Source organism: Levilactobacillus suantsaiihabitans (assembly GCF_004745505.1).
In the GTDB taxonomy this organism is placed as follows: Bacteria; Bacillota; Bacilli; order Lactobacillales; family Lactobacillaceae; genus Levilactobacillus; species Levilactobacillus suantsaiihabitans.
This window is the reverse complement of sequence record NZ_RKLX01000005.1, coordinates 1-57,297: the sequence shown is the minus strand read 5'-3', so window position 1 is coordinate 57,297 and position 57,297 is coordinate 1. Positions and strand designations below refer to the sequence as shown.

At 49.7% G+C, this 57,297-nt stretch carries 62 protein-coding genes, 8 tRNA genes, 1 pseudogene and 1 riboswitch (1 of these 72 only partly in view); of the genes and pseudogenes, 67 read left to right on the top strand and 4 right to left on the bottom strand.

Going from position 1 to position 57,297, the window contains the following annotated elements:
- Positions 1–394, bottom strand: partial view of a MarR family winged helix-turn-helix transcriptional regulator gene (locus EGT51_RS04345; RefSeq protein WP_135367548.1) — the 5' portion only. Its footprint begins 29 nt before the window's first position; the window shows 394 of its 423 coding nt (coding positions 1–394); its start codon is at positions 392–394; its stop codon lies off the left edge, out of view.
- A 702-nt stretch (positions 395–1,096) separates the two neighbouring features.
- Between EGT51_RS04345 and EGT51_RS04340 the strand changes: the two genes are divergently transcribed.
- From EGT51_RS04340 to EGT51_RS04310, 7 genes and pseudogenes are all read left to right on the top strand, one after another.
- Positions 1,097–1,669 (top strand): GNAT family N-acetyltransferase, encoded by a 573-nt coding sequence (locus tag EGT51_RS04340; protein WP_135367547.1) that lies wholly within the window; start codon positions 1,097–1,099, stop codon positions 1,667–1,669.
- A gap of 301 nt (positions 1,670–1,970) precedes the next feature.
- Positions 1,971–2,867 (top strand): cation diffusion facilitator family transporter, encoded by an 897-nt coding sequence (locus EGT51_RS04335; protein WP_135367546.1) that lies wholly within the window; start codon positions 1,971–1,973, stop codon positions 2,865–2,867.
- A gap of 61 nt (positions 2,868–2,928) precedes the next feature.
- Positions 2,929–3,576, top strand: coding sequence for a metal-dependent transcriptional regulator (locus EGT51_RS04330; protein WP_135367545.1), 648 nt, complete (start codon positions 2,929–2,931; stop codon positions 3,574–3,576).
- A gap of 180 nt (positions 3,577–3,756) precedes the next feature.
- Entirely contained in the window at positions 3,757–4,152 is a 396-nt protein-coding gene (locus EGT51_RS04325) for a hypothetical protein (protein WP_135367544.1), read from the top strand.
- A 478-nt stretch (positions 4,153–4,630) separates the two neighbouring features.
- Positions 4,631–5,386, top strand: a pseudogene (locus tag EGT51_RS04320) (threonine/serine exporter family protein).
- A 15-nt stretch (positions 5,387–5,401) separates the two neighbouring features.
- The gene (locus EGT51_RS04315) at positions 5,402–5,857 is read left to right on the top strand and encodes a threonine/serine exporter family protein (RefSeq protein WP_135367543.1); all 456 of its coding nucleotides are present in this window, start codon (positions 5,402–5,404) and stop codon (positions 5,855–5,857) included.
- Between the two features lie 103 nt (positions 5,858–5,960).
- Positions 5,961–6,629 carry a phosphatase PAP2 family protein gene (locus tag EGT51_RS04310; RefSeq protein ID WP_135367542.1) on the top strand — a complete coding sequence of 223 codons (669 nt, stop codon included), beginning with the start codon at positions 5,961–5,963 and terminating at the stop codon, positions 6,627–6,629.
- Positions 6,630–7,588: 959 nt separating this feature from the next.
- On the opposite strand, the gene EGT51_RS04305 is transcribed toward EGT51_RS04310, so the two are convergent.
- A complete protein-coding gene (locus EGT51_RS04305) occupies positions 7,589–8,383 on the bottom strand; it encodes an alpha/beta hydrolase (protein WP_135367541.1) in 795 nt (264 codons plus the stop codon).
- 174 nt (positions 8,384–8,557) lie between these two features.
- Between EGT51_RS04305 and EGT51_RS04300 the strand changes: the two genes are divergently transcribed.
- The 17 genes from EGT51_RS04300 (at position 8,558) to rpoC (ending at position 27,733) form a co-directional block, all read left to right on the top strand.
- Positions 8,558–9,103 (top strand): GNAT family N-acetyltransferase, encoded by a 546-nt coding sequence (locus tag EGT51_RS04300; RefSeq protein ID WP_135367540.1) that lies wholly within the window; start codon positions 8,558–8,560, stop codon positions 9,101–9,103.
- Positions 9,104–9,163: 60 nt separating this feature from the next.
- Positions 9,164–9,345: riboswitch (Lysine riboswitch) on the top strand.
- 119 nt (positions 9,346–9,464) lie between these two features.
- A complete protein-coding gene (locus EGT51_RS04295; protein ID WP_179951128.1) occupies positions 9,465–10,955 on the top strand; it encodes an amino acid permease in 1,491 nt (496 codons plus the stop codon).
- Positions 10,956–11,245: 290 nt separating this feature from the next.
- On the top strand, positions 11,246–11,878 hold the full coding sequence (locus EGT51_RS04290; protein WP_135367539.1) for a deoxynucleoside kinase: 633 nt from the start codon (positions 11,246–11,248) through the stop codon (positions 11,876–11,878).
- 842 nt (positions 11,879–12,720) lie between these two features.
- A complete protein-coding gene (serS, locus tag EGT51_RS04285) occupies positions 12,721–13,992 on the top strand; it encodes a serine--tRNA ligase (protein WP_135367538.1) in 1,272 nt (423 codons plus the stop codon).
- A gap of 683 nt (positions 13,993–14,675) precedes the next feature.
- Positions 14,676–14,748 (top strand) — tRNA-Val (locus tag EGT51_RS04280).
- 38 nt (positions 14,749–14,786) lie between these two features.
- Positions 14,787–14,868 (top strand) — tRNA-Leu (locus EGT51_RS04275).
- 35 nt (positions 14,869–14,903) lie between these two features.
- Positions 14,904–14,976: transfer RNA gene (locus tag EGT51_RS04270), tRNA-Thr, on the top strand.
- 27 nt (positions 14,977–15,003) lie between these two features.
- Positions 15,004–15,075: transfer RNA gene (locus EGT51_RS04265), tRNA-Gly, on the top strand.
- 11 nt (positions 15,076–15,086) lie between these two features.
- A tRNA-Leu gene (locus tag EGT51_RS04260) sits at positions 15,087–15,172 on the top strand.
- Between the two features lie 20 nt (positions 15,173–15,192).
- Positions 15,193–15,266: transfer RNA gene (locus tag EGT51_RS04255), tRNA-Arg, on the top strand.
- Between the two features lie 35 nt (positions 15,267–15,301).
- Positions 15,302–15,375: transfer RNA gene (locus tag EGT51_RS04250), tRNA-Pro, on the top strand.
- A 28-nt stretch (positions 15,376–15,403) separates the two neighbouring features.
- Positions 15,404–15,477, top strand: a tRNA-Pro gene (locus tag EGT51_RS04245).
- A gap of 200 nt (positions 15,478–15,677) precedes the next feature.
- Positions 15,678–16,145 (top strand): CtsR family transcriptional regulator, encoded by a 468-nt coding sequence (locus EGT51_RS04240; RefSeq protein WP_135367537.1) that lies wholly within the window; start codon positions 15,678–15,680, stop codon positions 16,143–16,145.
- Positions 16,146–16,162: 17 nt separating this feature from the next.
- Complete coding sequence (locus tag EGT51_RS04235; protein WP_135367536.1) at positions 16,163–18,661, top strand: ATP-dependent Clp protease ATP-binding subunit; 2,499 nt, start codon at positions 16,163–16,165, stop codon at positions 18,659–18,661.
- 949 nt (positions 18,662–19,610) lie between these two features.
- Positions 19,611–20,216, top strand: a complete 606-nt coding sequence (locus tag EGT51_RS04230) for a TetR/AcrR family transcriptional regulator (RefSeq protein ID WP_135367535.1) — start codon at positions 19,611–19,613, stop codon at positions 20,214–20,216.
- 227 nt (positions 20,217–20,443) lie between these two features.
- Entirely contained in the window at positions 20,444–24,064 is a 3,621-nt protein-coding gene (gene rpoB, locus EGT51_RS04225; RefSeq protein WP_167850138.1) for a DNA-directed RNA polymerase subunit beta, read from the top strand.
- Between the two features lie 21 nt (positions 24,065–24,085).
- Positions 24,086–27,733 carry a DNA-directed RNA polymerase subunit beta' gene (gene rpoC, locus EGT51_RS04220; RefSeq protein ID WP_135367533.1) on the top strand — a complete coding sequence of 1,216 codons (3,648 nt, stop codon included), beginning with the start codon at positions 24,086–24,088 and terminating at the stop codon, positions 27,731–27,733.
- Positions 27,734–28,217: 484 nt separating this feature from the next.
- Here the strand turns inward: rpoC and EGT51_RS04215 are convergent, their stop codons facing one another.
- Both EGT51_RS04215 and EGT51_RS04210 read right to left on the bottom strand, forming a co-directional pair.
- Positions 28,218–28,403: a hypothetical protein gene (locus EGT51_RS04215; RefSeq protein WP_135367532.1), complete on the bottom strand. Its 186-nt coding sequence runs from the start codon at positions 28,401–28,403 to the stop codon at positions 28,218–28,220.
- Between the two features lie 265 nt (positions 28,404–28,668).
- Positions 28,669–29,316 (bottom strand): prepilin peptidase, encoded by a 648-nt coding sequence (locus EGT51_RS04210; RefSeq protein ID WP_135367531.1) that lies wholly within the window; start codon positions 29,314–29,316, stop codon positions 28,669–28,671.
- 282 nt (positions 29,317–29,598) lie between these two features.
- Here EGT51_RS04210 and rpsL point away from each other — a divergent pair, with 282 nt between their 5' ends.
- The 43 genes from rpsL to EGT51_RS03990 form a co-directional block, all read left to right on the top strand.
- A complete protein-coding gene (gene rpsL / locus EGT51_RS04205; protein ID WP_011668504.1) occupies positions 29,599–30,012 on the top strand; it encodes a 30S ribosomal protein S12 in 414 nt (137 codons plus the stop codon).
- Positions 30,013–30,090: 78 nt separating this feature from the next.
- Complete coding sequence (rpsG, locus tag EGT51_RS04200; RefSeq protein WP_020090150.1) at positions 30,091–30,561, top strand: 30S ribosomal protein S7; 471 nt, start codon at positions 30,091–30,093, stop codon at positions 30,559–30,561.
- A 187-nt stretch (positions 30,562–30,748) separates the two neighbouring features.
- Positions 30,749–32,848 carry an elongation factor G gene (gene fusA / locus EGT51_RS04195; RefSeq protein ID WP_135367530.1) on the top strand — a complete coding sequence of 700 codons (2,100 nt, stop codon included), beginning with the start codon at positions 30,749–30,751 and terminating at the stop codon, positions 32,846–32,848.
- Positions 32,849–33,247: 399 nt separating this feature from the next.
- Positions 33,248–34,600 (top strand): MATE family efflux transporter, encoded by a 1,353-nt coding sequence (locus EGT51_RS04190; protein ID WP_135367529.1) that lies wholly within the window; start codon positions 33,248–33,250, stop codon positions 34,598–34,600.
- 253 nt (positions 34,601–34,853) lie between these two features.
- The gene (rpsJ, locus tag EGT51_RS04185) at positions 34,854–35,162 is read left to right on the top strand and encodes a 30S ribosomal protein S10 (RefSeq protein WP_011668500.1); all 309 of its coding nucleotides are present in this window, start codon (positions 34,854–34,856) and stop codon (positions 35,160–35,162) included.
- Between the two features lie 41 nt (positions 35,163–35,203).
- Positions 35,204–35,854: a 50S ribosomal protein L3 gene (rplC, locus tag EGT51_RS04180; protein WP_057734506.1), complete on the top strand. Its 651-nt coding sequence runs from the start codon at positions 35,204–35,206 to the stop codon at positions 35,852–35,854.
- A gap of 21 nt (positions 35,855–35,875) precedes the next feature.
- The gene (gene rplD, locus EGT51_RS04175; RefSeq protein ID WP_135367528.1) at positions 35,876–36,499 is read left to right on the top strand and encodes a 50S ribosomal protein L4; all 624 of its coding nucleotides are present in this window, start codon (positions 35,876–35,878) and stop codon (positions 36,497–36,499) included.
- Entirely contained in the window at positions 36,499–36,786 is a 288-nt protein-coding gene (gene rplW, locus EGT51_RS04170) for a 50S ribosomal protein L23 (RefSeq protein ID WP_125574885.1), read from the top strand. The genes rplD and rplW overlap by 1 nt, the downstream gene beginning before the upstream one ends.
- Positions 36,787–36,812: 26 nt before the next feature.
- Complete coding sequence (gene rplB, locus EGT51_RS04165) at positions 36,813–37,661, top strand: 50S ribosomal protein L2 (RefSeq protein WP_135367527.1); 849 nt, start codon at positions 36,813–36,815, stop codon at positions 37,659–37,661.
- 79 nt (positions 37,662–37,740) lie between these two features.
- Complete coding sequence (rpsS, locus tag EGT51_RS04160) at positions 37,741–38,016, top strand: 30S ribosomal protein S19 (RefSeq protein WP_048735499.1); 276 nt, start codon at positions 37,741–37,743, stop codon at positions 38,014–38,016.
- 16 nt (positions 38,017–38,032) lie between these two features.
- Positions 38,033–38,389 carry a 50S ribosomal protein L22 gene (gene rplV, locus EGT51_RS04155; protein ID WP_048735501.1) on the top strand — a complete coding sequence of 119 codons (357 nt, stop codon included), beginning with the start codon at positions 38,033–38,035 and terminating at the stop codon, positions 38,387–38,389.
- Positions 38,390–38,392: 3 nt separating this feature from the next.
- Positions 38,393–39,052 (top strand): 30S ribosomal protein S3, encoded by a 660-nt coding sequence (rpsC, locus tag EGT51_RS04150; protein WP_125682810.1) that lies wholly within the window; start codon positions 38,393–38,395, stop codon positions 39,050–39,052.
- Between the two features lie 2 nt (positions 39,053–39,054).
- A complete protein-coding gene (gene rplP, locus EGT51_RS04145; protein WP_135367526.1) occupies positions 39,055–39,489 on the top strand; it encodes a 50S ribosomal protein L16 in 435 nt (144 codons plus the stop codon).
- On the top strand, positions 39,479–39,673 hold the full coding sequence (rpmC, locus tag EGT51_RS04140; protein WP_020090139.1) for a 50S ribosomal protein L29: 195 nt from the start codon (positions 39,479–39,481) through the stop codon (positions 39,671–39,673). The genes rplP and rpmC overlap by 11 nt, the downstream gene beginning before the upstream one ends.
- A 28-nt stretch (positions 39,674–39,701) precedes the next feature.
- On the top strand, positions 39,702–39,968 hold the full coding sequence (gene rpsQ / locus EGT51_RS04135) for a 30S ribosomal protein S17 (RefSeq protein WP_048735510.1): 267 nt from the start codon (positions 39,702–39,704) through the stop codon (positions 39,966–39,968).
- Positions 39,969–40,018: 50 nt separating this feature from the next.
- Positions 40,019–40,387, top strand: a complete 369-nt coding sequence (rplN, locus tag EGT51_RS04130; RefSeq protein WP_125574881.1) for a 50S ribosomal protein L14 — start codon at positions 40,019–40,021, stop codon at positions 40,385–40,387.
- Positions 40,388–40,421: 34 nt separating this feature from the next.
- Complete coding sequence (gene rplX, locus EGT51_RS04125) at positions 40,422–40,733, top strand: 50S ribosomal protein L24 (protein ID WP_125574880.1); 312 nt, start codon at positions 40,422–40,424, stop codon at positions 40,731–40,733.
- Between the two features lie 25 nt (positions 40,734–40,758).
- Entirely contained in the window at positions 40,759–41,301 is a 543-nt protein-coding gene (rplE, locus tag EGT51_RS04120) for a 50S ribosomal protein L5 (protein ID WP_135367525.1), read from the top strand.
- A gap of 20 nt (positions 41,302–41,321) precedes the next feature.
- On the top strand, positions 41,322–41,507 hold the full coding sequence (locus EGT51_RS04115; protein WP_082153261.1) for a type Z 30S ribosomal protein S14: 186 nt from the start codon (positions 41,322–41,324) through the stop codon (positions 41,505–41,507).
- 33 nt (positions 41,508–41,540) lie between these two features.
- Positions 41,541–41,939, top strand: coding sequence for a 30S ribosomal protein S8 (gene rpsH, locus EGT51_RS04110; protein ID WP_048735521.1), 399 nt, complete (start codon positions 41,541–41,543; stop codon positions 41,937–41,939).
- 30 nt (positions 41,940–41,969) lie between these two features.
- A complete protein-coding gene (rplF, locus tag EGT51_RS04105) occupies positions 41,970–42,506 on the top strand; it encodes a 50S ribosomal protein L6 (protein ID WP_135367524.1) in 537 nt (178 codons plus the stop codon).
- Positions 42,507–42,543: 37 nt separating this feature from the next.
- Positions 42,544–42,909 (top strand): 50S ribosomal protein L18, encoded by a 366-nt coding sequence (gene rplR / locus EGT51_RS04100; RefSeq protein ID WP_287708214.1) that lies wholly within the window; start codon positions 42,544–42,546, stop codon positions 42,907–42,909.
- 22 nt (positions 42,910–42,931) lie between these two features.
- Positions 42,932–43,435, top strand: a complete 504-nt coding sequence (gene rpsE / locus EGT51_RS04095) for a 30S ribosomal protein S5 (protein WP_135367522.1) — start codon at positions 42,932–42,934, stop codon at positions 43,433–43,435.
- A 14-nt stretch (positions 43,436–43,449) separates the two neighbouring features.
- The gene (gene rpmD / locus EGT51_RS04090; protein WP_125574875.1) at positions 43,450–43,632 is read left to right on the top strand and encodes a 50S ribosomal protein L30; all 183 of its coding nucleotides are present in this window, start codon (positions 43,450–43,452) and stop codon (positions 43,630–43,632) included.
- Positions 43,633–43,667: 35 nt separating this feature from the next.
- A complete protein-coding gene (rplO, locus tag EGT51_RS04085; protein ID WP_125574874.1) occupies positions 43,668–44,102 on the top strand; it encodes a 50S ribosomal protein L15 in 435 nt (144 codons plus the stop codon).
- Positions 44,102–45,412 (top strand): preprotein translocase subunit SecY, encoded by a 1,311-nt coding sequence (gene secY, locus EGT51_RS04080; RefSeq protein WP_135367521.1) that lies wholly within the window; start codon positions 44,102–44,104, stop codon positions 45,410–45,412. The genes rplO and secY overlap by 1 nt, the downstream gene beginning before the upstream one ends.
- 89 nt (positions 45,413–45,501) lie before the next feature.
- On the top strand, positions 45,502–46,152 hold the full coding sequence (locus EGT51_RS04075) for an adenylate kinase (RefSeq protein WP_287708294.1): 651 nt from the start codon (positions 45,502–45,504) through the stop codon (positions 46,150–46,152).
- Positions 46,153–46,317: 165 nt separating this feature from the next.
- Complete coding sequence (gene infA / locus EGT51_RS04070; RefSeq protein ID WP_011668477.1) at positions 46,318–46,536, top strand: translation initiation factor IF-1; 219 nt, start codon at positions 46,318–46,320, stop codon at positions 46,534–46,536.
- A gap of 29 nt (positions 46,537–46,565) precedes the next feature.
- Positions 46,566–46,685 carry a 50S ribosomal protein L36 gene (gene rpmJ / locus EGT51_RS04065; RefSeq protein ID WP_011668476.1) on the top strand — a complete coding sequence of 40 codons (120 nt, stop codon included), beginning with the start codon at positions 46,566–46,568 and terminating at the stop codon, positions 46,683–46,685.
- 25 nt (positions 46,686–46,710) lie between these two features.
- A complete protein-coding gene (rpsM, locus tag EGT51_RS04060) occupies positions 46,711–47,076 on the top strand; it encodes a 30S ribosomal protein S13 (RefSeq protein ID WP_135367519.1) in 366 nt (121 codons plus the stop codon).
- Positions 47,077–47,093: 17 nt separating this feature from the next.
- Positions 47,094–47,483: a 30S ribosomal protein S11 gene (gene rpsK, locus EGT51_RS04055; RefSeq protein ID WP_125574870.1), complete on the top strand. Its 390-nt coding sequence runs from the start codon at positions 47,094–47,096 to the stop codon at positions 47,481–47,483.
- 87 nt (positions 47,484–47,570) lie between these two features.
- Positions 47,571–48,521: a DNA-directed RNA polymerase subunit alpha gene (locus EGT51_RS04050; RefSeq protein ID WP_135367518.1), complete on the top strand. Its 951-nt coding sequence runs from the start codon at positions 47,571–47,573 to the stop codon at positions 48,519–48,521.
- A 30-nt stretch (positions 48,522–48,551) separates the two neighbouring features.
- Positions 48,552–48,935, top strand: coding sequence for a 50S ribosomal protein L17 (rplQ, locus tag EGT51_RS04045; protein WP_020090123.1), 384 nt, complete (start codon positions 48,552–48,554; stop codon positions 48,933–48,935).
- A gap of 311 nt (positions 48,936–49,246) precedes the next feature.
- Positions 49,247–50,092, top strand: a complete 846-nt coding sequence (locus EGT51_RS04040; protein WP_135367517.1) for an energy-coupling factor ABC transporter ATP-binding protein — start codon at positions 49,247–49,249, stop codon at positions 50,090–50,092.
- Complete coding sequence (locus EGT51_RS04035) at positions 50,068–50,940, top strand: energy-coupling factor ABC transporter ATP-binding protein (protein ID WP_135367516.1); 873 nt, start codon at positions 50,068–50,070, stop codon at positions 50,938–50,940. The genes EGT51_RS04040 and EGT51_RS04035 overlap by 25 nt, the downstream gene beginning before the upstream one ends.
- Entirely contained in the window at positions 50,933–51,733 is an 801-nt protein-coding gene (locus EGT51_RS04030; RefSeq protein ID WP_135367515.1) for an energy-coupling factor transporter transmembrane component T family protein, read from the top strand. Before EGT51_RS04035 ends, EGT51_RS04030 begins: the two co-directional genes overlap by 8 nt.
- Before the next feature lie 15 nt (positions 51,734–51,748).
- Positions 51,749–52,546, top strand: coding sequence for a tRNA pseudouridine(38-40) synthase TruA (gene truA, locus EGT51_RS04025; RefSeq protein WP_135367514.1), 798 nt, complete (start codon positions 51,749–51,751; stop codon positions 52,544–52,546).
- A gap of 138 nt (positions 52,547–52,684) precedes the next feature.
- Complete coding sequence (rplM, locus tag EGT51_RS04020; RefSeq protein WP_135367513.1) at positions 52,685–53,128, top strand: 50S ribosomal protein L13; 444 nt, start codon at positions 52,685–52,687, stop codon at positions 53,126–53,128.
- 14 nt (positions 53,129–53,142) lie between these two features.
- Entirely contained in the window at positions 53,143–53,535 is a 393-nt protein-coding gene (rpsI, locus tag EGT51_RS04015; protein WP_011668466.1) for a 30S ribosomal protein S9, read from the top strand.
- A gap of 718 nt (positions 53,536–54,253) precedes the next feature.
- Positions 54,254–55,036, top strand: a complete 783-nt coding sequence (locus EGT51_RS04005; protein WP_135367512.1) for a YveK family protein — start codon at positions 54,254–54,256, stop codon at positions 55,034–55,036.
- Between the two features lie 12 nt (positions 55,037–55,048).
- Positions 55,049–55,804 carry a CpsD/CapB family tyrosine-protein kinase gene (locus EGT51_RS04000; protein WP_179951127.1) on the top strand — a complete coding sequence of 252 codons (756 nt, stop codon included), beginning with the start codon at positions 55,049–55,051 and terminating at the stop codon, positions 55,802–55,804.
- The gene (locus tag EGT51_RS03995; RefSeq protein ID WP_135367510.1) at positions 55,804–56,586 is read left to right on the top strand and encodes a tyrosine-protein phosphatase; all 783 of its coding nucleotides are present in this window, start codon (positions 55,804–55,806) and stop codon (positions 56,584–56,586) included. The genes EGT51_RS04000 and EGT51_RS03995 overlap by 1 nt, the downstream gene beginning before the upstream one ends.
- 53 nt (positions 56,587–56,639) lie before the next feature.
- Positions 56,640–57,297, top strand: a 658-nt coding sequence (locus EGT51_RS03990) for a glycosyltransferase (protein ID WP_135367509.1), incomplete at its 3' end; no start/stop codon positions are given.

The window sequence follows — 57,297 nt, the reverse complement described above, 5'->3', positions numbered from 1 at the left end:
ATGTGAGCAACTTGCTAACTTCTAAATCATCCATATTCTCTACGAGCTTCTCTTCAATGGCTTTAAAAATGTCATCCACTTCAGTGATAACTTGTTTACCTTTTTCCGTAATATATAACACCTTTGTTCGGTCATTAGTAGGTGATCGTTTTCTTTCAATATAACCATCACGTTCTAGATTTTTCAACATGTTAGAAATACTAGCACCGCGGCGTTTAAATGCATCAGCAACATCGCGTTGAATTGCGCCAGGATGTTTATCGATATACCCAATTGTCCGCGCTTGTTGACTGGTGAGATTAGTTTGCTTCACGTGTTCAGTAAAATAACGTTGTTCGTCAATTAAAGTTTCTCGTAAAAGCTTATTTATTTCTTTGGCCATATTTTCTGACATATTATTACCTCATTATCTTTCTAGTTGAGTTATTCAGTATTAATAGACTGTAAATAAACTAATTGATCGGTTGAAATCTATTCAGATACAACTTTTTCCCATTGTATCTGAATAATGCTTACTGCTGATTTGATTTTGAACAAATGTATACGCCTACTGTATACATTATGACATTCATGCCTTTCAAGACATATCTATTTTATAGATTACTATATTGTTAGTTGCCTATCAATATCGCCATCTAATTATATGTTTTAGAAACAAAAACAACTTCTAGACCATGTTGATTTAACATGGCCTAGAAGTCAAAACTTACAATCTTATTTTAAATCGGTTTTTTTATTTGGAAAAGAGTGCGCCAACAGGCGATTAGCTGGCTGCCTGTTGGCGCACGTTTCGGCTATGAGGCAAGCGTGAGACACAACTGTAGCCCCAACGTGTCACCCCATATCTGGCCAGCAGCCAGCGCCCACGACAATACTGGGACCAATCAGCTTGTCGTATGAAAACAACCGACCGAAAAATGAAAAACACTTGAGAATGTGGCAGAAAAATGTGAACGCAAACGCCGTGATGGCGGGCTTTCATCATCTATCCGAAAATCTTTTAGCGAAAATCGCGTCGCTTTGGTTGTAATCTCTGGCGAACGTGTTAAGATTACAAAATCGCTTTAAAACAAAATTAAAAGGATGGTGTTAACACATGCTGTTACGACAAGCTACTATGGCTGACTTACCTCAAATTGAATCGATTATCCGTGATGGCCGCGAGTTACTGGCGGCGCAAGACATTGATCAATGGCAAGGGTCATACCCCAACACGGCTGTCTTAGTCGACGACATTCACCAAGGGTGGACCGTCGTGCTCGAAGAAGACAACGAAATTTTAGGAACTGCTGCATTGATTCCCGGAGAGGATCCGACCTATAAACAGATCGACGGTCAGTGGCTGACGGAACAAGCGCCATATTTGGCCATCCATCGGGTAGCTGTGTCGAGCCACCATCATGGTCGCGGATTGGCGGGGGAATTGTTCCAACGCTTATTCGCCCAAATCGACCACGCGGCGTCCATCGAAAGCATTCGGATCGATACGCATCCCCACAACATGGCGATGCAACACGTCATCAAGAAGAACGGCTTTACGGAAACGGGCCGGATCGACTTGGCGGCTGCTGGCATGCCGGGCACGATCGATTTCGCTTACGAACGGTTGACAGCCAACGCTAAATCAGCGCACTTGACCGCTACGCCAACGATTAAGTCACTGAACTAGGCAGGTTCTAGCGTCTCCGTCAGCGTCACAGACCGTGCTGGTCGCCTACCGTTCGCCCAATATGGGTCGGTACGCGGCAGCCTGGACGTCTGGGTGACGTTGGCCTCGGCCAGCGACTAGCTATTGCAAAAACTACTATAATATAAGGGGATTGGTTTCGCTTTCAAGCGAGGTCGATTCCCTTTTTTGCTAGGCGGACAAGTTCGGTCACCAAGAAATCGATGAGGTTTACCGAAGACTGGCTTTTCATTCCCCCTAAATTCTGCGATAATAGACCTAGTTAGTATTGGGGGCGGGACAATTGGAAAAGAGTCTCTCGGGGAGCCGGTTTTTACTGGTGACCGTGTTAAATGTGGTTATTACGATTTTTGAATTGTTAGGTGGGCTGTTGTCCGGGAGCTTGTCGTTGCTGTCAGATGCCTTTCATAATCTCGGGGACGCCTTATCCATTGTCCTCAGTTACGTGGCCCATCGCATCGGTGGCAAGCGGCAAACCCGTAACAACACCTACGGCTACCGGCGCGCAGAAATTTTAGCGGCCCTGCTGAACGCGGGCGTCCTGATCGTCATTTCACTGGCGCTGGCAATCGAAGCGATTCGGCGATTGCTAAACCCAGAGCCGGTCAAAGGGGACATCATGTTGGTGGTGGCCGTGGTCAGTTTCCTGGCCAACCTGTTTTCGACGATTCTGTTAAATCATGGCGCCCAGCACAACCTGAACATTCGCGCGACGTATTTGCACCTGTTGAGCGACGCACTGGCCTCGGTCGGCGTCATCGTGGGGGCTATTTTGATCACGGTTTGGCAGATCAGTTGGGTCGACCCGACCATTACGATTTTAGTGGCCGGCTACATCAGCTATGAATCCTGGCCAATCATCAAGCAGACCTTTGGCATCTTGATGGAAGCCTCGCCGAAGCTGGACTACGAGGGAATTGCCCACGACCTGTGTCAGCTGCCGAAGGTCGAGGGGGTCCACCACATTCACGCGTGGCTGATCGATGAAAATAACATCGCGTTTTCGGTGCACGTGAACATGGACAACCTGCCACTCAGTGAAATCGAGCCGATTTACCGGCAAATTGAAACGCTGCTGTGCCACAAGTACGGCATCAATCACGTAACGATCCAAGCAGAGTGTCGGCGGGGGAAGAATGAAGATTTGTTTTTCGATCAAAACGATTGGCGACACGACTAGCCTTGCGTTTTGCCGCGATTCGCGGTATAAATGAGGCATTATCTAGATGAGGTGAACAGTGATGACTCCGATGAAGGAGGATTATTTAAAGATTATTTTTGAGCTGGGTGGGAAACAGAAAAAGGTTTCCAATAAGCAAATTGCCATCAGCTTAAATATTGCGGCTGGCTCCGTGACCGAAATGGTCAACAAGATGGCCGCAGAAGGTTTGGCGGAACACACGCCCTACGCCGGGATTTCTCTGACCAGTAAGGGAATTCGGCTGGCCGAGGATTTGGTTCGTAAGCACCGGATCTGGGAAGACTTTCTGGTGGAAAAGCTGGATTATGACTTGCCAGACGTGCACGATGAAGCAGAGGTCTTGGAACACGTCACGAGTGCCAAGTTGGTCAACGCCTTAGACGACATGCTGGGGAACCCCACGCATTGTCCGCATGGCGGCGTGATTCCCGACCGCTACGGCCACTATCACGAAGATTCTCACACCGTGCTCAATGACGCAGCCGATGGGGATATCGTTTCGGTCGATCGGTTCATTGACAATCACGATCTGTTGACGTACTTGGGTGACTTGAAGTTAGACATCGGCGACCAATTGAAGGTCATCAAGCACGATCCGTTCGAGGGGCCAGTGACGGTCCAAAACCTGACGGATGACGCCGAGCTGATTGTCAGTTACAAGGCGGCACATTATATTTTTGTGAAATAAACTAGCAGGAGAGTGGGCCAAAAGGCGATTAGCCGGTTACCTTTTGGCGCACCTTTCAGCTATGCAAAGGTGACACGAACGAGCCTGGGAGATTTTTTCCCAGGTTCGTTTTTTTTAGGCAAAATGAGCTGAATTTAAACGCTTTCATGATATTATCAATAGTGAAGGGAGCGGATAATCATGTTTCGACAAAAATTACTGACGGTCTTAGCCGTGGCGACACTCGGCGTTGGGGCCACGACGGCCTTACAACAGCCACAACCGGCCGCCGCAAAGCAAAATATGTACCAGAAGATTCCCAAGGCCTACCGGGGAACGTGGCACTTGAAACACTCAACGGGTCATCTGAAAAAGGGTCTCAAGCTCAAGATTGGCGCCCGGTCCTTCAAGAGCCATTTCGGCAGCTACCAGAAAAAGCAATTAGGCGTACATATTGGCAAGAAGAAGGTTTCGGTCTTTCAAATCGCCAAGGGCCAGCAGGTCGGGAAGTACAACGTCTTGCGCAAGACCCACTACAAGGGGAAGCCAGCTTTGAAGTGGTCGTTTGACACGGTCACGTCGTATTACGTTAAATGATGGTGAGTTAAACCAGGAGGCTGTGTCAGTTGTCGCCGACTGAGCAGTTTTTAAAATTCGATTGACTAAGACTAGGGTCCAGGGCCGTCTATTCGCCTTGGGCTTTTTGATTTGTAGTGGGGGATGGCCTCGTGTTTTGAAATGGATTTATCGGTGAAGCGTCGGTTACCGGGGGAAGACCAACCGATTTATCCGTCTGATGTTAAGGCCGATTGAACGTTGAGGCTGGTCTAACACATCGTAGATGGATAAGCGCTCGCCCGCCGGAGGCAGCTGATTTAGCCAATCTTGGTGGTTAGAACCTTCCCCAGCGTTCCAGCCCAGAATTTCACGCAACGGTAAGGCGGTTCAGAACGCGCTCGGTAGCAGACTCAAAGTCAAATTTGAAAAGTTTTACGGAAAAAGCTGATTGCGTATTTCCCCGGCCGGTGCCATGCCGTATAATGAAAAAAACACGTGCGAAAAGAGAGGGACGGAGATGAGTAGTCAAAAGAAACGGGATCAGCTGATTTTACACACAGCGTTGACTGCAGGGCGCATCATGATTGAAAATGGGTCGGAAATTGAGCGGGTCGAGGACACGATGACCCGAATCGCCCACAATGCCGGGGCCCAGACCAGTCAGCTGTTCGTGATGATCACCGGGATCTTGATGGCCATCAACGGCGAGGTGGGCGCGCAAATTGAGCCCGTCAAGCGCCGGACCTTTGACTTGGAAAAAATTGCGGTCGTCAATGACCTGTCGCGGCAATACGCCGATCACAAGATCAACTTGCGCCAGTTTGCGGACCGGCTGGATCACTTGGATAGCGTCAGTCGTTATTTTCCCTTTTGGCTACAACTGGTGGCTGCGGCGCTGGTCAGTGGCCCGTTGGAAGTGGTCTTTCGCCACAACCTGCCCGACTTTTGAATCACTTGTCTAGTGGGGATGCTGGGCTGGTGGGTCTACTACATTTTGAACAAATACATTCAGATTCGTTTCCTGTCCGAATTCACGTCGGCCGCGGCGATTGGCGTCATGGCGGTGGTCTTTGTCCATTGGGGCCTGGGCAACAGCGTCGATGATATTATCATCGGTAGCGTCATGCCGCTGGTACCGGGGGTGCCCATCACCAACTCGGTGCGCGATATTTTAGCGGGCAATCTGGTCAGTGGACCGGCCCGGGGCGTGGAGGCGTTGGTCAGTGCGGCGGCGATTGGCTTTGGCATTGCCATGGTCTTGCAATTTCTATAGAGAGGAGACGCTGGGATGTCTGTCTTAGAATTTATCATTGAGGTCGGCGGAACCTATGTGGCGACGATTGCCTTTGGAATCCTGATCAATATCCCACGGCGGGCGCTCAACGTGGGCGGCTGGATCGGTGTGTTGGGGTACGTTCTATACCGCTTCACGGTCCTGTGGGGCGGCGGCTACGTGGTCGGCAATCTATTGGGCGCTGTGGCCATCGGGGTCGCCTCGCTACAGGCGGCTAAAATCAAGAAAATGCCGATGATCCTCTTCAACATCCCCGCCATTGTGCCACTGGTGCCGGGCGGGCAAGCGTATCAAATGATCAAAAACTTCGCGTTGGGGCAAAACTCGACGGCCTTCGTCTTCTTACTCCAAGTTGTGATGATCTCCGGCGCAATTGCCTTTGGCTTCTTGCTGTCAGAATTGGTCAACCGGATTCAACGCCGGTTTTGGCGGCACCACAAGCGTTTATGAAAGTGTTAATACTGGCGGAAACGCTAGAAATTTGCCCCCGGGGTGGTATACTCATTGCTAGGGGTTTTCCCAGAATCGGGTATGACGAAAGGAATAGTTAACTATGATGTTATTTAATCGGGACCGGGACCGGCCGTGGAAATTTACCTTGGCAACGGCCTTGTTCTTGGTCGTGGCCATCTACATAAAGGCGCAAAACGCCTACGTCGAGTTCTTGGATTCGTCGATCGTCGACGTGATCCAGAAGAATCAACCGGAGTGGAAGACGTTGCTGTACCGCGGGGTGACGAGCCTGGCAGAGCCTAAGTTGGATATCATTTGGGTGCTGATCTTGGCCTTCCTGCTGTGGGGGTTCAAGTTCAAGATTCCCGCGCTGTGGTGTCTGGCGACCTTAGCCGGCGGGGATGTGCTGGCGTCGCTGGTCAAGAATCTGGTCAAACGGGCCCGACCTTCGACCCACTTAGCCATTGACGATGGCTATAGTTTCCCCAGTGGTCACGTCTTCGGCACCTTCCTGTTGGTCGCGATGATCTGGGTCATCTTGGTACCAATGATTGCGGCGGCATGGAAGGCCTGGATCGTGCGCATTCTCTTGATCGTCTGGATGGGACTAGTCATGATCTCACGGGTCTACTTAAATGCCCACTTCCCAACGGACACCATTGGCGCCGTCTTACTGGCTTACCTGTGGTTACAATTTGCCGAAGGGCTCTACATTCGCTTGGCGCCGGTCATGCAGAACTGGCCGTTGCTCAAGCGTTCAGAAATTTAAGCGTCACACCAAAGGGTTTGGAATTTTTCCAGGCTCTTTTTGATTACCTAAAATTGGTTTAGCCGGGTGCCTGCGTCAGCCAGGGTTCCACCTGCTATGGGGAACACCTCCAGCCTGAGGGGCGGTCTTCCGGTTCGCTTGAAAGCCTGACAAAGCCCGTCAGTCTCTCAAGTCGTCCCGCGCTGTAGGCTGAGAAGAAACCTCAGCCAACACCACCGACTCAGATGGTTCCACCCTGGCTGACTCCGGCAAGGTTGATGTCTATCAGCAACACCGTGTTAACAGTAATTTCAGCTGATTTTCGTCTGTCAATCTTTAGTTACCTAAAAATAAAAGTGGACCAACAAGTGGTTAACTGGCGAGCATTAACGGTAATCCCGGTCTTGAATTGCTTGCCTAGCGGTGTTAGGCAGAACCAGTTGTCTGTTGGCGCACGTTTCAGCGATGCAAGGGCAAGCAACGCGTTGTCTCGGCGTAAAAAACGAGGACCCACAGGCAATGACTGCCTGCGAGTCCTCATTCCATTTCCTTCAGTTAAAGATTGAACCTAAAATTAACGCGTCGATCGCCTCTGACACCTGAAATTGGTGAAACCAGGCATCTGCGTCAGCCAGAGTTCCGGCAAGTTGACGGCTATCAGTAATACTGTGCTAATGAAAAGATTAGCCGTCAATGCAGCGACTACCTGGGGTTAAGGCAACTGTTACTAACACGCACTACTGTAGCCGAGAGTCTGCCAAATATGGGTTCAGCCGTGGGAGTTGTCTTAGCGGCGCGGTTCATGGCGCTTAGACAACTGGCGTCTTTGAGACGCGATTTTCGGCTCAAAGCGAGGCCGAGACCGCTCCTTAGGCTCGATCCGGTCCGCCCACCGCGTTCCAACCCATATTTGGCTGACGGTAGGCGGCCAGCTCACGCTACGAAGCTGCAATTAACGAATGTTAACGCCATGAGTCACACTAATCCAGTTCATGCAGCCATTCTTCGGCGAGGTCCATCCAGTGGGCCACGTGAGGCAGGTTGGTGCCCGGCTTCCAGGCGGTGACCTGGTTGGCCAGTGCTAAGCCGTGGGGGCCTTGGTGGAAGACGTGGAGCTCGGTGTCGACGTGATTGGCGATTGAGGCCTGCGCGTAGGCCAACGCATTTTGAACGGGGACCAAGGGATCTTCGGCCGTGACCCAGATGAAGGTGGCCACGTTGCGCGGCGTGACGCGCTTATCCGCCGCGATTTGGTCGGGGTCATCGGTCCACTTAGCCAGGGTCTCGGCGTCGGTCGGGTAACCGGCGGCCGGGGTGATGACCGGGTAGCTGAGGATGACGGCACGCGGCTTGATTTCGTATGGCGTCGTGCCGGCCAACTGGTTGAAGTCGTCGTCATGCCACAGGTCGTTGAACAACGCAGTGATGTGGCCGCCGACGGAAAAGCCCGCCACGAAGATGTGGTCGGTGTCGATCAACCAAGCACTGGCGTTACGCCGCAAGAGGGCGACACTCTTGGCCAATTCCACGACCGGTGTGGGTAGGAGCGGGGCCTTTTCGCCGCTGAACGTGTAGCGCAAGAAGAAGGCTTGATAGCCCCGTGCCGACCAGGCCAAGGCGAGGTCTTCGGCTTGTTGTTCAGGGATGTGGGTGTAAGCCCCACCCGGAACGATGATGATGGCGGGGTAGGTTCCTGTGTCAGTTGCGGGCTGCCGCAGATAAGCTTGTAAGTAAGCTGGCGAGTTCGGTGCCAGTGGCAAAGTGATTGTTTTCAATTGCGAAACCTCCTGAAATAAGTCATGATAGGATTTAACGGTTTTGACAGCGGTGGGCCAGCCAGCAACTGGGCTGCGCTGTCCCAGGCCGCTACGGCCAATGGAATGGTGCCCACCGCTGTATGGTTAAAGTATAACGCATTTAGCGGGGAACTGGAAAAGAGGGAAATGGGAATGGAACGAATTTTAGAAACAGCCCGGGTCCGGCTACGGCCACTAACGGAAAGCGACTTGCCCGGCTATCAGCGCCTGTTAACGATACCCGCGGTGGCGGCGGCTAATGGGTCACCGGCTGACGTGTCCCCGGCGCAGATTAAACGTTGGCTAGCGGCCGACCGTCAAAGTCCCTTTGCCTTTACGATTGAGGATAAGAGTACTCAGCGGTTCATGGGAACAATTTTATTTTACCAGCACCAAACGGACACCGGGGCGCCCAGTGATGACGCTTACGACCTGGGGTATTTCCTAGATCCCGTTGACTGGGGGCGGGGGCTCATGCCCGAAGCCTTGGCCGGAAGCCTGTTGTTAGTTCAACGGGCAAAGCAACGCCCGCAGACGGTTTGGGCGACGTGCTTGGTGACCAATCACCGCTCACAACGGGTGCTTGAAAAGCTTGGTTTCACGGTGGTTTTACCGCATTTTGAAGCCCCAACGATTGGGGGTCAAGCGGCGACACCTGAACGACTTTATCGTTTAGATTTACTGGCCGAGAAAAATTAATGGGCACTTTTTTAAGGTTTCGTCTTGCAATGTGAGTTGGGGATGGTATACTACAAAGTATCGAATAGAAGAGGCGCGACCAACAAGAGTCGCTTTCCGGAGATGGGTCACATCACTGAAGGAAAGTTAAAGGGGCGGTCGCCGAAATCAACACGTGAGGGCATAGCGTGGTGGTTGGGTCCTGGTTCAACAGATCAGGGACTGTCGCAGCCAAATATGGGTTGCGGGGCGCTTTCAACGATATTGACTTGGAATAATGAAACTTCCAATCTCTTTCGCGGGCTTTTCTGGCGAAGGAGATTTTTTTATTGGCCCGGGTCGTTTCGAGGAAGTCCTTCTAATCATGAAGGAGGAAATTTTTATGGAACAGAATATGACAAACGCAACAACCAGCATGGCCTCTGATCAGGTCAAGCGGGGACTCAAGACGCGTCACGTGTCAATGATCGCGTTAGGTGGCTGTATCGGGACTGGGTTATTCGTTGCCAGTGGGTCAGCAATTTCCACCGCCGGTCCTGGTGGTGCGTTAGCTGCCTACGTGGCCATGGGGCTGATGGTTTACTTCCTGATGACCAGTTTGGGCGAAATGGCCACCAACATGCCGATCTCCGGGTCGTTTGCGGCGTATTCAGCCAAGTATGTTGATCCAGCCTTAGGGTTTGCGATGGGCTGGAACTACTGGTTCAACTGGGCCATCACCGTGGCCGTCGACATTTCGACCGCTGCGTTAGTCATGAAGTTCTGGTTACCCGGGGTCCCAAGTTGGATCTGGAGTGCCGTGGCCTTGGCCGTCGTCTTTATTATCAACGCCCTAGCCGTCCAAGCTTTCGGTGAAACGGAATTTTGGATGTCGTTGATCAAGGTCGTTACGATCTTTATCTTCTTGGCCGTTGGGTTGATGACCATCGTGGGCATCATGGGTGGTCACGCCACTGGCTTAGGCAACTTCACCTACAAGAAGGCGCCATTCGTTGGTGGCTTCCCTGCCATTTTGAGTGTGTTCGTGGTTGCCGGGTTCTCATTCCAAGGAACTGAATTAGTCGGGATTACGGCTGGTGAATCTGAAGATCCTGCACACAGTGTTCCTAAGGCAATCAATTCTGTTTTCTGGCGAATCATTTTATTCTACATCTTAGCCATCTTTGTTATCGCCGCTGTCTTACCTTACACCAGTAAGGACCTGTTGGGTTCATCTGCCAGTGACATCGCCATCAGTCCCTTCACGTTGGTCTTCCAGCGTGCCGGCTTGGCCGCTGCCGCTAGTGTCATGAACGCGGTTATCTTGACGTCAGTCATTTCCGCCGCTAACTCCGGGATGTACGCTTCCACGCGGATGTTGTACTCCTTGTCTAAGGAAGGTTACGCCCCACGGTTGTTTGAACGGACTGGGAAGAATGGGATTCCTTATCCTGCCCTGTTCGCCACGACCATTGTTGCCGCATTGACCTTCATCAGTAGTATTGCCGGTCCAGAGATTTACATGTGGTTGGTTGCTGCGAGTGGTTTAACCGGCTTCATTGCTTGGTTCGGTATTGCCTTATCGCATTACCGGTTCCGCCGCGCATTCATCAAGCAAGGGCACAAGTTGTCCGAACTGAGTTACCATGCAAAGTGGTTCCCAGTTGGCCCAATCTTAGCCTTGGCACTGTGTGTGGCCGTCATTGTTGGGCAAGACCCACAATCCTTCTTCTCAGGTAACTGGGAACAAGTACTGGTCACTTACATTAGTGTGCCACTGGTCTTGATCCTCTACATTGGCTACAAGATCAAGAAGCACACTAAGTTGATTCCACTGAGTGAAGTCGACGTTTCCCCAGTGCACCGCGATGGGACGCTGAAGGAAAACAAGTAGTGTTGTGACAAACGATTATCTGAAATTAAGTGTGGGCACACGAAATTTTAAATAAAAAATGACGGCGTCTAAGCTGGACACTTCCGGCTTGGGCGCCGTTTTGTGCCCAGTGAGATTAAGAAAATGGCCACGACATATTGTCTTTTATCCGGGAGGTTGGTACAATATGTGGTGTTGAATTTTTGGACGGGGTCAGTGGGCGCAAATGCCTACCGGACCCAGTTTACGTAGAGATAGGGGGTTCCGGTGGCTGCGGTCACGGACCCGGTGTATTTAAAGGAGAAGATTGCATGCTTGTATTATCGGGAACTATTGGCGCTGGCAAAACGAGTTTAACCACTTTGTTAGCCGAACACTTAAACAAACCAGCATTTTACGAATCAGTGGATGACAACAAGATCTTGCCACTGTTCTACCAGAACCCGCAGAAGTATGCTTTCTTGTTACAAATTTACTTCTTAAACAAGCGGCTGGACAGCATCAAAGCTGCCAACGCCGACGATGAAAGTGTCTTGGATCGGTCAATCTTTGAAGACTCCTTGCTCTTTCATTTGAACGCCGACTTGGGCCGGGCTACCAGTACGGAAGTCGACATTTACGATTCCTTACTGGCCAACATGATGCAAGAATTACCAGACGCCACGCACAAGAAGAACCCCGACTTATTGATCCACATCAACATTTCGTTTGAAACGATGTTGGAACGCATCAAGAAGCGTGGGCGTTCATACGAACAAATCGATCACGATCCGAGTCTGTACAAGTACTACCAAGAACTGGACCAACGTTACGTGGATTGGTACAACGCTTACGACAAGTCCCCTAAGATGCAAATCGACGGCGACAAGCTGGACTTCGTGGAAGACCCCGCAGCCCGCAAGCAAGTGCTCCAACTCATCGACGAAAAGATCGCCTCACTCTAAGTTGTAGTGGTGGAGGCAACGTGGCCGGGGCTGGCCGCCTACCGTTGCGCGAAAGTTGTGCTGGAACGCGGTGGGCGGACCGGTCGAGCCAAAGTGCGGTCTCGCCCTCGCTTTGAGCCGACAGTTCGCGTCTCAAAGACGCCAGTTCCCTAAGCGGCAAAGAACACCGCTAAGGGAACTCCCACGGCTGAGCACAACTTTCGCTCCACTCTCGGCTACGGTGGCGATAGTCACCACTACTAGCTGAGTGCGGACGAACCGTTGGCAGTCATCTTAGTTGACGCAACGGACAATCTGCCGGAGGAGGCCAGGGGTGGCGCCAGCTGTGTCGACGCAGTTACCTGGCGTTGTTTGCCAGGTTAGTGCGTGGGACGACTTTGGAGACTGGCGGGTTATGCCAGGCTTCAAAGCGAGCCGGAAGCCCGCTTCTGGGCTGCAGGCGGTCCCCATAGCAGGCAGAATCCCTGGCAGCCGCAGGCACTGGTTTCCGCCAGCGCAACGGTAAGGCGGACTGGTACGTGTATCATTGTCAGAACCATCAGACTAGCTGAAGTTAGTAATTGTTATCTGCCGAGAAATGCGGTATGATGAGATTAATCAAAAACACGTTGTGCCTATTTAGTAGACGGCCAGAGAAGCGGGGGATGCTGCAAACCGCGACGTCGAAGATTCCAGCACGAGAATTCGTGGGCGGGTAATGCCGCACGGTGCAAACCGTTATCATGTTCAAGGGTGTAACTGGGTCGCCAGTTACGAACTTGGGTGGTACCGCGAAGGTCTTCGTCCCATGTGACGGAGGCCTTTTTTGTATCATCCGCTAAAAAAGAGAGGAGCAAAACAGCATGTTAGATTTAAAATTGATTCGCCAAGAACCGGATTTTATCAAAGAAAAATTAGCCACGCGGGGGGTGGATCCCGCTGATATCGACAGTTTGTTGGCTTTGGATGCCAAGCGGCGGGAACTGATCGTCAAGAGCGAAACCATGAAGGCCCAACGCAACACGGTGTCTGACGAAATTTCTCAACTGAAACGCAACAAGCAAGACGCCAACGACAAGATCACTGAAATGCGGCAGGTCAGTGGGGAGATCAAGGACATTGATGCCCAACTGGATACGTTAAAGGCCCAGGTCCACGATGCGGCGGCCCATTTGCCTAACATTCCCAACGATAACGTGCCCGTTGGCTTGACCGAAGACGGTAGCGTGGAATTGCGGCAGTGGGGCGAGAAGCCAAACATGGACTTTACGCCTAAGGCCCACTATGAACTCGGGGAAGACCTGGGCATTTTGGACTTTGAAGCCGGGGCCAAGGTTTCCGGGAGTCGTTACCTGTACTACCTGGGCTTAGGTGCCCGGTTGGAACGGGCCGTTTACAACTTCTTCTTGGATGAAAACACCAAGGCGGGCTTCAAGGAAGTCTTGCCACCTTACATCGTGAACGACGATTCCATGTACGGTACCGGTCAATTCCCTAAGTTCAAGGAAGATGTTTACCAACTCCGTGATGAAGATATGACCTTGATTCCAACGGCCGAAGTCCCTCTGGTCAACTACTATCGCGACGAAGTGATCCCTGAAGAGGACCTGCCAGTTTGGTTCACGGCCTTGACGCCAGCGTTCCGGTCCGAAGCCGGCAGTGCCGGTCGCGATACCCGGGGCTTGATTCGCTTGCACCAATTCAACAAGGTCGAGATGGTCAAGTTCTGTAAGCCAGAAAACTCCTGGGATGAACTGGAAGCCTTGACGAAGCACGCTGAGAGCCTCTTACAGAAGTTAGGGCTGGCTTACCACGTGATTACCCTGACGACCAGCGACATGAGCTTTACGGCGGCGATGACGCATGATTTGGAAGTCTGGTTCCCAGAACAAAACACCTACCGGGAAATCTCTAGTTGCTCCAACACCACGGACTTCCAAGCACGCCGGGCGCACATCCAATACCGCGACGACAATGGCAAGCTGCAATACGTGCACGCTTTGAACGGCTCTGGCTTGGCTGTTGGCCGGACCGTTGCCGCTATCTTGGAAAACTATCAAAACGCCGATGGCTCCGTGACGATTCCAGACGTTCTGGTGCCTTACATGGGCGGCGTGACCAAGATTACCAAATAGTTAAGAGTGGGCCCAAAGGCGGTTAGTCGGCGAGCATTAAGGCTGCTACCCGGATTATCCCGAACCTGGATAATTTGGGTAGCAGGTTTAAGCGGAACCGACTGCCTTTGGGCACACGTTTCGGCTAGTTAAAGTTGGTGCTTGATTCTAGTTTACTTGCTAGGGGAATGGGTATCTTGGCAGTCAACGTATGTAAATAATCAACATCGAAACAAGTCTCTTTCAATTACTGACAATAGTGACCGAGAGAGAACGCGGGTCAGGGCAGATGTCCTGGCCTTTTTATTTGCCCCTGACCAGGGAGGCTAAGCGGAAACCCAGTCAGGGGGACAAAAGAATTTTAGGTAAAAACTCATTTTTTTGAATATTTTTGAAATTTCTTATTGACGCGTCTGGGTCCTTCGTATAAAATAGTTTTTGTTGGTTAATTCCGACAGCCAAAAGAGGCTGCTACCGGAGTCACCGCGTATCGTCGTGAATGAAAAATTCAAATTATTTTGAAAAAAAGCTGGCTTTTTCTTCGCTAGTAGGTTAGAATATTATTTGTTGCTTACCGAGTAGTTATTCAGCTAACGAATATTTATTCAAAAAGATTTCAAAAAGTTGTTGACATCATTTGCTCGGCATGGTAAATTATAATAGTTGTTTCAAACGAGGACATTGTTTCTCATTTGAAAGTCCATGGAGGATTAGCTCAGTTGGGAGAGCGTCTGCCTTACAAGCAGAGGGTCACAGGTTCGAGCCCTGTATCCTCCATCGGGACCAAGGTCCCTGGCGGTTAGTTCGCCAACGTTGCAGGTGTGGCGGAACTGGCAGACGCGCTAGATTTAGGTTCTAGTGTCTTATGACGTGGGGGTTCGAGTCCCTTCACCTGCATAACTAAATATTGCAAAATATTTTAAAAATATTTTGCCGACTTAGCTCAGTTGGCAGAGCATCTCACTAGTAATGAGGAGGTCGGAGGTTCGAATCCTCTAGTCGGCATGGCTCCATTAATTTAATAGCCAATTTGCGGAAGTAGTTCAGTGGTAGAACATCACCTTGCCATGGTGGGGGTCGCGGGTTCGAATCCCGTCTTCCGCTTTTGCCCTTTTGCCGGGGTGGCGGAATTGGCAGACGCACAGGACTTAAAATCCTGCGGTCAGTGATGACCGTACCGGTTCGATCCCGGTCCTCGGCATTTAATTGAATAATCATTATGCACCCATAGCGCAACTGGATAGAGTGTCTGACTACGAATCAGAAGGTTGTAGGTTCGACTCCTACTGGGTGCATTTTTGTTACTTATGTTTACCACATAAGTGCTTTTCGGGAAGTAGCTCAGCTTGGTAGAGCACCTGGTTTGGGACCAGGGGGTCGCAGGTTCGAATCCTGTCTTCCCGATTAACTGACATTTGTCAGCGGGCTATTTCGGGAAGTAGCTCAGCTTGGTAGAGCACCACGTTCGGGACGTGGGGGTCGCAAGTTCAAATCTTGTCTTCCCGATTTTTTTATCCCGAAATTACATAAAAACTGTTTAACGGCCGACCTCCTTACTAATCGTTTGGAAGTCGGCCGTTTTTTTGGTATGCTTATCTTCCAGGACTTCCGAAGAAATCGCGGTCTAATCCGTTGCATTTTCATGGAAAGTTCGTATAATATTAGTCAACATTAGTCAGAAGAACTGCACCGAAGGGGGGACGATAATGGAGAATCAAAATATTTCAGATATTATTGAGTCTTACCTCAAGCAGATTTTGGCTGAGTCTCAGCAGGTGGAGATCCGGCGCGCGGAAATCGCTGATCAGTTCAACGTGGTACCTTCCCAGATCAATTACGTGATCAAGACCCGTTTTACGATTCAAGACGGCTATGTCGTGGAGAGTAAACGCGGGGGCGGCGGGTACATTCGAATCGAAAAGGTCAAGTTGCTAGACAACCTGGATTTTATCGATTCACTCGTCAGCGCGGTGGGTGATCACATTACCCGCCACGATGGCTTGGCCGTTGTGCGGAGCCTATTTGAGGCTGGTACCATTAATCGGCGTGAGGCCAATATCATTTTGGCTGCGATCGAAAAGGATGCCGTTCACACTGGCGACCGCCAGACCAGTGAGCGGGTCCGCGCCCAGATTTTGGTATCGATTTTAAACCACTTACGTTACGAGAGTTAAGAAAGTGAGGAGTTGCAATGGATAACCTATTTACACCGAGTGCTAAGAGCGTCCTTGTTTTGGCACAGGAACAAGCAAAATATTTCAAGCACCAAGCAGTCGGTACGGAACACTTGCTGTTAGCCCTCACCATTGAAAAGAACGGGATTGCCAACAAGGTCTTACAACAATTCTCCGTTAGCGATGATGATGTTCGCGAAGAGATCGAACGGTTCACGGGTTACGGGACCTTGGCGAACCTAGATAAGGATAGCTACTTGCCGTACTCGCCCAAGGCAAAATCAATGCTGGCCATGGCTGGCGATGAAGCCAAGCGGCTGGGTGCGATGAAGATCGGCACGGAGCACTTACTGTTAGCCCTGCTCAGTGACGACACGATTCTGTCATCACGGATCTTGAAGAACTTAAATGTCGACTTGACCGATGCTCGCAAGGTAGTCTTGCGGAAATTGGGCATTGCGGATACGCCGAAGCGGCGCAATGCGGATCGTAACCGGCGCAACACGCCTCAGGGCGGTACGCCAACGCTGGACTCCTTGGCTCGCAACTTAACGGATGCGGCGAAGGAAGGCCGGATGGATCCGACGGTTGGTCGGGACAAGGAAGTTAAGCGCGTCATTCAAATTCTGAGTCGCCGGACTAAGAACAACCCGGTTTTGATCGGTGAACCCGGAGTCGGGAAGACGGCGATTGCGGAAGGCTTGGCCCAACGCATCGTGGCCGGCAACGTTCCCGATGATATGAAGGACAAGCGCTTGATGATGCTCGACATGGGCTCACTGGTCGCGGGAACCAAGTACCGGGGTGAATTTGAAGATCGCCTGAAGAAAGTCATCGAAGAAATTTACAACGATGGTCATGTGATTCTGTTCATTGATGAATTGCACACGCTGATCGGTGCTGGTGGTGCTGAAGGGGCTATTGACGCCTCCAACATTTTAAAGCCAGCACTGGCCCGCGGCGAACTTCAAACCATTGGGGCAACGACGCTGGACGAATACCAAAAGTACATCGAATCCGATGCCGCTTTGGAACGGCGGTTTGCGACGGTCCAAGTCAACGAGCCGACGCCGGCAGAAGCCAAGGAAATCTTGAATGGCTTGCGGCCACGGTATGAAGACCATCATCACGTCAATATCACGGATGATGCCATTGACCAAGCTGTCAAATTGTCCACGCGTTACATCAGCGACCGGTTCTTGCCAGATAAGGCCATCGACTTGATGGATGAGGCGTCCGCCAAAGTACGGATCGACCAAATGGACAAGCCGACCGCTGCGTCTAAGCAGGACCAAGAACTCAAGGACTTGGCAGAGGCCAAGGAAAAGGCCATCGAAGACCAAGACTTCGAACGGGCCGCTAAGTTGCGGACCGAGGAAATGGCCTTACGTGAAAAGGTGGATGCGCGTGAAGCCAAGGACGCTGAAAAGGCGGACACGGATGACCGGCACTACAGCTTAAACGTGACGGGTGAAGACGTGGCCGATGTGGTCGCTGAATGGACCGGGGTACCAGTTACGCAGTTGAAGCAAACGGACGCGGATCGCCTGGTTAATTTGGAAAAGATCTTGCACGAACGGGTCATTGGTCAAGAAGAAGCCGTTTCGGCGGTTTCTCGGGCCATCCGGCGGGCACGGTCTGGCCTCAAGGATCCGAACCGGCCAATTGGCTCATTCATGTTCCTGGGACCTACCGGTGTCGGGAAGACGGAATTGGCCAAGGCCTTGGCTGAAGCCATGTTCGGGTCTGAAGACAACATGATTCGGGTCGACATGAGCGAATACATGGAAAAGTATTCCACCAGTCGGTTGATCGGGTCAGCACCCGGTTACGTGGGCTACGACGAAGGTGGGCAATTGACCGAAAAAGTTCGGCAAAAGCCTTACTCCGTGGTTCTCTTCGATGAAGTGGAAAAGGCCCACCCGGATGTCTTCAACATCTTGCTGCAGGTCTTGGACGATGGTTACCTGACGGATTCCAAGGGTCGCAAGGTCGACTTCCGGAACACCATCTTGATCATGACCTCTAACTTGGGGGCCACGAAGCTGCGGGATGAAAAGACCGTGGGCTTTGGCGCCGAAGACATGGCGGATAGCTACAAGGCTATGGCAGCCACGATTCGGGAGACCCTGAAGCAATCGTTCCGGCCAGAATTCCTGAACCGAATCGACGAAACGGTCATCTTCCATTCATTAAAGAAGCCAGAACTCCACGAAATCGTGAAGTTGATGGCCAAGCGCATCGTCAACCGCGTGGCAGAACAAAACATCAAGCTCAAGATCACGCCGGCTGCAGTCGATGCCGTCGCCAAGGCGGGCTTTGATCCGGAATACGGTGCACGGCCAATTCGGCGGGCACTGCAAACACAGGTTGAAGATAGGCTGAGCGAATCTCTGTTAAATGGCGAAATCAAGACGGGCGACCAAGTCACGATTGGCGCCACGAAGGGTGAGGTCACGGTCAACGTGAAATCAACCGACGCCAAGGGAACACCTAAGACGGTGGCGAGTCACTAGCCAGTGGTCTGTTCTAGGCGACCAGTCAAACCAGTTTGAAAAATAACGAAGCGTCCAGTATCACTGCTAGTCGGCGGTGGTGCTGGACGCTTTTTGTTGAGGTCACAATGGGGATGGCTAGAACTTCCCCCTAAACACGGGCAGAACTAGTGAACCTAGGCGCCTGCGTCAAGGGGTCCGCCTGCTCTGGGGAACACAGCTTCACAGTGAAAGCTGGTCGCCTGCCGTCCGCCAAATATGGGTTGGAACGCGGTGGGCGGACCGGACCGAGCCTGAGGAGCGGTCTCGGCCTCGCTTTGAGCCGAAAATCGCGTCTCAAAGACGCCAGTTGTCTAAGCGCCATGAACCGCGCCGCTAAGACAACTCCCACGGCTGAACCCATATTTGGCGGACTCTCGGCTACGGTAGTGCGTGCCAATAATAGTCGTCTTAACCCAGATAGTAGCTGCATTGACAACTAGTCTTTCATTAACACAGCGTTACTGATAGCCGTCAACCTTGCCGGAGGCAGCCGGGGTGGAGCCAGCTGTGTCGGCGGTGTTGGCTGAGGTCTTTTCTCAGCCTACAGCGCGGGACGACTTGAGAGACTGGCTGGTTTCGCCAGGCTTTCAAGCGAGCCGGAAGACCGCCCCTCAGGCTGGAGGCGTTCCCCATAGCAGGCGGAACCCTGGCTGACGCAGGCGCCTGGTTTCACCAATTTTAGGTGTCGGAACACCGTCGTTGCAGCAATCAGCGCGTTAAGTTTAGGTTCAACCTTCAGGTAACATGTTTGCGAAAACATTACGTTTGCGAAGAACTGTGACTTGGTCTAACAAGTGATAAGTGAGATGTGGTAAACTAAAGTTACGAGTTGACCGCCTGGATGACGGGGTGTTGGCCACTGGTTGTTTCGGGAAGTTCCCTAACCAGCCGGCTGACCAGGACGGACGGTCAGGAAAGGACGAGAGCGATGAAGAGAGAAGAACAGTTAACCCACACACATGCAGCGATTTTACAAGCTGCCAGAGAACAGTTCTTGGCGCGGGGCTATCAGGCGACTTCCACTCGTGAGATTGCCAAAGAAGTCGGCATTACCCAGCCAGCACTGTACCACCACTTTAGCGACAAGGAGGTTATCTTCCTTGAAGTGATCAAGAGCGTCGGTCAGGAGGTCCAGCAGGGCATCTTAGCCGTTAATGACCGGTTGGCAACCGCAGAGCAGCCCGACCCGGTCGAAGCCTTAGCGGCGGTGACAGAGGTGCTGACGGGGGTCCATCCCCGTGACGTCTTCACGGTGATCCACAGCAGCTTCCGGTTCTTGAAGCCGGAGAACAAACGGCAACTGGGGATGGTCTTCATGCAAGACTACCTGGGTCCGCTGCAGAAGTTCTTCGAGCTGGGCATCGTGACCCTGCAGCCCGGCTTGTCGGCCCAGGATGCGGCTTCATTTTACCTGACCAGTCTGAGTCCGCTCTTCAACACGTTCCATCACGTGGGGCCGGCCGACGCATCGCAGCATGACCAGACCCTGGCATTGATTCGATTGATCTTATTTGGGGTCGCGGTCAAAAAGTGAGGGTTCCTTATTGACATTTGCCAATAGATTTAGTACTATATCATTTGTATGCAACTGTGAACTGAAATTGAGCGCGCCGATCTATTGTCCGGTGGCGTTCGTTATAAGAAGCCAAAAGCAAGCTCCAAGTTTGTTTTTGGATTTTTTTTGCCAAAAAACCGGGCGAAAACGCATTTGTAACCAAAATGTAATATTCGGTTTGGCCAGTCACAGAATAAATAGGAGAGGTGAACAACTTGGCAGGACACTTAGTTAAATACGGGAAACACCGTACACGCCGTAGCTATTCGCGAATCAAGGAAGTTCTTGATTTACCTAACTTGATTGAAATTCAAACCAATTCCTACAACTGGTTCCTCGACGAAGGTTTACGCGATATGTTCGACGACATCATGCCAATCGAAGATTTTCAAGGAAACCTTTCGTTAGAGTTTGTTGATTATCAGTTACTGGAACCCAAATATACCGTGGATGAAGCACGGGAGCACGATGCCAACTATTCGGCACCACTTCACGTCACTTTACGTTTAACCAACCACGAAACGGGCGAAATCAAATCGCAAGATGTCTTCTTCGGTGACTTCCCATTAATGACGGCCCAAGGGACCTTCATTATTAATGGGGCAGAACGGGTAATTGTTTCTCAATTAGTCCGCTCACCAGGGGTTTACTTCAACGAAGATACCGATAAGAATGGCCGGACCGTCTTTGGCGCAACGGTTATTCCTAACCGGGGTGCTTGGTTGGAATTTGAAACCGACGCCAAGAACATTTCCTACGTCCGTATTGACCGGACGCGGAAGATCCCAATGACCGAATTGGTTCGGGCCTTAGGATTTGGTTCTGACGATGAAATCTTAGATATCTTAGGTGACAACGAAAGTCTTACACGGACGTTGGAAAAGGATATCCACAAGAACACCGATGACTCCCGTGTCGAAGAGTCCTTAAAGGACATCTACGAACGCTTGCGGCCAGGTGAACCGAAGACGGCAGACTCTTCACGGAGTTTACTGACGGCGCGGTTCTTTGATCCTAAGCGTTACGACATGGCCCCTGTCGGCCGTTACAAGACCAACAAGAAGCTGAGTTTAAAGACCCGTTTACTGGGCTTGACCTTGGCGGAAACGCTGGCTGACCCAGATACCGGTGAAATCATCGCGCAAAAGGGGACGGTCGTTGACAAGGACGTCATGAAGACGTTGGCCCCATACTTGGATCAAGACGATTTCAAGATGGTCACCTTCCAGCCTTCAGACGAAGCCGTGGTGACGGAACCACTGAAATTACAAATTATTAAAGTTGAATCTCCTGACGATCCAGAACAAGAAGTTCCCGTTATCGGCAATGGCAACATTGACATCAAGCTGAAGCACATTCGCCCAGCCGACATCATTGCTTCCATGAACTACTTCTTTGATCTGCAAATCGGCATCGGCTCGACTGATGATATTGACCACTTGGGTAACCGGCGGATTCGTTCCGTGGGTGAACTCCTGCAAAACCAATTCCGGATCGGGTTATCCCGGATGGAACGGGTTGTGCGTGAACGGATGTCCATTCAAGATGCTGCGACGGTAACGCCACAACAATTGATCAACATTCGTCCAGTCGTGGCCTCCATCAAGGAATTCTTCGGGTCATCTCAATTGTCACAATTCATGGATCAGACCAACCCGCTGGGTGAATTAACCCATAAGCGGCGGTTGTCTGCTCTGGGACCTGGTGGGTTGACGCGTGACCGTGCCGGCTATGAAGTCCGGGACGTGCACTACACCCACTACGGTCGGATGTGCCCAATTGAAACGCCTGAAGGTCCTAACATCGGGCTGATCAACAGTTTGTCCAGTTACGCTCGGGTCAACAAGTATGGCTTCATCGAAACGCCATACCGTCGTGTTTCCTGGGATACGCACAAGGTTACCGACAAGATCGATTACCTGACTGCCGACGAAGAAGATAACTACGTTGTGGCTCAAGCCAACACGCCGTTGAACGATGACGGTTCCTTCGCAACGGATACCATCATGGCCCGTGACGAAGATAACAACATCGAAACTTCTGCTGACCGGATCGACTACATGGACGTTTCGCCTAAGCAAGTTGTTGCTGTGGCCACGGCATGTATTCCTTTCTTGGAAAACGATGACTCCAACCGGGCCTTGATGGGTGCCAACATGCAACGGCAAGCTGTGCCATTGCTGGACCCTCACGCCCCATTAGTTGGGACTGGGATTGAATACAAGGCGGCCCATGACTCCGGTGTTGCCTTGATCAGTCAACATGAAGGAACCGTTGAATACGTTGATGCACGGGAAATCCGCGTTCGGCGCGACGATGGTGCCTTGGACACTTACAAGCTGATGAAGTTCCGCCGGTCAAACGGTGGGAAGAACTACAACCAACGGCCAATCGTTAAGGTCGGCGACCATGTCGACAACGATGAAATTTTGGCTGATGGGCCTTCCATGGAAAATGGGGAATTAGCCTTAGGGCAAAACCCATTAGTTGCCTTCATGACTTGGCAAGGGTACAACTTCGAAGATGCCATCGGGATCAACGAACGGTTGGTTCGCGATGACGTTTACACGTCGATTCATATTGAAGAATACGAATCAGAAGCACGTGATACGAAGCTGGGACCTGAAGAAATGACGCGTGAAATCCCTAACGTTGGGGAAGACGCCCTGAAGAACTTGGACGAAGACGGGATCATCCGGATCGGTGCCGAAGTTCAAGATGGGGATATCTTGGTTGGTAAGGTCACGCCTAAGGGTGTTACTGAATTATCTGCCGAAGAACGTCTGCTCCACGCCATCTTTGGTGAAAAGGCCCGTGAAGTACGGGATACTTCATTGAAGGTGCCACATGGTGGTGGCGGGATCATCCAGGATGTTAAGATCTTCACTCGTGAAAACGGGGATGAGTTATCACCTGGTGTCAACATGATGGTTCGGGTCTACATCGCGCAAAAGCGGAAGATCCAAGTGGGGGACAAGATGTCTGGTCGTCACGGTAACAAGGGGACGGTTTCCGTCGTTATCCCTGAAGAAGATATGCCGTACATGCCAGATGGGACCCCAATCGACATTATGTTGAGTCCAATGGGTGTGCCTTCCCGGATGAACATCGGGCAAGTGCTCGAATTGCATTTAGGGATGGCTGCTCGTAAACTCGGGATTCATGTTGCCACGCCTGTCTTTGATGGTGCCCGTGATACGGATATTGCGGATGCCGTTAAGGAAGCGGGGATGGCTGCCGATGCCAAGACCGTCTTATACGATGGCCGGACCGGTGAACCATTTGACAAGCGCGTCGCTGTCGGTGTCATGAACTACCTGAAGTTGGCCCACATGGTCGACGACAAGATGCACGCCCGTTCCATTGGACCTTACTCACTGGTTACGCAACAACCCCTTGGTGGGAAAGCGCAATTTGGTGGACAGCGTTTCGGTGAAATGGAAGTTTGGGCTTTGGAAGCTTACGGTGCCGCTTATACGTTGCAAGAAATCTTGACGTACAAGTCTGACGACGTGGTTGGTCGGGTTAAGACCTACGAAGCCATCGTCAAGGGCGATCCAATTCCAAAGCCAGGTGTGCCAGAATCATTCCGTGTGCTGGTTAAAGAATTACAATCCTTAGGGCTGGATATGAAGGTCTTAAACGGGAACAACGAAGAAATCGAACTCCGTGATATGGACGACGATGACGATGATGTTGTGAACGTTGATGCGTTGAGCAAGTACGCCCAACAACAAGAGGAACGTAAGGCTGCCGCACAAGGCGATGACACCAAGGCTACCTCAGCATCTACAAAAAATGAAAGTCAACCAAACACGCAAGACTAATTAATAAGGGAGGTCGCTTCTTTGGTCGATGTCAATAAGTTCGAAAGCATGCAGATCGGGCTGGCTTCACCTGATAAGATCCGTAGCTGGTCTTATGGGGAAGTCAAGAAGCCTGAAACCATCAACTACCGGACATTAAAGCCTGAAAAAGACGGGCTGTTCGACGAGCGGATTTTCGGTCCTACCAAGGACTGGGAATGTGCTTGTGGGAAATACAAGCGAATCCGTTACAAGGGTGTCGTTTGTGACCGTTGTGGGGTCGAAGTTACCCGTTCTAAGGTTCGTCGTGAACGGATGGGCCACATTGAATTGGCTGCACCTGTTACCCACATCTGGTACTTCAAGGGGATCCCTAGCCGGATGGGCTTGGTCCTCGACATGAGCCCCCGGGCCCTGGAAGAAATCATCTACTTCGCATCCTACGTGGTCTTAGATCCAGGTAACACGCCACTCGAAAAGAAGCAATTACTTTCCGAACGTGACTACCGTGACAAGCTCGCAGAATACGGCAGTGACGCCTTCAAGGCTGAAATGGGTGCCGAAGCCATCAAGAAGTTGTTGATGGCCGTAGACCTAGATAAAGAAGTTGCAGAATTAAAGGAAGAATTGAAGGAAGCCACTGGCCAAAAGCGGACGCGTGCCGTTCGTCGTTTGGACATCTTGGAAGCCTTCGTGACTTCTGGTAACCGTCCGGAGTGGATGGTAATGGACGCAATTCCGGTCATTCCACCTGACTTACGGCCAATGGTACAACTCGAAGGTGGGCGTTTCGCAACGTCTGACTTGAACGACTTGTACCGGCGGGTTATCAACCGGAACAGCCGGTTGAAGCGGTTGTTAGACTTAAACGCACCTGGCATCATCGTTCAAAACGAAAAGCGGATGCTTCAAGAAGCCGTTGACGCCTTGATCGATAACGGTCGTCGTGGCCGTCCCGTTGCTGGTCCAGGTAACCGGCCATTGAAGTCTCTTTCACACATGTTGAAGGGGAAACAAGGTCGGTTCCGGCAAAACTTGTTAGGGAAGCGGGTTGACTACTCTGGTCGTTCCGTTATTGACGTTGGTCCTTCCCTCAAGTTCAACCAAATGGGTCTGCCAGTCCCAATGGCTTTGGAATTGTTCCGGCCATTTATCATGAAGGAACTGGTTGCCCGGGGCTTAGCTTCTAACATTAAGAACGCCAAGCGCCAAATCGACCGTGAAGATGACGATGTCTTCAACGTGCTTGAAGATGTCATCAAGGAACACCCTGTTCTGTTGAACCGGGCCCCTACGCTTCACCGTTTAGGGATTCAAGCGTTCGAACCCGTCTTGGTTAGTGGTAAAGCGATGCGGTTACACCCATTGGCTTGTGAAGCCTACAACGCCGATTTCGATGGGGACCAAATGGCCATCCACGTGCCGTTATCTGATGAAGCACAGGCGGAAGCCCGTTTGCTGATGTTAGCGGCTCACCATATCCTGGCACCTGCCAGTGGGAAGCCAGTTGTTGCGCCTTCTCAAGATATGGTTATCGGGAACTACTACCTGACGATGGAAGAAGCCAACCGTGAAGGGGAAGGCATGATCTTTACCGACCTCAACGAAGCTGTTCTGGCTTACCGGAACGGTTTGGTTCACTGGCACACGCGTGTGGGTGTTCAGGTTTCTTCGATGCCAGACAAGCCATTTACTGACGAACAACGTAGCAAGATCATGGTGACGACCGTTGGGAAGTTGATCTTCAACAACATCCTGCCAAAGTCGTTCCCATACTTGAACGAACCTACGAGCACGAACTTGAATGGCGCCGTTCCGGACAAGTACTTCTTGGAACCGGGCGAAGACATTCATGATTACCTGCAAAACGCCGAACTGATTGGGCCATTCAAGAAGGGCTTCTTGTCTGACATCATCGCGGCTGTTTACCAACAATACAAGGTGACCGCAACTTCCAAGCTGCTTGACCGGATCAAGGACTTAGGTTATGACGAATCAACCAAGTCCGGGTTGACGGTGGGGATGGTCGATGTGACCGACTTGAAGGAAAAGCCAGAAATCATCGACGCTGCCCACAAGCAGGTTGCGACGGTTACCAAGCAATTCCGGCGTGGTCTGATTACGGATCATGAACGTTACGAACGGGTCATTGGAATCTGGAACGATGCCAAAGACGACATTCAAAACGCCTTGATTCACAGTTTCGACCAACAGAACCCTATCTTTATGATGAGTGATTCTGGTGCCCGGGGGAACATTTCTAACTTTACGCAGCTGGCCGGGATGCGTGGTCTGATGGCCGCTCCTAGTGGTGACATCATGGAGCTGCCGATCACGTCTAACTTCCGTGAAGGCCTGTCTGTGATGGAAATGTTCATTTCGACCCACGGTGCTCGTAAAGGGATGACCGATACGGCGCTGAAGACTGCCAACTCAGGTTACCTGACACGGCGGCTGGTCGATGTTGCCCAAGACGTGATCATTCGGGAAAAGGATTGTGGGACTGACCGTGGTTTGAAGATTCGGGCCATCACTGATGGTAACGAAATGATCGAACCACTGTACGACCGGATCTTAGGGCGTTACACCCAAAAGACCGTCTACGATCCAAAGACTGGGGACGTCATCGTGCCTAAGAACCAAATGATCGTCGAAGACACTGCCCAACAAATCGTTGACGCGGGTGTTGAAGAAGTTACCATTCGTTCCGCCTTCACTTGCAACACCGAACATGGTGTTTGTGAACGTTGTTACGGCCGGAACATGGCTACTGGTGACGAAGTTGAAGTTGGTGAAGCTGTCGGGACTGTTGCCGCTCAATCAATCGGTGAACCTGGGACCCAGCTGACCATGCGGAACTTCCATACCGGTGGTGTTGCCGGGAACGAAGATATTACCCAAGGGTTGCCTCGTGTTCAAGAATTGTTTGAATCTCGGAACCCTAAAGGTAAAGCTGAGATCACTGAAGTTACTGGGACGGTTGAATCAATCGAAGAAAACCCAGCTGAACGGACCAAGGAAGTTACCATCAAGGGTGAAGCCGATACGCGGAGTTACACGTTACCAATCACGGCACGGATGCGTGTCAGTGAAGGTGACTTTATCCACCGTGGTGGCGCCTTGAACTATGGGTCTGTTGATCCTAAGGAATTGTTGCGGGTTCGCGATGTCTTGTCTACTGAAACTTACATCTTGGGTGAAGTGCAACGTGTTTACCGGATGCAAGGTGTGGCTATTAGTGATAAGCACGTGGAAATCATGGTTCGGCAAATGCTGCGGAAGGTCCGCATCATGGACCCAGGTGACACGGATGTGCTGCCAGGGACTTTGATGGATATTCAAGACTTCCGTCGGGCCAACTACCAAACCTTGATCGATGGGGGCATTGCCGCCACCGCTCGTCCAGTTATCTTGGGGATCACCAAGGCTGCCTTGGAAACCAACAGTTTCTTATCAGCCGCATCCTTCCAGGAAACGACGCGTGTCTTGACCGATGCTGCTATTCGGGGCAAGAACGATCCACTGGTTGGTTTGAAGGAAAATGTCATCATTGGGAAGATCATTCCTGCCGGGACTGGGATGCCAGATTACCGTCAGATCAAGCCCAAAGAAGTTGGCGGTACGTCAACCGAAGGCGTTTATTCCATCAGCGACTTAGAAAAACAAATGCAAGAAGACTCACAGGCCTAGTGACAACTAGCTTGTTGGTCGGGGGCTCGCCAGAGATGGCGGGTCCTTTTTTTGTATAAGAGTGGGCCGTCAGGCGGTTAGCCGGCGAGCATTAAGGCTGAGAACCGAATAATCCCGGTCTTGGATTATTTGGTTATCAGGTTTAAGCGGAACCGGCTGCCTGTCGGCGCACGTTTCGACACCGTAGCGGGGAACCGGGGTTGCCTGTCGGCGCACGTTTCGGCACCGTAGTGGGGAACCGGGGCCGCCTGTCGGCACACGTTTCGGCACCGTAGCGGGGAACCGGCTGCCTGTTGGCGCACGTTTCGGCACCGCAGCGGGGAACCGGGGCCGCCTGTTGGCGCACGTTTCAGCCGCACAACGCGGGCTGGCCGCCTACCGTTCGCCAAAACTGGCGTGAAACGTTATGGGTGAGAATTAGCGAAGCCATGTTACCGCAAAAAAAGAGGCCCCGGCTAGCAAGCCGCGACCTCTGGACGATGGTTTATTTTTTGGGTGAAGCATATTCTGGAAATTGACGGGCAAATTCTCTTTCGGCTTCGGCGACCGCCTGGTGATATGCTGGCGAATGCATCCGTTTGTTCAATGCAGCCTGTTCTTCGGGGGTCAGTTTGCGGTCGAGTGAGTCGTCAATGATTAGGGGATCAGGTTCTGGGGTGATGTAGGGCATTGGAATTGGCCTCCTTCAGGATCACGGCTATTGGAAAGTATGAATAATTTGGCCGTCTCGCGTTTGATTACTTGGGGACGGCGTTGATACGCCGGAGTTACCAGGCATGCATTGGTCTTTTCTTCAGCAGGGGTTAAGGCATTGGCGATATTATCGATGAGCAATGCAGTTTCTAGTCTGTTTCACCAGGAACACTTCCGTTAGTCAACGTCCTAGTCTGCGAGTGCAGTATACCAGAAAGTCGGAAAATCTGCTGTGTGCAAGCTTACCGCCGTATCAGCCACCATCCCACCGCGCTGGCCACCAGATAAGGTAGAAACGCTAACCGTTTCTGCTTGCGTGCGCGCCACAATGCCAGGGTACTGGCGACCAGTAGCCACTGCGCGGTCGCGGTGCTGCCCCGGGTGATGGCGTAGGCTAGGATCAATTCCAAGTCGCCGTCACCGATCAACGGCGTGGGCCAGTGGCGCCAGAGTAGCTGAATGCCCAGTAAACCGCTGGTGGCCAAAATGATGGTGGGCCAGGGGAGTGCCCAAACCGTTAGCGGCCAGGCCAACCAGACTAGCCACCCGGGAAAGGTTTGGGTACGCGCATCACAGAGGGCGGCAAAGGTCCACAGACCTAGCCATAGCAATGGTCGCAGGGTGGCCAGGGTCAGCGTGGTGAGCACGATCCCACAGCTGATCTCCAGCACCAGCGTGGTGGGGGGAATCCGCTGCTGACAGTAGTGGCAACGGCCGCGTAGCACCAGGTAGCTGACTACCGGGACCAGTTGCCAGTAAGCCAGGGGTGTTTGGCAAATCTCGCAGTGCGAGGCCGGATAAAGGGGTGACGTGCCCGTAGCATAGCGATCGGCCATGGCGGTCAGCCACGACCCCAGGCAGGCCCCGTAAATAAATAGGATAATCATCATGAAAGTTTCACCTCTACCCATCAACTCCGTAAAAAATAGCGAAATGTTTCTGCAAAATTGCGGAGAGGCTGGTTGACAGCGGCATTTTGGCATGGTATTCTATTCAAGGTGCTTTTCGCAGACAGGTCTCGGGTATTCACTACCAGACATGCTGACTGACGGCGGGGAGGACACTTCAATTAAATCTCAATCTGGGTCGTCTTTTTTCTTTACAGAAAAATGAACCACCTGGATGTGTGGACTTATAACTCTAGAAAGTATACGGAAAGGAGGACTATTTAGATGCCTACTATCAACCAATTGGTGCGTAAAGGTCGTAAATCTAAAAGTTCTAAATCAGATGCCCCAGCTTTAAACTACGGGTATAACAGTTTCAAAAAAGCTCAAGTTAAGAATCCAGCTCCACAAAAGCGTGGGGTTGCAACGCGTGTCGGTACCATGACACCAAAGAAGCCTAACTCTGCTTTACGTAAATATGCACGTGTGCGGTTGTCAAACTTAATTGAAGTGACTGCTTACATTCCTGGTATTGGCCACAACCTGCAAGAACATAGTGTTGTGCTGATCCGGGGCGGCCGGGTTAAGGATTTACCTGGGGTTCGTTACCACATTATCCGTGGTGCTCTCGATACTGCCGGTGTTACTGACCGTCGTCAAGGTCGTTCCAAGTACGGGACTAAGAAGCCTAAGGGCTAGACCGAGACTCAAAATTAAGGTCGGGTGCACGGTTGCCGTCAACCGGCCTGTAACAGCATTTCAAGGAGGATATTAACAATGCCTAGAAAAGGAAACGTACAAAAGCGTGAAGTCCTTCCTGATCCAATTTACAATTCAAAGTTGGTCACTCGTCTGATCAACCACACGATGATGGATGGGAAACGTGGAACTTCAACTAAGATCATTTATGGTGCCTTCGACATCATTAAGAACGAAACTGGTAACGATCCAGTGGAAGTCTTCGAAGAAGCAATGAAGAATGTTATGCCAGTCTTGGAAGTTAAGGCTCGGCGTGTTGGTGGGTCAAACTACCAAGTTCCTATCGAAGTTCGGCCAGACCGTCGGACCACTTTAGGTCTTCGTTGGATGGTTCAGTACTCTCGTTTACGTGGCGAACACACCATGGTTGAACGGCTTGCTCGTGAAATCATGGACGCTGCTAACAACACCGGTGCTGCCGTTAAGAAGCGTGAAGATACGCACCGGATGGCAGATGCCAACCGTGCCTTCGCTCACTACCGCTGGTAAGAGCAGCTATCGCACTGCCATGCCTACAGTGTGATAAAATGTTAGAGCAGAGTGTTATTTAGCATTTTTGACTCTAGCTTAGAGGAGCAATCCTTTAATCGAGAGTGGCTACTAAAATCAATTGCGATGTTAGTAGTCACTTTTTGGCACAATCTACGATCAAATTGAGAGGAGTTACACATTAATCATGGCTAATACTCGTGAATTTCCGCTTGAGAAGACGCGTAACATCGGTATCATGGCCCACATCGATGCCGGGAAGACGACGACTACTGAGCGTATCCTGTATTATACTGGTAAAATCCATAAGATTGGTGAAACCCATGATGGGGCTTCACAAATGGACTGGATGGAACAAGAACAAGAACGGGGAATTACGATCACTTCTGCCGCTACTACTGCGGAATGGAAGGGTCACCGGATTAACATCATCGATACCCCAGGACACGTTGACTTCACTGTCGAAGTTGAACGTTCCCTGCGTGTCTTGGATGGTGCCGTAGCCGTCTTAGATGGCCAAGCCGGTGTTGAACCTCAAACCGAAACTGTTTGGCGTCAAGCCTCTGATTTCGATGTTCCTCGTATCGTGTTCGTTAACAAGATGGATAAGCTGGGTGCCGACTTCGACTTCTCAGTTAACTCCATTCACGAACGTTTACAAGCCAACGCCTTAGCCTTACAAATGGCTATCGGTGCCGAAGACAACTTCCAAGGTGTCGTTGACTTGATCGAAATGAAGGCCTACATCTACGATAAAGATGAATTAGGTTCTTCATGGGATACGGTTGATATTCCTGCAGATATGAAGGAAGAAGCCGAAAAGCGTCATGAAGAAATGATCGAAAGCGTCGCTGACGTTGACGATGAAATCATGGAAAAGTACCTTGAAGGTGAAGAAATCACCAAGGACGAATTAAAGGCCGCTATCCGGCGGGCAACCTTGAAGCTGGAATTGTTCCCAGTCTTCGCTGGTTCTGCCTTCAAGGATAAGGGTGTTCAGATGTTGATGGACGCCGTTGTGGACTACTTACCATCCCCATTGGATGTTAAGCCTTACAACGCGACTGTTCCGGATACTGACGAAGCCGTTGAATTACGGGCCGATGACGATGCGCCATTCGCTGCCTTAGCATTTAAGGTTGCCACTGACCCATTCGTTGGTCGTCTGACTTACATCCGGGTTTACTCCGGTACTCTGGAAGCTGGTTCTTACGTGCTGAACTCCACGAAGGGCAAGCGTGAACGGGTTGGTCGTTTGCTGCAAATGCACTCTAACCACCGTCAAGAAATTCCAGAAGTCTTCTCTGGTGATATCGCTGGGGCCATTGGTTTGAAGAACACCACTACTGGTGACTCTTTGACTGACCCAGATCACCCATTACATTTGGAATCTATGGACTTCCCAGATCCAGTTATCCAGGTTGCCGTAGAACCAAAGACGAAGGCTGACCAAGATAAGATGAACACCGCCTTACAAAAGCTTTCTGAAGAAGACCCAACTTTCAAGGCTGAAACTAACCCTGAAACTGGTGAAACGCTGATCGCTGGGATGGGTGAACTTCACTTGGATATCATCATCGACCGGATGAAGCGTGAATTCAAGGTTGAAGCTAACATTGGTGCCCCTCAAGTTGCCTACCGTGAAGCCTTCACGAAGTCAACTAAGGTCCAAGGTAAGTTCGTTCGTCAATCTGGTGGTAAAGGTCAATATGGTGACGTTTGGATCGAATTCACCCCTAACGAACGTGGTAAGGGTTACGAATTCGAAGACGCTATCGTTGGTGGGGTTGTTCCTCGTGAATTTATCCCTTCAGTTGACCAAGGTCTGCAAGAAGCCATGGCAAACGGTGTCTTAGCTGGTTACCCATTGGTTGATGTTAAGGCCAAGTTATACGATGGTAGTTACCATGAAGTCGATTCTAGTGAAGCAGCCTTCAAGGTTGCCGCTTCCTTGGCTTTACGGAACGCTGTTAAGTCTGCTGGCCCTGTTATTCTTGAACCAATCATGAAGGTTGATATCTTGGTTCCTGAAGAATACATGGGTGATATCATGGGCCAAGTTACCGCTCGTCGTGGTAAGGTTGATGGTATGGAAGCACGTGGTAACGCACAAATGATTCACTCATTCGTTCCGTTATCCGAAATGTTCGGTTACGCAACGACGTTACGTTCTGCATCACAAGGTCGTGGGACATTTACCATGACGTTTGATCACTACGAACCAACGCCTAAGAGTGTTCAAGCTGAAATTATCAAGAAGAACGGCGGCACACCAGTCGAAGACTAGTCTGTCAGTTGTTTAAAGAAAACGTCTAACTTTCGGGTTAGGCGTTTTTATTTTGTCTTGAAGTGGGGGAGACTGGTGTTAGCGGTCGGCGGAATGGATATAAAATGAAGCGTCTTTTTACAGATTGTTTGGATGTCGGTATTTGTTGATGGGTCTCAACTTCAACATCTAGTTTTGGCTGAGAGCGACGTCATGTCGGGCACGATTAAATTTGGTGGGGCGATGATATTTAAAAAGGGTTACGCCAGTAATTACGGAAAGTTACGACGACAGCTGAACGTATCTCTAGCGACCGGCAGGCGGCCAGCCCAACCAAAGCCGCTAAGACCACCTAGCATCACTTGCAGAAATTGCGGTATAATAAGCACGCATGTGTCAAAAGGAATTGGAGAGTGAGTTATGGAAGAGTTGTTCGAACACGCCCCGATTCCGCGGGCGTATTTTAAGCTGGCCTTGCCCGTTGTCTTGGCGATGGTGGCCAGCATGATTTACAATTTGGCCGATACGTTCTTCGTGTCGCAGACCCAAAACACCAACCTGGTGGCGGGAGTGGCGTTGTGTACACCGCTATTTTCGCTGCTGATTGCCATTGGCGACATCTTTGGGTTGGGGGGCAGTTCGTTGATCTCCCGGCTGTTGGGCGAAAAGGCCTACACCACAGGGCGTCGTGTTAGCAGCTTTTGTCTGCACGGCGCCGTGGTGATTGGCCTGATCACCACCGTCGTCTTATTGGTGTTCATGCGGCCGTTTCTCTACCTATTAGGGGCAACTTCAGCGACGTATCCCTATGCACGGGACTTTTATCGCATCATGGCGCTGGGGGCGATGCCGATCATCGTATCGATCGTACCGGGAAACCTGATCCGAACGGAAGGGTTCGCGGCTCAGTCCATGGCTGGCACGCTGGTGGGGACCGTGATTACCATTATCCTGGATCCCATCTTGATTTTTCCCGCTGGTCTGGGAGCGGCCGGGGCGGCGTTAGCGACCGTGATTGGCTACACCATTTCCGCCATCACCCTGGTCTATTTGACCAAACGCTACTGCCAGGTCATCTCGATTGACGCGCGGTTGAGTAAAATCAGCTGGGCGTGGATTCTACAGGTCTTGGCGATTGGCATTCCAGGGTCCATCACGAATCTAATGCAGGCCTTTGGGACCACCGTCTTGAACCGGTACCTGATTGCCTTCGGTCCGACCAAGGTCGCCGCGATGGGGATCGTGTTGAAGGTCTACATGATCATCATGTTAGTCATGGTGGGCTTTGCCTTTGGCGCGCAACCATTGATTGGCTACACGTATGGTGCCAAGAACATGGCACGCTTCAAAAAGATCCTCCACTTTGATCTGTTGGTCGAGGTCGGCTACGCGTTGATTCTGGCGGTCATCTTGATGATCCTAGCGCCGCAGATCATTGGTCTGTTTCTCCATAGTCAGGCGGTCATTACGGCGGGGACTTACATGCTGCGGGTCTTCTTAGTCACGACGCCGTTCGTGGGGGCGGTCTTGGTGTACACCACCGTTTTCCAAAGCACCGGGAAGGCCATAGGTGCCTTCATCATGTCGATTGCGCGGCAGGGGGTCGTCTTCTACCTGGCCATCGTGCTTGGCGCGCGCCTGATTGGCTATCACGGGATCATCTGGGCTCAGCCGATTGCCGACGTCTTGACCTGTGCAATTGGGTGGGGCTTAGCCCGGGGACTTCTTAATAGTAGAAAGTCGACTGAAGCGTCCTTGCGAAATGAAAATTGATTGACGTCAAGTGACGGGCGTTTTTCACAAAAAGTTTGAGAAATTCGGCGAAAACCCTTGCCAGTCGGCAGTTTATTTAGTATGATAGTCAAGTGCTGTATTTCCCAGGGTATTTTTGTGCCCCCGGGGGTCGGACAAAAGTTTAGCGATGATGTGGGATATTGCGACACACCCGGCCGCTTTGCCATGAGGGTGTGGCGGGAATTTCCACGGAGTTAGTCTTATTTTTAAAATAGACGAAGGAGGGAACACAATGGCAAAACAAAAAATTCGGATTCGGTTGAAGGCTTACGAACATCGTATCCTCGATCAATCAGCGGACAAGATTGTTGAAACTGCAAAGAGAACTGGTGCCGGTATTTCAGGTCCAATCCCATTGCCAACTGAACGGACAATCTACACCGTATTACGTTCACCACATAAGTTTAAGGACTCACGTGAACAATTCGAAATGCGGACGCACAAGCGTTTGATTGATATCGTTAACCCAACGCCAAAGACGGTCGACTCATTAATGAAGCTTGACCTGCCTAGCGGTGTTGACATCGAAATCAAGTTATAATTTTCAAGAATATTAAATACAATATAATCGGAGGTGTACTCATGACCACTAAAGGAATCTTAGGGAAAAAGGTCGGGATGACGCAAGTCTTCACTGATGCTGGCGAATTAATCCCCGTTACTGTTGTCGAAGCAACGCCAAACGTTGTGTTACAAGTTAAGACGATGGAAAACGACGGTTACGATGCCATTCAACTTGGTTACCAAGACAAGCGTGAAGTACTCAGCAACAAGCCCGAACAAGGTCATGTAGCAAAAGCAAACACGACTCCTAAGCGCTTCATTCGTGAATTCAGAGATGTTGAGCTGGGAGATTACAAGGTAGCAGACGAAGTTAAAGTTGATACCTTCCAAGCAGGAGACATCGTGGATGTCACTGGTGTCACTAAAGGTCATGGATACCAAGGTAACATTCATAAGGACGGCCAAAGCCGTGGCCCTATGGCCCATGGTTCTCGTTACCACCGTCGTCCAGGTTCTCTGGGTGCCATCATTAACCGGGTATTCCCTGGCATGAAGCTCCCAGGTCGGATGGGTAACAAGCAAGTTACTATCCAAAACCTTGTGATCGTTAAGGCTGACGTTGATAACAACGTTCTGTTGATCAAGGGCAATGTGCCTGGTGCTAACAAGTCACTCGTTACTGTTAAGAGTGCTGTTCGCCCACCACGCCCAAAGCATTCTGATAAATAAATAGGAAGGGAGGATAATTAAATGACAAGCGTAGCATTATACAAACAAGATGGTAGCCAAAACGGCAACGTTGATTTGAACGCTGATATCTTCGGCATCGAACCTAACGAAAATGTCGTATTCGATACGATTTTGATGCAACGAGCTTCCTTACGCCAAGGAACCCACGCCGTTAAAAACCGGAGTGCCGTTCGTGGTGGTGGTAAGAAGCCATGGCGTCAAAAGGGTACCGGTCGTGCCCGTCAAGGTTCCATCCGTTCCCCACAATGGGTCGGTGGTGGTGTGGTCTTTGGCCCTACCCCTCGTTCTTACAGTTACCGCCTTCCTAAGAAGGTTGGCCGTTTAGCATTGAAGTCAGTTCTTTCACAAAAGGTTCTCGACGAAAGCTTAGTCGTTCTTGACGGTTTAGCATTCGACGCACCTAAGACGAAAGAATTCGCTGCTGTGTTGGCTGGTTTGAATGTCACGACTAAGACGTTGGTTGTCCTTGAAGACGACAACGTAACTGCTGCTTTAGCAGCCCGTAACTTAGCAAATGTTAAAGTTATTCCAGCCAAGAGCTTGAATGTCTTAGACATCGCTGATGCGGACAAGTTAGTGATTACCCAACCAGCTCTTTCTCAAGTAGAGGAGGTGCTCGCATAATGGAATCACGTGACATTATCTTACGCCCAGTTGTTACCGAAGCTACGATGGCAACTATGGACGACAAGCGTTACACCTTTGACGTTGACGTACGAGCAACCAAGACTCAAGTCAAGCATGCCGTAGAAGACATCTTTGACGTTAAGGTTGTTAAGGTTAACATCATGAATTTAAAGGGTAAGAAGAAGCGTCAAGGACGTTACGAAGGCTACACTAAGAAGCGTCGTAAGGCCATTGTCAGCTTATCTGCCGACTCAAAAGAAATCAAGTTATTCAACGAAGAATAAAATCTCAGATATAGGAGGGAAATAACGTGGCGATTAAGAAATACAAACCAACAAGCAATGGTCGTCGTAACATGACGAGCTTGGTTTACAAAGACGTCATCACTAAGACGACTCCTGAAAAGTCATTGCTTGATTCACAAAGTCACACGGCTGGCCGGAACAACGCTGGTCGCATGACTGTCCGTCATCGTGGCGGTGGTAACAAGCGTCAATACCGGATCATCGACTTCAAGCGAATCAAAGATGATGTTCCAGCAACCGTTAAGGCTATCGAATACGATCCTAACCGGACTGCTAACATTGCATTATTAGTTTATGCTGATGGTGTAAAGTCATACATCTTGGCTCCTAAGGGCTTAAAGGTTGGCGACAAGGTTCAATCTGGTCCAGATGCCGATATCAAGACTGGTAACGCATTACCATTGAAGAACATCCCATTTGGGACGGTTATTCACAACATCGAATTAAAGCCTGGTAAGGGTGGCCAATTGGTACGTTCTGCTGGTACTTCAGCACAATTGTTAGGTAAAGCTAACGATGAAAAGTACGTATTAGTTCGTTTATCTTCCGGTGAAGTTCGGATGGTCTTGAACGTTAACCGTGCAACTATCGGTGCCGTTGGTAACGAAGAACACGAATTAGTTAACGTTGGTAAAGCCGGCCGTAACCGTTGGGCTGGTCAACGTCCTCACGTTCGTGGTTCAGTTATGAACCCTAACGATCACCCACATGGTGGTGGTGAAGGTAAAGCACCTGTTGGTTTACCATCTCCTCTTTCTCCATGGGGTAAGAAGACTGTTGGTAAGAAGACGCGTTCGAAGAAGAACAAGACTGAGAAGTTCATTGTTCGTCATCGTAAAGGTTCTAAGATGTAATATTCCGGTTATCCGGAAGTCAAGAGACCTGGTGATCATCGTGTTCCACGATGCGCCACAAGTAGAGGAGGTTTCATAAATGGGTCGTAGTTTGAAAAAAGGACCTTTCGCCGATGCGCATTTACTGAAAAAGGTTGATGCACAAAAGGATCAAGACAAAAAGGCTGTCATCAAGACCTGGTCCCGCCGGTCTACTATTTTCCCTAGCTTTGTAGGTTTAACTATCGCTGTATATGATGGACGGAAGCACGTACCAGTTTACGTTCAAGAAGATATGGTAGGCCACAAGCTTGGCGAATTCGTACCAACCCGGACATTCCGTGGTCATGGTGGCGACGACAAGAAAACTCGTTGATAAGGAGGATTAACTAATGGCTGAACAAGTTACATCAGCGCAAGCGACTGCTAAGACGGTTCGGATTGCTGCTCGCAAAGTCCGCCTTGTCATCGATCTTATCCGCGGCAAGAGCGTCGCTGAAGCAATCGCAATCTTAAAGTTCACACCGCGTGGCGCATCACCGGTTGTGGCAAAGGTTTTAAACTCTGCAATTGCTAACGCAGAAAACAATTTTGACTTAGATCGTCAAGATCTAGTTGTTAGCGAAGCCTATGTGAACGAAGGACCAACCCTCAAGCGGTTCCGTCCTCGTGCCAAAGGCTCTGCTTCACCAATCAACAAACGTACGAGTCACATTACGGTTGTTGTATCTGAAAAAGAGGAGGGATAACGCGTGGGTCAAAAAGTAAATCCAACTGGATTACGGGTCGGTATCATTCGCGATTGGGAAGCAAAGTGGTATGCTGAAAAGGATTTCGCTGCTTACCTGAAGGAAGACCTTCAAATCCGTAAATTTATCGAAAAGCGTCTTGTAGATGCTTCTGTTTCAACTGTTGAGATTGAACGGGCTGCAAACCGCGTCAACATCTCAATTCACACTGCCAAGCCAGGGATGGTTATTGGTAAGGGTGGTTCCGAAGTCGAAAATCTCCGTAAGGAATTGAACGACTTAACTGGCAAGCGTGTCCACATCAACATCGTGGAAATCAAGAAGCCAGATTTGGATGCCAAGTTAGTCGGCGAAAACATTGCTCGTCAATTGGAAGGCCGTGTTGCTTTCCGTCGCGCTATGCGTGGGACGATGCAACGGACGATGCGTTCTGGCGCCAAGGGTGTTAAGACGCAAGTTGCTGGTCGGTTAAACGGTGCTGACATGTCTCGTGTTGAAAGCTATGCTGAAGGCACGGTTCCTCTGCACACGTTACGTGCTGACATCGATTACGCTTGGGTTGAAGCGCACACCACTTATGGTTCTCTGGGTGTTAAGACCTGGATCTACCGTGGTGAAATTCTTCCCGAAAAGAAACAAACTAACGGACAAGGAGGGAAATAAGCATGCTGGTACCTAAGCGAGTAAAGTTCCGTCGTGTCCACCGTGGTAAGCTACGTGGCGAAGCCAAGGGTGGCAAGAGCGTTGCTTTCGGTGACTACGGTTTACAATCGTTAGATTCCAAGTGGATCTCCAACCGTCAAATCGAAGCAGCCCGTGTGGCAATCACACGTTACATGAAGCGTGGTGGGAAAGTTTGGATTAAGATTTTCCCTCACAAATCCTACACCAGTAAAGGTGTTGGGGTCCGGATGGGTAATGGTAAAGGTACGCCTGATGGCTGGGTAGCCCCAGTTAAGCGCGGTAAGGTTTTGTTTGAAGTGGGTGGCGTTTCTGAAGAAGTCGCTCGCGAAGCCTTACGTTTGGCTGCCATGAAGCTTCCCGTTCGTACGAAGGTTTTATCCCGAGAGGAAGTAGGTGGCGAATCAAATGAAAACTAAAGAAATCAACGAATTAACCACTGCTGAAATGCTCGATAAAGAAAAGAGCTACAAGGACGAATTATTCAACCTGCGTTTCCAATTAGCTACTGGTCAATTGGAAAACACTGCACGGCTGAAGCAAGTTCGTAAGAACATTGCGCGGATTAAAACCGCTCTTCGCCAACAAGAACTGAACAAGTAGAATACGATAAGAAGGAGGTCACTAATACATGAGTGATGCACGTAATAACCGCAAGGTTTACCGTGGTCGTGTCGTTTCCGACAAAATGGAAAAGACGATCACTGTCGTTGTAGAAACGACGAAGACGGATGCAAGATATGGCAAGCGTGTCAAGTACTCCAAGAAGTACAAGGCACATGACGAAAACAACGAAGCCCACACTGGCGACATTGTTGAAATCATGGAAACTCGTCCTCTGTCTGCTACCAAGCGGTTCCGCTTAGTCGACATTGTTGAAAAAGCAGTAATCATTTAGGTGTCGTTTTTATCGTATTCTGAATTAGAACTGAAGGGAGGACACTAGCTGTGATCCAACAAGAAAGTCGCTTAAAGGTTGCCGACAACTCTGGCGCCCGTGAAATTCTGACTATCAAAGTTCTGGGTGGCTCCAAGCGTCGCTACGCCGGAATTGGTGATATCATTGTCGCTACTATCAAACAAGCAACACCAGGTGGCGTTGTCAAAAAAGGTGACGTTGTAAAGGCCGTTGTTGTTCGTACCAAGTCTCGTGTACGTCGTAACGATGGTTCATACATCAGCTTTGATGAAAATGCTGCAGTGCTGATCAAAGACGATAAGAGCCCACAAGGGACTCGGATCTTCGGACCGGTTGCCCGTGAATTACGTGACAACGATTTTATGAAGATTATCTCATTAGCACCCGAAGTACTGTAATCAAGAAACGTTTAACAAGGAGGTGCCCACAGGAATGCTTATTAAAACTGGTGACAAGGTCCGCGTGATCGCCGGCAAAGACAAAGGAAAAGAAGGAACTGTTTCCAAAGTCATGAATGCCAAGAATCGTGTGATCGTTAAAGGTGTCAATATGATTAAGAAGCACCAAAAAGCTTCTCAAGCCAACCCACAAGGCGGCATTATCGATATTGAAGCGCCAATTCACGCATCCAACGTTATGCTCATCGATCCTTCGAACAACGAACCAACCCGGCTTGGCGTTCGAGTAGAAGATGGTCACAAAGTCCGTTTCGCTAAGAAGTCCGGCGAAACCATCGACAAATAATCTTTGAAAGGAGGAACATAATTTCATGTCAGCTCGTTTAAAAGAAAAGTACGTTAATGAAATTACACCAGCATTGGTGGAAAAATTCAGCTACAGTTCTGTTATGCAAACGCCGAAGATCGAAAAGATCGTTTTGAACATGGGTGTTGGTGATGCTGTTTCCAACGCTAAGAACCTGGACGAAGCCGTTGAAGAATTGGGTTTGATTTCTGGTCAAAAGCCATTGGTTACTAAGGCCAAGAAGTCAATCGCCACCTTCCGTCTTCGTGAAGGCATGTCAATCGGTGCTAAGGTTACCCTGCGTGGGGACCGGATGTACGAATTCCTGGACAAGTTAATCAACGTGTCATTGCCACGTGTTCGTGACTTCCGCGGTGTTAGCAAGCGTGCCTTTGATGGTCGCGGTAACTACACCCTGGGTGTTAAGGAACAATTGATTTTCCCAGAAATTAACTTTGATAACGTTAACCGTGTTCGTGGTTTGGACATCGTTATCGTTACGACGGCTAACACTGATGAAGAGTCACGCGAATTGCTGACTCAATTCGGTATGCCGTTTGCACACTAATTTAAGGAGGTTCACACAAATTGGCTAAGAAATCTCAAATTGCTAAGAACAAGCGTCCTGCGAAGTTCTCTACTCAGAATTATACTCGTTGCGAACGTTGTGGACGTCCACACTCTGTTTATCAAAAGTTCCATCTTTGCCGTATCTGCATGCGCGAATTAGCCCACAAGGGTCAAATTCCTGGCATGAAGAAGGCTAGCTGGTAAAACGAATTTTAAACAAAGGGAGGGTAAACGTTAATGTCCATGACTGATCCTATTGCAGACTTCTTGACGCGGATCCGTAACGCCAACATGGTGCGTCACGAATCACTCGAAGTACCTGCATCAACAATTAAACGTGACATCGCTGAAATCCTGAAGCGCGAAGGGTTCATCCGTAACGTCGAATACATCGATGATGACAAGCAAGGCATCATCCGCGTATTCCTGAAGTACGGTAAGGATAACCAACGTGTCATCAGTGGTTTAAAGCGTATTTCAAAGCCCGGCTTACGTTCATACGTTAAGGCCGACGCTGTACCAAAGGTATTAAACGGTTTGGGTATCGCTATTATCTCCACCTCTGAAGGTGTAATTACTGATAAAGAAGCGCGCGCCAAGAAAATCGGTGGCGAAGTTCTCGCCTACGTTTGGTAAAACTTTTAAGAAGATAGGAGGTGCCTTACAGTGAGTCGTATTGGTTATAAAACTGTCAACGTCCCAGCCGGCGTTGAAGTTAAACGCGATGGTGATCAAGTGACCGTCAAGGGTCCTAAGGGTTCTTTAACCCGGACTTTCTCAAACATCATTTCTATGAAGATTAGTGATGGTGCGGTTGACTTCGATCGTCCAGATGATAACAACAAGACGCGGGCCCTTCACGGGACTCAGCGAGCTAACTTAAACAACATGGTTGAAGGTGTTGTTAATGGCTTTGCTAAGACCTTGAAGCTGGTCGGTGTTGGTTACCGTGTTCAAGCTAAGGGCAAGACCTTGGTATTGAGCGTTGGTTACTCCAACCCAGTTGAAATGGCTATTCCTGAAACCTTAGATGTTAAGGTTCCAGACAACACCACTATCAACATTTCCGGTATCAGTAAGCAAGAAGTCGGTGACTTCGCTGCTGAAGTTCGTGCCGTTCGTTCACCAGAACCTTACAAAGGTAAGGGTATCCGTTACGAAAACGAATTCGTTCGTATCCGTGAAGGTAAAACTGGTAAGTAACATTAAAGCAGCTTAAAGCTGATAATTCTACAAAGAGGTGACTATTTTGATTTCAAAACCAGATAAGAACAAGACACGTCAAAAGCGTCATATGCGTGTCCGGAACAAAATTTCTGGGACTGCAGAACGCCCACGCTTAAACGTTTTCCGCTCTAACAAAAACATCTACGCTCAAGTCATTGATGACGTAGCGGGTGTCACGCTTGTTAGTGCCTCAACGTTAGATAGCGATGTCAAAGGTGACAACAAGACCGACCAAGCTAAGGCTGTTGGTGAATTAGTTGCTAAGCGCGCTGTCGAAAAGAAGATTAGTGATGTTGTGTTTGATCGTGGCGGTTACTTATACCACGGCCGTGTTCAAGCATTGGCAGAAGCTGCTCGCGAAAACGGGCTGAAATTTTAACAGTAAGGAGGAATAACCACACATGGCAAAATTTATTGATCCTGACAAGTTAGAACTTGAAGACAACGTTGTTGCTATCAACCGTATCACTAAGGTTGTTAAAGGTGGCCGTCGTCTGCGGTTTGCTGCGCTTGTCATCGTCGGCGATAAGAACGGTCACGTTGGCTTTGGTACTGGTAAAGCTCAAGAAGTTCCAGAAGCTATCCGTAAGGCCGTTGAAGCCGCTCGTAAGAACCTGATCGAAGTACCTATCGTGGGAACGACCATTCCTCACGAAGTTCTCGGTTCATTTGGTGGGGGCAAGATCATGCTCAAGCCTGCTGCTGAAGGTTCTGGGGTTACTGCCGGTGGCTCAGTTCGTTCCGTCATGGAATTAGCTGGTGTTGCTGACGTTACTTCCAAGCGTTTAGGTTCTAACACGCCAGTCAACGCTGTTCGGGCCACTTTTGCTGGCTTGGCTCAGTTGAAGCGTGCTGAAGAAGTTGCCGCTCTCCGTGGTGTCTCTCTTCAACACTTAGCTGAATAAGGAGGGGTATTAAAATGGCTCAATTAAAAGTTACTTTAATTCATAGTGTTGCTCACCGCCTCCCTAAACAGCGGAAGATTGTGGAAGCTATGGGCTTACACCGAGTAAACAGCACCGTTATCCAACCAGATAACGACGCTACTCGTGGTGCGCTTTTCCAAATCGCACATTTGATTAAGGTTGAAGAAGTTAAGTAATTCTCATATCATTAAATAAGGAGGTGCGCAATAGCATGAAGTTGAATGAATTAAAACCTGCTGAAGGCTCACGGAAGGTTCGTAACCGGGTTGGCCGTGGTGATTCATCTGGTAATGGTAAGACCGCTGGCCGTGGCCAAAAAGGTCAAAAGGCTCGTAGCAAGACTCGTTTGGGTTTTGAAGGTGGCCAAATGCCATTGTACCGTCGTATTCCAAAGCGTGGGTTTACCAACATTAACCGTAAGGAATTTGCTGTCGTAAACTTAGCTGCTTTGAACGTCTTTGATGATGGTGCTGAAGTAACTCCAGCTGCCCTGGTTGAAGCCGGTATCGTCAAGAACGAAAAGGCCGGTGTTAAGATCTTGGGTAACGGTGAGTTAACGAAGAAGTTGACGGTGAAAGCCGCTAAGTTCTCCAAGTCAGCCGCCCAAGCTATCGAGGCTGCTGGTGGTAAAACTGAGGTGATTTAATGCTATCAAGCTTGAAAAACGCCTTTAAGATTAAAGACATTCGTAAAAAAATTCTCTTTACTCTATTGGTTTTGATTGTCTTTCGGTTGGGTACTTATATTACCGTCCCCGGCATTAACGCAAAGGCACTTCAAAGCGTTGCGTCTTCTGGATTGGTTAGTATTTTAGATACCTTCAGTGGTGGTGGGTTGACCAACTATTCCATCTTTGCGATGGGGGTTTCACCTTACATCACTGCACAAATCGTTATTCAATTGCTACAAATGGACATCGTTCCACGCTTCGTTGAATGGAGCAAGCAAGGGGATACTGGTCGGCGGAAGTTGAACCAGGCCACACGGTACTTAGCGATTGCTTTGGCATTCGTTCAGTCTATCGGGATCACGGCCGGTTTCAGTGCCTTAAGTTCGCTGAAATTGGTCGAAAATCCAAGTGTTACCACGTACCTGTCAATCGGGTTGATCCTGACTGGTGGGACCATGTTAACGACTTGGATGGGTGATATGATCACCGATCGTGGGTTGGGTAACGGGATTTCAATGATTATCTTTGCGGGGATCATTGCCCGGACGCCAACTTCTGTTTACAAGTTGTACCAAACTTACTTCGTTGACGCTACGGCGGGCACCATGTGGAAGAGTGTCGTTTTCGTGCTTGCTTTAATCGTGTTGGTATTGATCATCGTGACCTTTACCACCTGGGTTCAGCAAGCGGAACGGCGGGTACCTATGCAGTACACGCGGCGGGTATCTGGTTCGCCAGATAGCAGCTACCTTCCATTAAAGGTTAACGTTGCTGGGGTTATTCCAGTTATCTTCGCTAGTTCGTTCATTGCGACGCCACAAACTATTTTGATGGCGTTCCAAAACACGCACTCCCAAGATGCCTGGTACCAGACGTTAACGGATGTCTTCAACATGCAAACGGTCGATGGGGCCATTTTGTACACTGTTCTGATCATTGTGTTCACGTTCTTCTATGCGTTCGTGCAAGTCAACCCAGAAAAGTTAGCTGAGAACCTGCAAAAGCAGGGGAGCTACATTCCTGGTGTTTGGCCGGGTCACGAAACACAAACTTATGTTTCCAACTTATTGATGCGGCTCAGCACTGTTGGGTCACTCTTCCTTGGATTCATTTCCTTAATTCCGTTATTAGCCCAAAACCTTTGGGACTTAGATGAGTCAATTGGTTTAGGTGGTACCAGCCTCTTAATCGTCGTTGGTGTGGCCATTGAAACCATGCGGCAAGTTGACGGATTGATGATGAAGCGCGAATACGTTGGCTTTATCCAAGATCCAGAACCAGCTTAATGAGTTTCCAGCGGGTGTGTTGATCTATTAGCACACCTGCTTGTGTTTTTCGGGCAAATTTTCGAATAAGGAGAACGAACATGACAGCAATGAATTTGATTCTCATGGGTTTACCAGGCGCCGGTAAAGGGACGCAAGCTGAAAAGATTATCAAGGAGTTCCACTTACCGCACATTTCTACGGGAGACATCTTCCGTGAAGCGATGAAGAACGAAACTGAAATGGGTTTGGCTGCGAAGAAGTTTATCGACAAAGGTGAATTGGTACCGGATGAAGTCACTAACGGTATCGTTCGCGACCGGTTAGCTCAAGATGATACCAAAGACGGGTTCATGTTGGATGGGTTCCCCCGTTCCTTAGCTCAAGCCGAAGCGTTAGATACCTTTGGCCCCGAACTGGACCGGACCATCAACGCCGTGATCAACATTCACGTCGAACCAGATGTCTTGGTTGAACGCCTTTCTGGTCGTTACATCTGCCGGACTTGTGGGGCCACTTACCACAAGCTCTACAAGCAACCTAAAGTTGCCGGCACGTGTGATGTCTGTGGTGGGCATGACTTCTATCAACGTGAAGACGACAAGCCAGAAACGGTGAAGAACCGGTTAGCGGTCAATCTGAAAATGAACACGCCGCTGGTTGATTACTACACCAAGAAGGGCTTGTTATTCACTGTTGATGGTGACCGTGATATCGATGATGTCTACGTCGACATCGAAAAAATCCTGAAGAACCTGTAACAGGTCGCTAAGTTCTTGCGTCTTCGCAAGAATTATGGTAAGCTTATTCAGGTTTAGCCTGTAAATGGCGCGCTGTCGCAATTCACAGGTGCTAGGCGGGGGCAAGTTCCTTGTCCCTACCGCTTTTACGTGTATTTTACACGCAATTAAAAGGGAGGTACTTTCGTGGCGAAAAGCGATGTCATCGAAGTCGAAGGTAAAGTTACCGAAACATTACCTAACGCAATGTTTCGGGTCGAATTAGAAAACGGTCATGAGATTCTCGCTCACGTTTCCGGTAAGATTCGGATGCACTACATTCGGATTCTGCCTGGTGACCGAGTAACTGTTGAAATGTCACCGTATGACTTGTCTAAAGGCCGGATTACTTATCGGTTTAAGTAGCCGCCTGGACAGATGTAGGAGGGATATTCATGAAAGTAAGACCATCAGTTAAGCCAATGTGCGAACACTGCAAGGTTATCAAGCGTAAGGGTCGAGTAATGGTTATTTGCTCAGCCAACCCTAAGCACAAACAACGCCAGGGTAAGTAATTCAATTTATAGGAGGTGCACTTAAATGCCACGTATTGCTGGAGTGGATTTACCACGTGATAAGCGAATCGCTTACGGTTTGACTTACATTTTTGGAATTGGGATCAACACTGCACACAAGATTGTTGCGGATGCTGGTGTCTCAGAAGACGTTCGGGTTCGTGATTTAACCCCTGAACAAGAAGACAAGGTTCGTGTCGAAGTTGACAAGTACAAGGTCGAAGGTGACTTACGTCGTGAAGTTAGCCTGAACATCAAGAACTTGCAAGAAATCGGCTCATACCGCGGTATGCGTCACCGTCGTGGACTGCCTGTTCGCGGCCAACACACCAAAAACAACGCCCGCACTCGGAAGGGTAAAGCCGTTTCGATCGCCGGGAAGAAGAAGTAAGGGAGGTTTATCACTTTATGGCTACTAGAAAAACTAGTCGCAAACGTCGGGTCAAAAAGAACATTGAATCCGGTGTTGCACACATCCATGCTACGTTTAACAACACTTTGGTTATGATCACTGACGTTCAAGGGAACGCTATTGCTTGGTCATCAGCCGGTGCTTTAGGTTTCAAGGGTAGTCGGAAGTCAACGCCATTTGCTGCACAAATGGCCGCTGAAGCCGCTGCCAAGGCATCACAAGAACACGGTGTTAAGTCCGTTGAAGTTGCTGTTAAGGGTCCTGGTTCAGGACGTGAAGCTGCTATTCGGGCAATCCAAGCTGCTGGGATCGAAGTCACGGCTATCCGCGATGTTACCCCAGTTCCTCATAATGGTACTCGTCCTCCAAAGCGCCGTCGGGTCTAACGTGAGCGTTTCATTAATGAGGGCAACCTTCATGATGGGATTGACTTATAGGAGCTCAACGCGGTTTGAAAGGGGTAAACGATAAGAATGATTGAATTTGAAAAGCCTAACATTCATAAAATTGATGAGAGTAACAACTACGGTAAGTTTGTGGTTGAACCGTTGGAACGTGGTTACGGGACAACGCTCGGCAACTCCTTACGGCGGATCTTACTTTCATCATTACCTGGTGCAGCTGTTACCAGCATTCAAATCGACGGGGTTCTGCATGAGTTTTCGACTGTCGAAGGTGTCGTAGAAGACGTCACGCAAATCATCTTAAACGTTAAGAAGATTGCGCTGAAGTTGAACGGTGCTGACGATCAGGAAGAAACGATGGAGATCAACGTTAAGGGACCCGCTCAGATCACCGCTGGTGATATTGTGGCAGGCGCCGACGTTGACGTTTTGAACCCAGATCTGTACATTGCTACAGTTGCTGATGGGGCAACGTTCCACATGCGAATGACTGCAGATAAGGGCCGTGGCTACGTTTCTGCTGACGAGAACAAAGCTCGCAATGCAGAAATGCCAATTGGTGTTTTAGCTGTGGATTCCATTTACACCCCAATCGAACGGGTTAACTACCAAGTAGAGAATGCACGGGTTGGCCAACGGGCTGACTACGATAAATTGACCCTGGATGTTTGGACAAACGGTTCAATTAATCCAAGCGAAGCCATTGCATTGGCTGCAAAGATCTTGACCGAACATCTGGCTATGTTTGTCGACCTGACCGACGAAGCTAAGAATGCGGAAATCATGGTTGAAAAGGAAGAAACGCACAAGGAAAAGATGCTTGAGATGACCATCGAAGAGCTCGACTTGTCCGTTCGTTCTTACAACTGCTTGAAGCGCGCTGGTATCAACACGGTTCAAGAATTGAACAACAAGACCGAAGCAGACATGATGAAGGTTCGTAACTTGGGTCGCAAGTCCCTTGAAGAAGTTAAGGCTAAGTTAGCTGACTTAGGTTTGTCACTTCGGAAGGAAGACTAATTTTAGACACTCAAAGGAGGGTTTCTGGTTATGAGTTACCGTAAATTACAACGGACTAGTTCTCAACGTCGTGCCTTGTTACGCGATTTGACCACTAGTTTAATCTTGAACGGCCGCATCGAAACGACTGAAGCACGCGCTAAGGAAGTTCGCAAGACGGCTGACCAAATGATTACCTTGGGTAAGCAAGGCGACTTACACGCCCGGCGTCAAGCTGCTGCTTTCATCCGTAACGTGGTTGCAGATGTTAAGGAAGACGGCGATGATGTTGTCGTGACTAGCGCATTGCAAAAGGTATTTAGCGAATTAGCACCGAAGTACGCTGATCGTAACGGTGGTTACACGCGTATCTTGAAGACGATGCCTCGTCGCGGTGATGGTGCCGCTATGGCCATCTTGGAATTCGTTGACTAATTTTTAGTTTGGCGATTCGGGAGTGTCCGCGTCCTTAAACGGGGAACAATAGTTACAAATTAATCACTAGAACCATGTGGTATAGAGCGCTACGATGATGGAGGAATTCTTTCCGAGTCTAGCTTGAATGGGGGCTAACGCCTCAGCGCCGCTGGTTTGTTAGTGATTTTTTTTGTACATTTTTTTCGAACTGCCGCAATTATCCCGGCATTGACCGATTCGGGCAAAGAATCTGGCGGAACGCTTCGGAAATTCACAAAACTTTGCTATAATTAGCGGTGACATTTTACTAGGAGAATCAAAAAACGCTGATGGCAAATAACGCAAATATCATTGAAGTCAAACATCTTTCATATGCCTATGGGGACGACCAGCGCCCGGCCCTAGACGACGTGAGCTTTGATGTCCACGCCGGCGAGTGGTTGGCTATCGTCGGCCATAACGGGAGCGGCAAGTCGACGCTGGCGAAGTCCTTGGACGGGTTACTGCCGTTTACTAAGGGCACGGTCACGGTGGCGGGCGTCACGCTGACCCCCGAGACCGTCTGGGAAGTGCGCGAAAAAATCGGTATGATTTTTCAGAACCCGGACAACCAGTTCGTTGGGGCGACGGTTGAAGATGACGTGGCCTTTGGGTTAGAGAATCGCCAAATTCCGCGCTCGGAGATGGTCCCGCGGGTCAAGGCCGCGCTGACAGAAGTGGGCATGGCCGAGTTTGCCCAACGCGAGCCCAGCTCCCTGTCCGGGGGGCAGAAGCAGCGGGTGGCGCTGGCCGGTATCGTGGCCATTGCCCCGGATATTTTAATCTTGGATGAAGCCACCAGTATGTTGGATCCGCAGGGGCGCCAGGACATGTTAGCGCTGGTGCGGCGCTTGCGGGCTCAACAGGCGCTGACCGTTATCTCGATCACTCACGACATTGACGAGGCCGCCGGTGCCGACCGCATCCTGGTCATTGACGATGGTCAGCTCATCGAAGAGGCTCAGCCAGCTGCCATTTTTGCGCGCGGTGAACGGCTGATCGATATGGGTTTAGACGTGCCGTTCCCGGTCAAATTACAGACGGCATTAAAGCAACGGGGGATCACCCCACCCACGACGTACCAAACGATGGCGGAAATGGAGGAATGGCTGTGGCAATCGCTTTCGAACACGTAACCTATACTTATCAAGCGGGCACGCCCATGGCCCACACCGCGGTGGAGGACGTTTCCTTCCAGGTGCCGGATCACGGGTATCTGGCCATCATCGGCCACACCGGTAGCGGGAAGTCGACACTGATCCAACAGCTCAATGCGTTGTATAAGCCCAGTGCGGGGACGATTCACGTCGACGACTTTACCGTGACGCCGGAGACGACCAACGCGGCCCTAAAGCCGCTACGGCAACATGTCGGCATGGTCTTTCAGTTTCCCGAAAGTCAGCTGTTTGAGGAGACTATTCGCCAAGACATTGCCTTTGGACCTAAGAATTTTGGCATGAGTGAGGCTGACGCCAACGCGCTGGCCGATGAAATGTTGACGACGGTGGGACTCGACGCCAGCTATGCCGACCGCTCGCCGTTTGAGCTGTCCGGTGGGCAAATGCGGCGGGTCGCCATCGCCGGGGTCTTGGCCATGAAGCCGCAGGTGTTGGTCCTAGACGAACCGACGGCGGGCCTGGATCCCCAAGGACGCCAAGCCATGATGGAACTCTTTGAACGCCTGCACCGCGAGCAGGGGCTGACCATCGTGTTAGTGACCCACCAGATGGAAGACGTCGCCCAGTACGCCGAGCAGGTCGCGGTCATGCGCGAAGGCAAGTTGATCAAGTTCGGCACGCCGACCGACGTTTTTGCCGACCCGGATTGGCTACGAGCCAACCAACTGGACGTGCCCCGGGCCGCCCAATTTGCCCAACAGTTGCGTCAACGCGGGCTCACCTGGGACACCCTGCCGCTGACGGCCGACCAGTTGGCCGACCAAATTGCGGCGCGCTGGCCAGCAAAGGGGGCCGACCATGTCTAAATTCATCTTTGGGCGTTACCTGCCCCTCAACTCGGTGGTCCACCGCTTAGACCCCCGGGCAAAATTAATGCTGAGTTTTTGCTATATCATTTTGGTCTTCTTGGCCAACAATCCACTGAGCTACGTGATCTTGATTGCGCTGACGGTGGGGTCAATCCTGGCCTCCAAAATCAGTCTAGGCTTCTTCTTACGGGGCATTCGGCCGCTACTTTGGCTGATCGTATTCACCGTGGTCTTACAGCTCTTATTTAGCCCCGTGGGCGGTCACACGTACTTTCACTGGGCCTTCATCAACATCAGCCAGTTTGGGGTGATCAACGCCGGGTACATTTTCATTCGGTTCTTGTTGATCATCATGATGTCGACGCTCCTGACGTTGTCGACGCAGCCGTTGGATATTGCCACCGGGCTAGCGTCACTGATGAAGCCGCTGCGGTGGTTGCACGTGCCCGTGGACACGTTGGCGATGATGCTGTCGATTGCGCTACGTTTTGTGCCCACGCTGATGGACGAGGCTACCAAGATCATGAACGCCCAGCGTGCTCGTGGCGTTGACTTCGGTGAGGGGGGGCTGTTCAAACAGGCCAAGGCCCTGATCCCGTTGTTGGTGCCACTGTTCATGAGCGCCTTCAACCGGGCTGAGGACCTCTCGACGGCGATGGAAGCCCGCGGATACCAGGACAGTGAACACCGCAGTCAGTATCGGATCTTGACCTGGCAAAAGCGTGATACGGTGACCTGGATTTTATTTTTGATTGGATTTGCGGCGATTCTCGCTTGTCGTCGTTGGTAGGAGGAACGGAACTGAATGCAACGCTACAAAGTAACTTTTATGTATGACGGGACCGACTTTGCCGGTTTCCAGCGCCAGCCCAATAAACGGACCGTGGAAAGCGTCTTGACCAAGGTCGTCAATAAGATGGCCAAGAACCCGGATCCCGCCATCGTCATCTATGGGTCGGGGCGGACCGACGCAGGCGTCCATGCGCTGGCCCAGGTGGCCCATTTCGACTTTCCCTTCGTGATTCCCGCGGACAACATGCGCAAGGGCTTAAACAGCATGTTACCCATGGATATGGAGGTCTTAAAGGTCGAACTGGTCTCCGCCGATTTCCATGCACGTTATGACGTGTCCGGCAAACGGTACCTGTACCGCATGGACATGGGCGAGTTTCGCAACCCGTTCAAGCGTCACTATACCGGTCAATGGAAATTCCCGGTTGACCTGGACAAAATCAACGTGGCCTTGAAAGACCTGGTCGGCGAACACGACTATACCAGCTTCGTGGCGTCGGGCGCGCAGACCCGGACCTTCGTGCGGACCATTTACGAGGCCACCTGCCACATCGACCACGCCAACAACGAGCTAGTCTTTGAATTTTACGGCAACGGCTTCATGTACAATCAGGTGCGCATCATGGTCGGCGTGCTGGTCGAAATTGGGTCCGGCACGCGGCCAGTGCACGATATTTTACGGTTGTATCAGATCAAGGATCGCAAACAGGCCCGGCGGACGGTTCCGGCGGCAGGGCTGTATTTAAAACACGTGTATTACCAGGGGGAAGACCCCCAACACCCGACGAAATTGCCGCAACATCAACGGTAATTTTCGGTGATGGGGCAAACAATCATTGACTTTATGGGAAAAACTTTGTATTATGGTTGTTGGTATTGTTTGCCCCACGATAAGCCCCGGAAAGTTTACTTGGTGTCAGACAAACACAGATTTATGGAGGAATTTAACGTGCGTACAACTTATATGGCAAAACCTAACGACATTGACCGCAAATGGTACATTGTCGACGCAACCGACGTGAGTTTAGGTCGGCTTGCTTCAGTCGTTGCTTCTGTATTACGTGGTAAGAACAAGCCAACGTTCACCCCTAACGTGGACACTGGTGACAACGTAATCGTCATCAACGCTGAAAAGATCGCTTTAACTGGTCGTAAGGCCACCGACAAAGTCTACTACCACCATTCTGGTTTCGCTGGTGGCTTGAAGTCACGGACTGCTGGTAACTTCCGGGAACAGAACCCAGAAAAATTGATCGAAACTTCTGTACAAGGTATGCTCCCTAAGAACTCCTTAGGTCACCAAATGGCATTGAAGCTTCACGTGTACGCTGGTGCAGACCACAAGCACGAAGCACAAAAGCCAGAAGTATTAGACATTACTAACCTTATCTAAGGAGGAAAACCAAATTGGCACAAGTTCAATATCGCGGCACTGGCCGTCGTAAAAACTCCTCTGCACGTGTACGTTTAGTACCCGGCTCAGGTAAAATTGTTATGAACAACAAGGCAATCGAAGACTACATCCCATTCGCAAGTATTCGGGAAGTTGTCTTACAACCATTCAACGTTACGGAAACGCTTGGTAACTACGATGCATTAGTTACTGTGCGCGGTGGCGGTTTCTCCGGCCAAGCCGGCGCAACTCGTCACGGGATCGCTCGGGCATTGCTCGAAGTTGACCCAGATTTCCGTGGTCCGCTGAAGCGTGCGGGTCTCTTGACTCGTGACGCCCGGATGAAGGAACGGAAGAAGCCAGGTCTGAAGAAGGCACGTAAGGCTTCACAATTCTCCAAGCGTTAATATTTCGATATTATCTATTGGGAAATCCTCACCAGTTATTTGGTGGGGATTTTTTGTATGGGGAAGATTTCTTTAGACTAAAGCAGTGACAAATCTTTAAAGGCTACTTTGTCAGCAGCCTCCGTAAGGTCATCATGGCCCTGCTGGTGAGGTTGGGATTAATCAGTAGCTTACTTAATGAACAATTCATTAGTTCATTGACTAAGTGGACGCAGACCGTTTTAACCTTTAATGATCTGACGGCGCTGACCACAAATTACCTGTCGGCCACCAAGCATATTAAGACGACGCACCTGCAAGGAGTGAGTGAAACCATTAATAGTCGGGGTATGAAAATTATGTCGAAATCCGAACTACAACGGGTCACGAATTACATCAGGAAAGGCCTGGGGTGGCGGTTATTAAGCAATAACAACGATTAAAGTGGGACTCTGTCCAGGTAGAATGCTGATGGAAGTTTTTTTATAATCCGAACGAAGGCTAAAAAAGTTCGGGAGATGTGACAGAAAAAATGTAATGGGAATGTATTAATTGTAGACAATGGATTAGACTATAATATATTGCAGATGGTTTAATTAGCACTAAAGATTCTTTGACTGAAATTTAAAATACATTATCATGATTAACTAATTCTGATGGATTTTATTTTGCTAGTTTCAGTAGCCTGTAAAAATCTTCAGTAAGTTTAGCAAACAAACTGGCATCATTGGAGGAAGAAATGGATTCAGAACAAACAATTAGTTTGATGCAGATCATGGGGATTCTGCGGAAACATCTCAAAATGATTAGTATTACGACACTAGTGGTTTTTATGGTGGCTTTTTTTGCGACCTTTTTTGTGATGACGCCAAAGTATAGCGGTACGACGGAAATACTGGTTAATCGTAAGTTGTCTTCTACTGATCAAAGTGCCCAATTACAACAGGTCCAAGCGGATGTTCAAATGATTAGTACATATAAGGATATTATTACCAGTCCAACAGTCTTGACCGATGTTAATCGCGCATTAGAGGTTTATCCAGGATACCCGGGGTCGATGGCGGGGATTAAAGATGCTTTGAGCATCAACAATCAAACGAACTCTCAGGTCTTCTCAGTGACGGCTACGGCGACTGATCCTAAGACGGCGGCTGCAATCGCTAATGAAACGGCTAAGGTCTTCAAACAAAAGGTCGTTAAAATGATGAGTATTAATAACGTTTCTATTGTGTCGAAGGCGACGCCTAATTATAATGCCGTGAGCCCAAGAAAAGCCTTGAACTTGTTGATTGGGTTGGTGGCTGGGGTCCTCTTGGGGATTGGCTTGGCATTTCTGCGGGAAGTTACCGATCGGACGGTCACTACGGAGTCATTCTTAACTAATGAGTTAGGTCTAAACAGTCTGGGCGTTATTAGTGAGATTGATGCGTCCGATGTGAAAAAACAGATCGGCCACCATCAAACTAAGTTTGTTTCTGACGGTCATGGTGGTATTCGTGCGCAGAAGCGCGAACGGGTGTAGGAGGTGAGCAAGATGTCATGGTTAAAACGAAGAAAGCAACGCTTAGATAATACGAGTCTTAAATATGGTGTTGGACTGGTTACCTATACGGATCCAACTGGTCAAATTGCTGAACAGTTCAAAACGGTTCGGACGAACATTCAGTTTTCTTCAGTGGATAGAGATTTACATTCGGTCCTCTTCACTTCGTCGGAACCTTCCGAGGGGAAGTCGACCGTCAGCAATAACATGGCCGTCACCTGGGCCGATCAGGGTTCCAAGGTTGTGTTGGTAGACGCTGACATGCGACGTCCCACGGTCCATAAATCATTTAACGTTAGTAATCGAGCAGGATTGACCAACTACTTATCAGGTCGTTTGACCCTAGATGATATTATTCAGCCTACGATTGTTGAAAACTTATCGGTCATTACGAGTGGTCCGGTTCCACCAAATCCGGCGGAGCTCTTAGATAGTGAACACTTTAAGACATTGATGCGTCAACTACAAGCAAAGTATGATTTGGTTGTATTGGACTCGCCACCAGTCAATACCGTCACGGATTCACAACTGCTAGCAGCTCAGGTTGATGGCACGATTTTGGTAGTCCCACAGGGGATTGCCGATAAGAATGGTGTGCGTCGAGCTAAACAATTGCTTGAAACTGTTCACGCGAACATTCTGGGGGCCATCATGAACCGCGTCACAGCTACCAAGTCTGAGGGCTACTATGGTGGTAGCTACTATGGTGGTTATTACGGCGGTTATTATGGGACTGATAAAAAGTAATGGGATTGATTGACTTACATTGTCATATTTTACCGGGTGTTGATGACGGGTCTAAGGATATGGAAATGTCTTTGGAGATGGCTCGAGTGGCCGTGAAACAAGGCATCTCGCACATCTTAGTGACGCCACACCATATGGACGGCATGTACCTTAACCACAAGCAAGATGTCATCGCTAAGACGGATGAATTTCAGACGGCGTTAGACGCCGTTGGAATCCCACTAACGGTGTTTCCAGGGCAAGAGGTCCATTTGACCGGTGACCTGTTGAAAGCTTTAAATGCAGACGATATCTTGTTTATGGATGAGGGTGGACGTTACTTACTTCTGGAATTACCGCACAGTGGGATTCCGGAGTATACGGAAGATATGATTTTCGAATTGCAAACCCGCGGGATTACCCCGGTGATTGCTCATCCGGAACGGAACCATGGATTTCAGAAGGATCCCGATAGATTGTATGATTTTGTCGAAATGGGTTGTCTAACACAACTCACGGATAGTTCTTACCTCGGTGTCTTCGGGGAGAGCGTCAAGACTTTAACAGCTAAGATTATTAACGCTAACTTGGGGTTCGCGTTTGCTTCGGATGCCCATAATTTTAAGGGACGTCGGTTTGTGATGGACGCGGCGTTTAACAAGTTGACTGAGCAGGCCGGTGAGCAATACGCGCAGACATATAATGAAAATGCTAAAGCGATTATTAATGGGGATGATATCGCGATGCCGGAAATTACTAGGGTTTCTGCAGTGAAGAAAAAGAGAAGGTTCTGGTTATTTTAAGGACTCTGTTGGAGATAGAGGAAATCTGAATTAGTCAAGACAAGGAGAATTTTATGACTGCTATTTCTATTGCGACGGTTCTTTATAATACACGTACTGATTTAGTAAATAGGTTGGTTCAAAACATTTATAATGTAATGGAGAAGTTTGATCAAGTAGATTATTATTTGATTAATAATTCTCCAGAAAATGAGAATTTAAGTGAATATTTAAAAAAGTACGACCAATCTTCAAAAGTCACTGTGATACCTGCTGAGACAAATAGAGGGTTTGGTGCTGGTAATAACTTGGTGCTGAAGTATTTACGTAGCGACTATCATTTTGTTGTGAATCCAGACGTTATAATTAAGGACAGCGAGCAAATTGAATTGATGGTTAATTTCATGAATAATCATCCAGAGTGTGGATTGCTTTCGCCGCTGATGAAGTTTCCAAATGGAGAGGTTCAGCATCTTTTCAAGAAAAGAGCTACTGTTTTTGATATGGCACTAAGATTTGTTAGAATTCCAGGTTTTGAAAAGAGAAGACAACAATTTGTTAATTTGCCTGATGGTTATACATCTATTCATGAGGCAGAGAATGTTTCGGGATCTTTTGGTTCTATGATATTTGGTGTTGATGGAGAACTCCATCGACGCCATTTTTGTATAAAAAAGAGGCATATCACCTCTGTGCTACAATCAAGTCGTCGAAACCAATTGAAAGCGAGGA

Coding starts and splice junctions, on each gene's coding strand:
- EGT51_RS04340 (WP_135367547.1), top strand. CDS start 1,097: ATGCTGTTACGACAAGCTACTATGGCTGACTTACCTCAAATTGAATCG.
- EGT51_RS04330 (WP_135367545.1), top strand. CDS start 2,929: ATGACTCCGATGAAGGAGGATTATTTAAAGATTATTTTTGAGCTGGGT.
- EGT51_RS04325 (WP_135367544.1), top strand. CDS start 3,757: ATGTTTCGACAAAAATTACTGACGGTCTTAGCCGTGGCGACACTCGGC.
- EGT51_RS04315 (WP_135367543.1), top strand. CDS start 5,402: ATGTCTGTCTTAGAATTTATCATTGAGGTCGGCGGAACCTATGTGGCG.
- EGT51_RS04310 (WP_135367542.1), top strand. CDS start 5,961: ATGATGTTATTTAATCGGGACCGGGACCGGCCGTGGAAATTTACCTTG.
- EGT51_RS04300 (WP_135367540.1), top strand. CDS start 8,558: ATGGAACGAATTTTAGAAACAGCCCGGGTCCGGCTACGGCCACTAACG.
- EGT51_RS04295 (WP_179951128.1), top strand. CDS start 9,465: ATGGAACAGAATATGACAAACGCAACAACCAGCATGGCCTCTGATCAG.
- EGT51_RS04290 (WP_135367539.1), top strand. CDS start 11,246: ATGCTTGTATTATCGGGAACTATTGGCGCTGGCAAAACGAGTTTAACC.
- serS (WP_135367538.1), top strand. CDS start 12,721: ATGTTAGATTTAAAATTGATTCGCCAAGAACCGGATTTTATCAAAGAA.
- EGT51_RS04240 (WP_135367537.1), top strand. CDS start 15,678: ATGGAGAATCAAAATATTTCAGATATTATTGAGTCTTACCTCAAGCAG.
- EGT51_RS04235 (WP_135367536.1), top strand. CDS start 16,163: ATGGATAACCTATTTACACCGAGTGCTAAGAGCGTCCTTGTTTTGGCA.
- EGT51_RS04230 (WP_135367535.1), top strand. CDS start 19,611: ATGAAGAGAGAAGAACAGTTAACCCACACACATGCAGCGATTTTACAA.
- EGT51_RS04215 (WP_135367532.1), bottom strand. CDS start 28,403: ATGCCCTACATCACCCCAGAACCTGATCCCCTAATCATTGACGACTCA.
- EGT51_RS04210 (WP_135367531.1), bottom strand. CDS start 29,316: ATGATGATTATCCTATTTATTTACGGGGCCTGCCTGGGGTCGTGGCTG.
- rpsL (WP_011668504.1), top strand. CDS start 29,599: ATGCCTACTATCAACCAATTGGTGCGTAAAGGTCGTAAATCTAAAAGT.
- rpsG (WP_020090150.1), top strand. CDS start 30,091: ATGCCTAGAAAAGGAAACGTACAAAAGCGTGAAGTCCTTCCTGATCCA.
- fusA (WP_135367530.1), top strand. CDS start 30,749: ATGGCTAATACTCGTGAATTTCCGCTTGAGAAGACGCGTAACATCGGT.
- EGT51_RS04190 (WP_135367529.1), top strand. CDS start 33,248: ATGGAAGAGTTGTTCGAACACGCCCCGATTCCGCGGGCGTATTTTAAG.
- rpsJ (WP_011668500.1), top strand. CDS start 34,854: ATGGCAAAACAAAAAATTCGGATTCGGTTGAAGGCTTACGAACATCGT.
- rplC (WP_057734506.1), top strand. CDS start 35,204: ATGACCACTAAAGGAATCTTAGGGAAAAAGGTCGGGATGACGCAAGTC.
- rplD (WP_135367528.1), top strand. CDS start 35,876: ATGACAAGCGTAGCATTATACAAACAAGATGGTAGCCAAAACGGCAAC.
- rplW (WP_125574885.1), top strand. CDS start 36,499: ATGGAATCACGTGACATTATCTTACGCCCAGTTGTTACCGAAGCTACG.
- rpsS (WP_048735499.1), top strand. CDS start 37,741: ATGGGTCGTAGTTTGAAAAAAGGACCTTTCGCCGATGCGCATTTACTG.
- rplV (WP_048735501.1), top strand. CDS start 38,033: ATGGCTGAACAAGTTACATCAGCGCAAGCGACTGCTAAGACGGTTCGG.
- rplP (WP_135367526.1), top strand. CDS start 39,055: ATGCTGGTACCTAAGCGAGTAAAGTTCCGTCGTGTCCACCGTGGTAAG.
- rpmC (WP_020090139.1), top strand. CDS start 39,479: ATGAAAACTAAAGAAATCAACGAATTAACCACTGCTGAAATGCTCGAT.
- rpsQ (WP_048735510.1), top strand. CDS start 39,702: ATGAGTGATGCACGTAATAACCGCAAGGTTTACCGTGGTCGTGTCGTT.
- rplX (WP_125574880.1), top strand. CDS start 40,422: ATGCTTATTAAAACTGGTGACAAGGTCCGCGTGATCGCCGGCAAAGAC.
- rplE (WP_135367525.1), top strand. CDS start 40,759: ATGTCAGCTCGTTTAAAAGAAAAGTACGTTAATGAAATTACACCAGCA.
- rpsH (WP_048735521.1), top strand. CDS start 41,541: ATGTCCATGACTGATCCTATTGCAGACTTCTTGACGCGGATCCGTAAC.
- rpsE (WP_135367522.1), top strand. CDS start 42,932: ATGGCAAAATTTATTGATCCTGACAAGTTAGAACTTGAAGACAACGTT.
- rpmD (WP_125574875.1), top strand. CDS start 43,450: ATGGCTCAATTAAAAGTTACTTTAATTCATAGTGTTGCTCACCGCCTC.
- rplO (WP_125574874.1), top strand. CDS start 43,668: ATGAAGTTGAATGAATTAAAACCTGCTGAAGGCTCACGGAAGGTTCGT.
- secY (WP_135367521.1), top strand. CDS start 44,102: ATGCTATCAAGCTTGAAAAACGCCTTTAAGATTAAAGACATTCGTAAA.
- EGT51_RS04075 (WP_287708294.1), top strand. CDS start 45,502: ATGAATTTGATTCTCATGGGTTTACCAGGCGCCGGTAAAGGGACGCAA.
- rpmJ (WP_011668476.1), top strand. CDS start 46,566: ATGAAAGTAAGACCATCAGTTAAGCCAATGTGCGAACACTGCAAGGTT.
- rpsM (WP_135367519.1), top strand. CDS start 46,711: ATGCCACGTATTGCTGGAGTGGATTTACCACGTGATAAGCGAATCGCT.
- rpsK (WP_125574870.1), top strand. CDS start 47,094: ATGGCTACTAGAAAAACTAGTCGCAAACGTCGGGTCAAAAAGAACATT.
- EGT51_RS04050 (WP_135367518.1), top strand. CDS start 47,571: ATGATTGAATTTGAAAAGCCTAACATTCATAAAATTGATGAGAGTAAC.
- rplQ (WP_020090123.1), top strand. CDS start 48,552: ATGAGTTACCGTAAATTACAACGGACTAGTTCTCAACGTCGTGCCTTG.
- EGT51_RS04040 (WP_135367517.1), top strand. CDS start 49,247: ATGGCAAATAACGCAAATATCATTGAAGTCAAACATCTTTCATATGCC.
- EGT51_RS04030 (WP_135367515.1), top strand. CDS start 50,933: ATGTCTAAATTCATCTTTGGGCGTTACCTGCCCCTCAACTCGGTGGTC.
- truA (WP_135367514.1), top strand. CDS start 51,749: ATGCAACGCTACAAAGTAACTTTTATGTATGACGGGACCGACTTTGCC.
- EGT51_RS04005 (WP_135367512.1), top strand. CDS start 54,254: ATGGATTCAGAACAAACAATTAGTTTGATGCAGATCATGGGGATTCTG.
- EGT51_RS04000 (WP_179951127.1), top strand. CDS start 55,049: ATGTCATGGTTAAAACGAAGAAAGCAACGCTTAGATAATACGAGTCTT.
- EGT51_RS03995 (WP_135367510.1), top strand. CDS start 55,804: ATGGGATTGATTGACTTACATTGTCATATTTTACCGGGTGTTGATGAC.